General features: G+C 74.8%; 50 protein-coding genes and 4 pseudogenes (1 of these 54 running past the window's edge). 30 read left to right on the forward strand and 24 right to left on the reverse strand.

What is annotated here, in order from left to right; genetic code table 11:
• Positions 1-630 (reverse strand): alpha/beta fold hydrolase (locus VR45_RS02570; protein ID WP_045938022.1); only part of this gene is annotated, 630 nt, incomplete at its 3' end.
• Positions 627-2,378, reverse strand: a complete 1,752-nt coding sequence (locus VR45_RS02575) for an NAD(P)/FAD-dependent oxidoreductase (protein WP_078896174.1) — start codon at positions 2,376-2,378, stop codon at positions 627-629. The genes VR45_RS02575 and VR45_RS02570, both read right to left, overlap by 4 nt.
• 180 nt (positions 2,379-2,558) lie before the next feature.
• Here VR45_RS02575 and VR45_RS02580 point away from each other — a divergent pair, with 180 nt between their 5' ends.
• The 9 genes from VR45_RS02580 to VR45_RS46625 all read left to right on the forward strand — a co-directional run bounded on the left by VR45_RS02580 (position 2,559) and on the right by VR45_RS46625 (position 9,810).
• Positions 2,559-3,335 (forward strand): MerR family transcriptional regulator, encoded by a 777-nt coding sequence (locus tag VR45_RS02580; RefSeq protein WP_234325806.1) that lies wholly within the window; start codon positions 2,559-2,561, stop codon positions 3,333-3,335.
• Between the two features lie 80 nt (positions 3,336-3,415).
• Positions 3,416-4,468 carry an iron-siderophore ABC transporter substrate-binding protein gene (locus tag VR45_RS02585; protein WP_078896175.1) on the forward strand — a complete coding sequence of 351 codons (1,053 nt, stop codon included), beginning with the start codon at positions 3,416-3,418 and terminating at the stop codon, positions 4,466-4,468.
• Between the two features lie 260 nt (positions 4,469-4,728).
• Positions 4,729-5,109 (forward strand): type VII secretion target, encoded by a 381-nt coding sequence (locus VR45_RS02590; protein ID WP_078896176.1) that lies wholly within the window; start codon positions 4,729-4,731, stop codon positions 5,107-5,109.
• The gene (locus VR45_RS02595; RefSeq protein ID WP_045938025.1) at positions 5,106-6,665 is read left to right on the forward strand and encodes a hypothetical protein; all 1,560 of its coding nucleotides are present in this window, start codon (positions 5,106-5,108) and stop codon (positions 6,663-6,665) included. Before VR45_RS02590 ends, VR45_RS02595 begins: the two co-directional genes overlap by 4 nt.
• Positions 6,662-7,051, forward strand: coding sequence for a hypothetical protein (locus VR45_RS02600; RefSeq protein WP_045938026.1), 390 nt, complete (start codon positions 6,662-6,664; stop codon positions 7,049-7,051). Before VR45_RS02595 ends, VR45_RS02600 begins: the two co-directional genes overlap by 4 nt.
• A gap of 50 nt (positions 7,052-7,101) precedes the next feature.
• Positions 7,102-7,554, forward strand: coding sequence for a hypothetical protein (locus VR45_RS02605; protein ID WP_045938027.1), 453 nt, complete (start codon positions 7,102-7,104; stop codon positions 7,552-7,554).
• A gap of 117 nt (positions 7,555-7,671) precedes the next feature.
• Positions 7,672-8,271: a GNAT family protein gene (locus tag VR45_RS02610; protein ID WP_045938055.1), complete on the forward strand. Its 600-nt coding sequence runs from the start codon at positions 7,672-7,674 to the stop codon at positions 8,269-8,271.
• A 159-nt stretch (positions 8,272-8,430) separates the two neighbouring features.
• The gene (locus tag VR45_RS02615; protein ID WP_045938028.1) at positions 8,431-8,976 is read left to right on the forward strand and encodes a GNAT family N-acetyltransferase; all 546 of its coding nucleotides are present in this window, start codon (positions 8,431-8,433) and stop codon (positions 8,974-8,976) included.
• Between the two features lie 120 nt (positions 8,977-9,096).
• A complete protein-coding gene (locus VR45_RS46625; RefSeq protein WP_045938029.1) occupies positions 9,097-9,810 on the forward strand; it encodes a VOC family protein in 714 nt (237 codons plus the stop codon).
• 127 nt (positions 9,811-9,937) lie between these two features.
• Here VR45_RS46625 and VR45_RS02625 read toward each other — a convergent pair whose 3' ends face one another.
• Positions 9,938-10,339 (reverse strand): VOC family protein, encoded by a 402-nt coding sequence (locus VR45_RS02625; protein ID WP_045938030.1) that lies wholly within the window; start codon positions 10,337-10,339, stop codon positions 9,938-9,940.
• Between the two features lie 57 nt (positions 10,340-10,396).
• On the reverse strand, positions 10,397-11,257 hold the full coding sequence (locus tag VR45_RS02630) for a (2Fe-2S)-binding protein (protein WP_052708805.1): 861 nt from the start codon (positions 11,255-11,257) through the stop codon (positions 10,397-10,399).
• 234 nt (positions 11,258-11,491) lie between these two features.
• Here VR45_RS02630 and VR45_RS02635 point away from each other — a divergent pair, with 234 nt between their 5' ends.
• From VR45_RS02635 to VR45_RS02680, 10 genes and pseudogenes are all read left to right on the forward strand, one after another.
• Positions 11,492-12,457, forward strand: a complete 966-nt coding sequence (locus tag VR45_RS02635; protein ID WP_234325810.1) for an iron ABC transporter permease — start codon at positions 11,492-11,494, stop codon at positions 12,455-12,457.
• The gene (locus VR45_RS02640) at positions 12,454-13,512 is read left to right on the forward strand and encodes an iron ABC transporter permease (protein ID WP_045938031.1); all 1,059 of its coding nucleotides are present in this window, start codon (positions 12,454-12,456) and stop codon (positions 13,510-13,512) included. The genes VR45_RS02635 and VR45_RS02640 overlap by 4 nt, the downstream gene beginning before the upstream one ends.
• Positions 13,512-14,441 (forward strand): ABC transporter ATP-binding protein, encoded by a 930-nt coding sequence (locus VR45_RS02645; RefSeq protein WP_078896178.1) that lies wholly within the window; start codon positions 13,512-13,514, stop codon positions 14,439-14,441. The genes VR45_RS02640 and VR45_RS02645 overlap by 1 nt, the downstream gene beginning before the upstream one ends.
• Before the next feature lie 105 nt (positions 14,442-14,546).
• Positions 14,547-15,566: an iron-siderophore ABC transporter substrate-binding protein gene (locus tag VR45_RS02650; RefSeq protein WP_045938032.1), complete on the forward strand. Its 1,020-nt coding sequence runs from the start codon at positions 14,547-14,549 to the stop codon at positions 15,564-15,566.
• Between the two features lie 192 nt (positions 15,567-15,758).
• On the forward strand, positions 15,759-16,991 hold the full coding sequence (locus VR45_RS02655) for an ATP-grasp domain-containing protein (protein WP_045938033.1): 1,233 nt from the start codon (positions 15,759-15,761) through the stop codon (positions 16,989-16,991).
• Positions 16,992-17,047: 56 nt separating this feature from the next.
• A pseudogene (locus VR45_RS02660) lies at positions 17,048-18,866 on the forward strand (IucA/IucC family protein).
• Positions 18,863-20,182, forward strand: a complete 1,320-nt coding sequence (locus VR45_RS02665) for an MFS transporter (RefSeq protein ID WP_234325807.1) — start codon at positions 18,863-18,865, stop codon at positions 20,180-20,182. Before VR45_RS02660 ends, VR45_RS02665 begins: the two are co-directional and overlap by 4 nt.
• Positions 20,179-21,975, forward strand: coding sequence for an IucA/IucC family protein (locus VR45_RS02670; protein ID WP_078896179.1), 1,797 nt, complete (start codon positions 20,179-20,181; stop codon positions 21,973-21,975). The genes VR45_RS02665 and VR45_RS02670 overlap by 4 nt, the downstream gene beginning before the upstream one ends.
• Positions 21,972-23,209 (forward strand): annotated as a pseudogene (locus VR45_RS02675) (type III PLP-dependent enzyme). The gene VR45_RS02670 and the pseudogene VR45_RS02675 overlap by 4 nt, the downstream one beginning before the upstream one ends.
• A gap of 155 nt (positions 23,210-23,364) precedes the next feature.
• Positions 23,365-24,162, forward strand: a complete 798-nt coding sequence (locus VR45_RS02680) for an inositol monophosphatase family protein (protein WP_045938061.1) — start codon at positions 23,365-23,367, stop codon at positions 24,160-24,162.
• A gap of 129 nt (positions 24,163-24,291) precedes the next feature.
• Here VR45_RS02680 and VR45_RS02685 read toward each other — a convergent pair whose 3' ends face one another.
• Together VR45_RS02685 and VR45_RS02690 are read right to left on the reverse strand one after the other, a co-directional pair.
• On the reverse strand, positions 24,292-25,905 hold the full coding sequence (locus VR45_RS02685) for an aminotransferase class I/II-fold pyridoxal phosphate-dependent enzyme (protein ID WP_199925890.1): 1,614 nt from the start codon (positions 25,903-25,905) through the stop codon (positions 24,292-24,294).
• Positions 25,902-27,240: pseudogene (locus tag VR45_RS02690) on the reverse strand (diaminobutyrate--2-oxoglutarate transaminase family protein). Before VR45_RS02690 ends, VR45_RS02685 begins: the two are co-directional and overlap by 4 nt.
• Positions 27,241-27,597: 357 nt before the next feature.
• Here VR45_RS02690 and VR45_RS02695 point away from each other — a divergent pair.
• A complete protein-coding gene (locus tag VR45_RS02695; protein WP_045938034.1) occupies positions 27,598-27,963 on the forward strand; it encodes a PH domain-containing protein in 366 nt (121 codons plus the stop codon).
• Positions 27,964-28,063: 100 nt separating this feature from the next.
• Here VR45_RS02695 and VR45_RS02700 read toward each other — a convergent pair whose 3' ends face one another.
• Complete coding sequence (locus VR45_RS02700; protein WP_107084082.1) at positions 28,064-28,465, reverse strand: hypothetical protein; 402 nt, start codon at positions 28,463-28,465, stop codon at positions 28,064-28,066.
• A gap of 79 nt (positions 28,466-28,544) precedes the next feature.
• Here VR45_RS02700 and VR45_RS02705 point away from each other — a divergent pair, with 79 nt between their 5' ends.
• The gene (locus tag VR45_RS02705; RefSeq protein WP_045938035.1) at positions 28,545-29,045 is read left to right on the forward strand and encodes a MarR family transcriptional regulator; all 501 of its coding nucleotides are present in this window, start codon (positions 28,545-28,547) and stop codon (positions 29,043-29,045) included.
• 57 nt (positions 29,046-29,102) lie between these two features.
• Here VR45_RS02705 and VR45_RS02710 read toward each other — a convergent pair whose 3' ends face one another.
• Together VR45_RS02710 and VR45_RS02715 are read right to left on the reverse strand one after the other, a co-directional pair.
• Positions 29,103-29,879 (reverse strand): response regulator, encoded by a 777-nt coding sequence (locus tag VR45_RS02710; protein WP_045938036.1) that lies wholly within the window; start codon positions 29,877-29,879, stop codon positions 29,103-29,105.
• Positions 29,876-31,621 (reverse strand): sensor histidine kinase, encoded by a 1,746-nt coding sequence (locus VR45_RS02715; RefSeq protein WP_045938037.1) that lies wholly within the window; start codon positions 31,619-31,621, stop codon positions 29,876-29,878. The genes VR45_RS02710 and VR45_RS02715 overlap by 4 nt, the downstream gene beginning before the upstream one ends.
• A gap of 219 nt (positions 31,622-31,840) precedes the next feature.
• Here VR45_RS02715 and VR45_RS02720 point away from each other — a divergent pair, with 219 nt between their 5' ends.
• Complete coding sequence (locus VR45_RS02720; RefSeq protein WP_045938038.1) at positions 31,841-33,253, forward strand: cation:dicarboxylase symporter family transporter; 1,413 nt, start codon at positions 31,841-31,843, stop codon at positions 33,251-33,253.
• Positions 33,254-33,401: 148 nt separating this feature from the next.
• Here VR45_RS02720 and VR45_RS02725 read toward each other — a convergent pair whose 3' ends face one another.
• The 3 genes from VR45_RS02725 to VR45_RS02735 all read right to left on the reverse strand — a co-directional run bounded on the left by VR45_RS02725 (position 33,402) and on the right by VR45_RS02735 (position 37,277).
• Positions 33,402-34,457, reverse strand: coding sequence for a hypothetical protein (locus tag VR45_RS02725; RefSeq protein ID WP_045938039.1), 1,056 nt, complete (start codon positions 34,455-34,457; stop codon positions 33,402-33,404).
• Between the two features lie 45 nt (positions 34,458-34,502).
• Complete coding sequence (locus tag VR45_RS02730) at positions 34,503-35,240, reverse strand: RNA polymerase sigma factor (RefSeq protein ID WP_353612657.1); 738 nt, start codon at positions 35,238-35,240, stop codon at positions 34,503-34,505.
• A 612-nt stretch (positions 35,241-35,852) separates the two neighbouring features.
• Entirely contained in the window at positions 35,853-37,277 is a 1,425-nt protein-coding gene (locus VR45_RS02735) for a cytochrome P450 (protein WP_045938040.1), read from the reverse strand.
• A 378-nt stretch (positions 37,278-37,655) separates the two neighbouring features.
• Here VR45_RS02735 and modA point away from each other — a divergent pair, with 378 nt between their 5' ends.
• The 3 genes from modA (at position 37,656) to VR45_RS02750 (ending at position 40,601) form a co-directional block, all read left to right on the forward strand.
• Positions 37,656-38,522 (forward strand): molybdate ABC transporter substrate-binding protein, encoded by an 867-nt coding sequence (gene modA / locus VR45_RS02740; protein WP_045938041.1) that lies wholly within the window; start codon positions 37,656-37,658, stop codon positions 38,520-38,522.
• Positions 38,519-39,433, forward strand: coding sequence for an ABC transporter permease (locus tag VR45_RS02745; RefSeq protein WP_234325808.1), 915 nt, complete (start codon positions 38,519-38,521; stop codon positions 39,431-39,433). The genes modA and VR45_RS02745 overlap by 4 nt, the downstream gene beginning before the upstream one ends.
• A gap of 94 nt (positions 39,434-39,527) precedes the next feature.
• Positions 39,528-40,601: an ABC transporter ATP-binding protein gene (locus VR45_RS02750; RefSeq protein WP_045938042.1), complete on the forward strand. Its 1,074-nt coding sequence runs from the start codon at positions 39,528-39,530 to the stop codon at positions 40,599-40,601.
• 63 nt (positions 40,602-40,664) lie between these two features.
• Here the strand turns inward: VR45_RS02750 and VR45_RS02755 are convergent, their stop codons facing one another.
• Both VR45_RS02755 and VR45_RS02760 read right to left on the reverse strand, forming a co-directional pair.
• Complete coding sequence (locus VR45_RS02755; protein ID WP_045938043.1) at positions 40,665-41,330, reverse strand: response regulator transcription factor; 666 nt, start codon at positions 41,328-41,330, stop codon at positions 40,665-40,667.
• Positions 41,327-42,604: a histidine kinase gene (locus VR45_RS02760; protein WP_045938044.1), complete on the reverse strand. Its 1,278-nt coding sequence runs from the start codon at positions 42,602-42,604 to the stop codon at positions 41,327-41,329. The genes VR45_RS02755 and VR45_RS02760 overlap by 4 nt, the downstream gene beginning before the upstream one ends.
• A gap of 138 nt (positions 42,605-42,742) precedes the next feature.
• Between VR45_RS02760 and VR45_RS02765 the strand changes: the two genes are divergently transcribed.
• Positions 42,743-43,651 (forward strand): ABC transporter ATP-binding protein, encoded by a 909-nt coding sequence (locus tag VR45_RS02765; protein WP_045938045.1) that lies wholly within the window; start codon positions 42,743-42,745, stop codon positions 43,649-43,651.
• Positions 43,648-44,427, forward strand: coding sequence for an ABC transporter permease (locus VR45_RS02770; protein ID WP_045938046.1), 780 nt, complete (start codon positions 43,648-43,650; stop codon positions 44,425-44,427). The genes VR45_RS02765 and VR45_RS02770 overlap by 4 nt, the downstream gene beginning before the upstream one ends.
• 102 nt (positions 44,428-44,529) lie before the next feature.
• On the opposite strand, the gene VR45_RS02775 is transcribed toward VR45_RS02770, so the two are convergent.
• Together VR45_RS02775 and VR45_RS41985 are read right to left on the reverse strand one after the other, a co-directional pair.
• Complete coding sequence (locus tag VR45_RS02775) at positions 44,530-45,207, reverse strand: aminoacyl-tRNA hydrolase (RefSeq protein WP_045938047.1); 678 nt, start codon at positions 45,205-45,207, stop codon at positions 44,530-44,532.
• A gap of 129 nt (positions 45,208-45,336) precedes the next feature.
• Positions 45,337-46,269, reverse strand: coding sequence for a hypothetical protein (locus VR45_RS41985; RefSeq protein WP_159394101.1), 933 nt, complete (start codon positions 46,267-46,269; stop codon positions 45,337-45,339).
• Between the two features lie 147 nt (positions 46,270-46,416).
• Between VR45_RS41985 and VR45_RS02785 the strand changes: the two genes are divergently transcribed.
• Complete coding sequence (locus tag VR45_RS02785; protein ID WP_045938048.1) at positions 46,417-46,791, forward strand: YbjQ family protein; 375 nt, start codon at positions 46,417-46,419, stop codon at positions 46,789-46,791.
• Positions 46,792-46,982: 191 nt separating this feature from the next.
• Positions 46,983-48,185, forward strand: a complete 1,203-nt coding sequence (locus VR45_RS02790) for an NAD(P)-binding domain-containing protein (RefSeq protein ID WP_045938049.1) — start codon at positions 46,983-46,985, stop codon at positions 48,183-48,185.
• 34 nt (positions 48,186-48,219) lie between these two features.
• On the opposite strand, the gene paaE is transcribed toward VR45_RS02790, so the two are convergent.
• The 6 genes and pseudogenes from paaE to def all read right to left on the reverse strand — a co-directional run bounded on the left by paaE (position 48,220) and on the right by def (position 53,251).
• Positions 48,220-49,446 carry a 1,2-phenylacetyl-CoA epoxidase subunit PaaE gene (gene paaE, locus VR45_RS02795; RefSeq protein WP_078896183.1) on the reverse strand — a complete coding sequence of 409 codons (1,227 nt, stop codon included), beginning with the start codon at positions 49,444-49,446 and terminating at the stop codon, positions 48,220-48,222.
• Entirely contained in the window at positions 49,447-49,989 is a 543-nt protein-coding gene (gene paaD, locus VR45_RS02800) for a 1,2-phenylacetyl-CoA epoxidase subunit PaaD (protein WP_234325809.1), read from the reverse strand. It lies immediately after the preceding gene.
• 5 nt (positions 49,990-49,994) lie between these two features.
• The gene (gene paaC, locus VR45_RS02805; RefSeq protein ID WP_045938050.1) at positions 49,995-50,876 is read right to left on the reverse strand and encodes a 1,2-phenylacetyl-CoA epoxidase subunit PaaC; all 882 of its coding nucleotides are present in this window, start codon (positions 50,874-50,876) and stop codon (positions 49,995-49,997) included.
• Between the two features lie 17 nt (positions 50,877-50,893).
• Positions 50,894-51,187 carry a 1,2-phenylacetyl-CoA epoxidase subunit PaaB gene (gene paaB / locus VR45_RS02810; RefSeq protein WP_030391930.1) on the reverse strand — a complete coding sequence of 98 codons (294 nt, stop codon included), beginning with the start codon at positions 51,185-51,187 and terminating at the stop codon, positions 50,894-50,896.
• Positions 51,184-52,300 (reverse strand): annotated as a pseudogene (gene paaA, locus VR45_RS02815) (1,2-phenylacetyl-CoA epoxidase subunit PaaA). The gene paaB and the pseudogene paaA overlap by 4 nt, the downstream one beginning before the upstream one ends.
• A 258-nt stretch (positions 52,301-52,558) precedes the next feature.
• Positions 52,559-53,251, reverse strand: a complete 693-nt coding sequence (def, locus tag VR45_RS02820; RefSeq protein ID WP_107084085.1) for a peptide deformylase — start codon at positions 53,249-53,251, stop codon at positions 52,559-52,561.
• Positions 53,252-53,638: 387 nt separating this feature from the next.
• Between def and VR45_RS02825 the strand changes: the two genes are divergently transcribed.
• The gene (locus tag VR45_RS02825) at positions 53,639-54,235 is read left to right on the forward strand and encodes a helix-turn-helix domain-containing protein (protein ID WP_045938051.1); all 597 of its coding nucleotides are present in this window, start codon (positions 53,639-53,641) and stop codon (positions 54,233-54,235) included.
• Positions 54,236-54,347: 112 nt separating this feature from the next.
• Here VR45_RS02825 and VR45_RS02830 read toward each other — a convergent pair whose 3' ends face one another.
• Entirely contained in the window at positions 54,348-55,928 is a 1,581-nt protein-coding gene (locus VR45_RS02830) for a M20/M25/M40 family metallo-hydrolase (protein WP_199925891.1), read from the reverse strand.
• Positions 55,929-56,650: 722 nt separating this feature from the next.
• On the reverse strand, positions 56,651-56,840 hold the final stretch of the coding sequence (locus tag VR45_RS02840; RefSeq protein ID WP_045938071.1) for a response regulator transcription factor. 470 nt of this gene lie beyond the right edge of the window; the window shows 190 of its 660 coding nt (coding positions 471-660); its start codon lies off the right edge, out of view; its stop codon occupies positions 56,651-56,653.

Consider the following 56,840-nt stretch of genomic DNA (forward strand, 5'->3'; position numbering starts at 1 on the left):
CCGGACGGCCACCTCGGTGCGCTCGGCGGGCGCCTCCGCGCCCATGATCGCGTACTTGAGCCCGGCCCGGCTGACCGGACCGACCGGCCCGAGCGGCAGCCGGGACCGCAGCACCTGCCGGTGCAGGAAGCGGCGCAGCCCGGGCGGGCGCACCGCGTCCGGGACGATCCGCACCTCGGCGAGCAGGTCGGACGGCCCGGTGGAGATCAGGACGGCGGCCGCCGTCCGTTCGGCGACCTCGGGGCGGGCGGAACCCGCCATGATGGTCATGCCGCCCATGCTGTGCCCGGCCAGGACCGCCCGCTCACCCTCCGGGACCACCCGGGTGAGCACGGCGGCGAGGTCCTCGGCCAGCGCGCGGGTGGAGTAGCGGGCCCGGCTCGACGGGATCTCGCTCCGGCCGTGGCCCCGCTGGTCGTAGACCACCACCCGGTACCGGTCGGCGAGCCGGTGGATCACCGGCGCCCAGAAGTGGGTCGTGCAGGTCCAGCCGTGCGCGAGGACGACGGTGGGCGCCCCCGGCTGTCCGTGGACCTCGACGTGCAGCCGGGTGCCGTCGGCCGAGCGGACGGCCAACTCCTTGGCGGGTACCGGCTGGAGACAGTCGGCGGGGATCGGACGGCGGCTCATGCCATGACCTCCTCGGTCCCGGTGGCGGCCGCGGACGGCCCGGACGGTGCGGACGGCTCGGACGGCGGCGCTGACAGTGCGGACGATGCGAACGGCTCCGACAGCGCGGCCCGGTCGTCCTGGCGGAGGATCAGCTCGTACTCGGTGAGGTCCACCTTGCGGGTGGCGCGGCGGAACGAGGTGGTCGAACCGGGCCAGAGCACCGTGTTCTTGCCGCTCTTGTCCAGGTACCAGCTGCGGCAGCCGCCGGTGCTCCAGACCGTGCGGTCCATCCGGTGCTGGAGTTCGAGGTTCCAGCGCCGCTGCGCCCGGGCGGTGGGCTGCATCGCGGTCGCGCCGATCTCGTCGAGCCTGGTCAGCGCGTCGATCAGGTAGTTGAGCTGGGACTCGATCATCAGGATCATCGAGCTGTTGCCGAGCCCGGTGTTGGGGCCGATGACGAAGAAGAAGTTCGGGAAGCCGTGCACGGTGGACCCGCGCAGGGCCTCCATGCCCTCCTTCCACTTCTCGGCGAAGCTCGTGCCGTCGGCCCCGAACACCCGGGAGCCCATCGGCATGTCGGTGACGTGGAAGCCGGTGCCGAAGACGATCGCGTCCACCTCGTGCTCGCTGCCGTCGGCGGCGACCAGGGTCGAGCCGCGCACCTCGCGCAGCCCGGCGGGGACCACCTCGGTGTTGGCGGCAGCGAGCGCCGGGTAGTAGGTGTTGCTGAGCAGGATCCGCTTGCAGCCGATCCGGTAGTCCGGGGTGAGTTTCGCCCGCAGGGCCGGGTCGGCGACGCCGTCGGCGAGATGGCGTTCGGCGAGGCGCTGGACCAGCTTGAGCAGGCCGGGCCGCCGGACGAACGCGTCCACCTGGAGCTCGCGCAGGGCGAACAGGGTGCCCCGGCGGGCCTTCGCGGTGATCGGGAAGCGGCCGTGCAGCCGCTTCTCCAGCTCGGTGATCGCCCGGTCGCGGCGCGGCAGGACCCAGGCCGGGGTCCGCTGGAAGACCGTCAGCTTCCCCACCTGCGGCTGGATCGCCGGGACGATCTGGGCGGCGGAGGCCCCGGTGCCGACCATCGCCACGCGCTTGCCCGCGAGCGGGAAGTCGTGGTCCCAGCGGGAGGAGTGGAACACCTTGCCGGGGAAGGAGTCCAGGCCCGGCAGGTCGGGGATCTGCGGGTCCGCGAGCGGTCCGGCGGCGGCCACGACGGCGTCGGCGGTCCAGCGGCCGGCCGTCGTGGTGATCTGCCAGCGGGTCCGCTCGACGTCCCAACGGGCCTCGGTGACCTCGGTGTTGAAGCGCAGGTGGGGGCGGAGGCCGAAGACGTCGGCGACCTTCTCCAGGTAGGCGCGGATGTCCGGCTGGCCGGAGAAGCTGCGCGGCCAGTCCGGGTTGGGGGCGAAGGAGAAGGAGTAGAGGTGCGAGGGGACGTCGCAGGCGCAGCCGGGGTAGCTGTTGTCGCGCCAGGTGCCGCCGACCGAGTCGGCGCGCTCCAGGACGACGAAGTCGGTGATGCCGGCGCGGCGCAGCCGGACGCCGGCGCCGAGGCCGCCGAAGCCGGAGCCGATGACGGCGACCCGGACGTGCGGGACCGCTTCCGGCTCCACCGCTTCCGGCTCGACGGCTTCCGACTCCACAGCCTCGGGCTCAACGGCTTCCGACTCGACAGCTTCCGGCTCCACGGCCTCGGGCGCGGTGCGCGACCGGTCCTGGGTGGTCGCCCCGGAGGCTCGGGGGCGGGGGCGCTTGGTGCTGGATGCCATGCGGCGTCCTCCTGGGGGTGGGGGACCGTGGGGCGCACGTCGCCGCTGCTCGGCGCGGCGCGGATCACGCCAACCGTGCCAGCAATCACTGGCACGGTTGGCAGGGTAGCCCTTGTTGACACTTGATGGAAGAAGCCCGACCGCTCCGATCGGACAAGCGCCGGTCCTATGCTGAGCGCCGTGGACAAGGTCGAAGCTGCCCCCGAGGACAGACACCGCGAGTTCCGGGTGGAGGAGCTGGCCGAAGCGGCCGGGATCACCACCCGCACCCTGCGCTTCTACCGCGAGCGGAAGCTGCTCCAGCCGCCCCGCAAGGAGGGACGGATCGCCTGGTACGGGGAGGCCCACCTGTCCCGGCTGCGGATGATCGCCGAGCTGCTGGAGCGCGGCCACACCCTCGGCGGCATCGCCGAACTGATCGGCGCCGGCGAGAGCGGGCGGGACGTCGCCGATCTCATCGGCCTGGAGGCTGCGCTCGTCGCGCCCTGGTCCGACGAGACGGCGGTCCATCTCGACTGGGACGAGCTGAAGGCGGCCTTCGGCGACCAGCTCACCGAGGAGAACACCGCCGAGTCCATCGACCAGGGCTTCATCACCGTCGAGGAGGACGGCATCACCCACGTCAGCCGCCGCCTGATGGACGCCACCACGGCGCTGGTGGCGGAGGGCGTACCGCTGTCGGTGGTCCTGGCGGCCAGCCGGCGGACCCAGGAGCACGTGACGGCGATAGCCGAGATCTTCACCGCCCTGGTGCGCGAGCACGTGCTCGGCGCGCTGTCCGCCGAGACCCCGCTGCCGCCCGGCGAGGCCGCCCGGCTGACGGAGCAGATCCTGCGGATCCGCCCGCTCGCCCGTACGGTCACCGACGCCCAGTTCGCCCTGGCGATGGACCGCCGGGTGCACGCCGAGTACGACGAGCTGCTGCGGCAGCGCCTGGAGCACCGGGAGGGCGACTGACGGTCGGGCAGGCGTAACGATCCGTGTCACCGGGCAGGGATCAGCCGCCTCGCCGCCTGCCGCCCGAACGGAGTCGCCCGATGCCCGACACCCCCGCCCACCGCCGTTCGCTCCCCGCCCCCGTCCGCCTCGGCCCCGCCCGCCTCGCCCCGAGCCGGCGCGGGCTGTTCGCGCTGGCCGCCGGGCTGGCCGCGGCCGCGGGAGCAGCGCTCACCGCCTGCGGGTCCGACGGGTCGAGCACGAGTGGTACGGGCGACGGCACTACAGGCACTACGGGCACTACGGGAACGCCCCGCGTGGTGCGGCACGCGCGCGGCGAGAGCACCGTTCCACCGCGGGCCGGCCGGGTCGTCGTCCTGGACACCGACGCCCTCGACTCCGCCGTCACCCTGGGCCTCACCCCGGTCGGCGCCACCACCGTCGCCGCCGGCGCGCCGCTCTCCGCCTACCTGCCCGCCGAACGCCTCACCGGCGTCAAGGCCGTGGGCGTCATCGGCTCGCCCCAGCTGGAGGTGATCGCCGGGCTGCACCCCGACCTCATCCTCGGCAACCAGGTCCGCGACGACAAGCGCTACGACGAGCTGTCCAAGATCGCGCCGACGGTGCTGAGCAGAACCACCGGACCGGCCTGGAAGGAGAACGTCCGGCTGCACGCCGAGGCGCTCGGGCGCCAGGCGGAGGCGGCGGCCGCCGAGCAGGCGTACCGGGCGAAGGCCGCCGAGCTGGTCACGGCACTCGGCGGTCCGGAGAAGGCGGCGGCGCTCAAGGTCGAGATGGCCCGCTTCCTCGCCGGGGCGCCCACCCGCCTGTACCTCAACGACACCTTCGTCGGCTCGATCCTCACCGACCTCGGCCTCGGCCGCCCGGCCAACCAGAACAAGTCCGGCTTCGCGCTGGAGATCAGCCCCGAGCAGGTCGACCAGGCCGCGGCCGACGTCATCTTCTACTCGGTCTACGGCGACCCGGCGAAGTCCGACCACGCCAGGATCGTCGGCGGCACACTGTGGAACGGCCTCGACGCCGTGCGCAACGGCAGGGTCCACCAGGTCGACGACAACCTCTGGATGCTCGGCATCGGTTACACCGGCGCGGGCCTGATCCTCGACCGGATGCGGCGCGACCTCGTCGGCTGACCGCCCCTGCCCGGCCCGGCGAACACCCCGGCTGCGCCCGCCGAAACCCAAGAACGTGCCAAGGACGGGCGGCCCGAAGCGGAGCCCGCGCGCGCCCCGCGTGAAGAAATCGCGGGGCCGGGGCGGGAGGCCGGACACCCGCCGCCCCCGGCCGACGGCAGGCGTTAGGCTCTCCGCTCGGCTGCCGCGCGGACCACCACGGCGCGGCGCCGACCGACCCGGGCCGGCGGACGGCCCGCAGCACGGGGGGAACGACGAACATGAGCGACGGAACAGTGCCCGGCGCCGCCGGCGGCACCGTCAACGGCTCCGGGCCGGGCGGATCGGCCGGCCCGGACGGCTACCACGTCAATGTGGGCGGCCTGAACGGCGTCGCCGAGCAGCTGGGCCGGACGGCGACCGACATCGCCGAGGCCAAGACCGCGTACGCGGGCTCGGTCTGCTACGCGTCCACCGCCTTCGGCGAGTTCGGCGTGGACCGGGCCTGGTCCTCCTTCGACACCGCCTGGTCGAAGGAGATCGGCGTGACCCAGCGCGCGCTGGAGGAGCTGTCCCAGAAGATGGCCACCACCACGGCGAACTACCGCAACACCGAGCACGCCGTCACCTCCGGCCTGGTGCCCGCCGGCGGCGGCCGGTGAGCAAGGTCAAGGATCTGGAGCACGCGCGGCACAGCATCGAGCAGTTCACGTTCATGCTGCCCAACCTGCACCTGCTGCAGGGCATCGAGGAGGCGCTCGCCGTCCCGGAGCCGGTCGGCGACCCGGCGGCGGTCCGCGCCCGGGCGCAGGACTACGCGAAGGCGGCGGCCTCCTTCGCCAAGGCCACCACCGACCTGTCCGGGGTGGCGGCCAACCAGCTGCCCTCGGTGTGGACGGGCTCGGTCGCCGAGCACGCGACCCAGGCGGTGCACGCGATGTCGGCGGAGACCACGACCTCCAAGGACACCCTCGCCGAGGCCGCCAAGGTGCTCGACGCCTGGGCCAACGACCTGCAGTGGGCGAAGTCCACCGACGCCCAGGGCCGCCAGCAGCTGCACGACGCCGGCGAACGCGCCCGGCACGACCCGGGCGGCTTCGACCAGGGCGCCCGGGAGACGGCACTGGCCGGCGTCGGCACCCGGCTCGCGGCCGCGCGGCGGGCCGAGAGCTGCGGCACCGGCACCGCCGGCAAGCTCAACCAGCTCGCCGCCAAGGCGCGCGCGGCGCGGGCCGGTGACGGTTCGATCGACCCGCTGGCGGCGGTGGTGCTGGCCACCGAGAAGAACCCCGGCGCGGGCGAGGACGGCGACTACATCCTCACTCCCAACCAGCTCGACCGGGCGAACCAGGTGCTCGGGGTGATGACCGGCACCGACCAGGCCGCGTTCCGCGCGCTGCTCTCCGGCGCCAAGTCCCCCGAGGAGTCCGCCTACCTGTGGAAGGCGCTGGCGGCCGGGCACCCGGTGGCGGACATCCAGCGGTTCGACGCGCAGATCCACCCGCACGGCGACGACCCCGCCTGGCTGGCCCAGCACCTCGTACCGGCCACGTCCACCGACGACACCCGGCGCGAGTCCTCCGACAACCTCGACGTCACCTACCAGGGCCAACCGGTCAGCATCGACGGCTACGGCGTCTACTCGCAGCGCAACGTGAGCGACTGCGTCGCCGCCTCCACCGTCATCGCGCAGGCCAAGCTGGACCCGCTGCTGATGTTCCAGCTGACCACCGGCGGCACACCCGACACCCCCGGCGCCGACTCGCCGGAGAACTTCGGGCAGCGCCTCCAGGACGCCTACCTCGGCGAGTACAGGGACGGCCAGCGGGCCGACGGCAACAAGAAGGTCTACCCGCAGGTGGACGCCGGGCTCGGCGCCACGGCCCAGACCTACCTCGCCGACAAGGACCTCGGCCGGGCGACCGGCGCCGACTACGAACACGTCGAGCTGAAGAGCGACGAGGACCGGCGCAACGCGGTGACCCGGATCGAGAAGTCCGTCGACGAGGGCCTGCCGGTGCCGATCACCGTGCGCAACGAGGACTCCGGCCACCAGATGATGATCATCGGCCGGGACGGCGACAAGCTCCAGATCTACAACCCGTGGGGCTTCACCTCCTGGGTGACGGAGGAGCAGTTCATCAACAGCCAGCTCGGCGGACTCACCCCCGGCGACCACCCGCTCAACCAGTCGACCGCCCTGGAGCTGCCGAAATGACCACCGTCCGGTCCGATGCCGAACTGGCGGACCTCGACGTGCCCGCCGCCGTCACCCGCGGCCTGCTGCTGGCCGGCGGGCCGCGCCAGGCCCTGTTCACCGAGGCGGCCATCGCCGCCGCGCACCGCGCCGAGGCGGCGGGCATCGGCCCGTACCCCCTGGGCTTCCTGGCCCGGCACGTGCGGACCGGCGGCTTCGCGGCCGCGCTCGCGCTGCCCGAGCCGGTGATCGGCGAGTCCGGCACGGCGCTCGTCCGCACCTGGCTGCAGGCCGCGGCGGCGACCGGGGCGGACGTGGGGCGCGAGCACCTGTTCGCGCGCTGGCTGGCCGAGGTCGCCGCGCTGCTCGAGCTGCGCCGGGACGCGCGGGCGGGGGGTGCGGCATGAAGGGTCGGACGGTCCCTACTGGCGTAGCCGCAGTCCTCGCCGTTGGGCTGGTGGCCCTGACCGGGTGCTCGTCCAGCGGCCCGGGCGGCTCCGGCGGCTCCGGCGGTGAACAGCCCGCCGCCCTGCTGGCCCTGCCCGCCGATCTCGACGCGGAGGCGGTGGCCGGCGGCAAGCAGCCCGCCTTCGAACCGAGCGACGTCCACCTCGCCGTCGGCCGGACGGTCGGCATGGATGTACGGGTCGCGCCGCTGCCGCACGGCTGGCGGCTCCTCGACGGGGGCGACACCGCCCTGCTGCGCCGGGACGCCGACAGCAAGCAGAGCACCTGCCCGCCGAAGACCGCCGGCTGCGGCCACACCGTCCGCCAGAGCTGGACCGCCACCGCCGTCGGGAGCACCACGCTCACTTGGCGGTATGTCGACTTGGCGAGCTGCAAGGAGGCGCAGAACCCGGCCTCCTGCCGGGCGCTGGCCAGCAAGGAGGTCCGGGTCACCGTCGGCTGACGGCCCGCGCGGGCCGGGTCGGTGGGCGGTGGCCGGTGGGCGCCGGGCGGAGACGGTGGGCCCTTGCGGCCCGGAATGCGGGTGCCGGGAGCGCCGTACCGGGCCTACCATCCGATCATGATCGAAGGAACGGCAGTACGACTGCGCGCCCTGCGCGCCGAGGACGCGGAACACCAGCTCCGCTGGCGCAACGACCCGGAGGTGGTGCGGCTGGCGGCGGCCGGCGACCCGCGCTTCGGCCCGACCACCGCCGAAGCCCTGGCGGACCGCTTCGCCCGGATCCTGCGCCTCGACCCGCGCGAGAGCGGCATCCTCACCGTCGAGGAGAAGGCCGGCGGCCGCCCGATCGGCATGGTCGACTACCGGGGCGTCGACCCGTACGAAGGCGTCGCCGAGGTCGGGATCTTCATCGGCGAACGGGAGTTCTGGGACCACGGCTACGGCACGGAGGCCCTCGGCCTGCTGGTGGACCACCTGTTCGGCATGTTCCCGCTGCACCGGCTGGAGCTGGACACCTGGAGCGGCAACACCCGGGCGGCCCGGGCCTTCACCCGGCTCGGCTTCCAGGAGGAGGGGCGCCGCAGGGACGCCGTCCTGCTCGCCGGCGCCCGCTACGACCGCCTGCTGTTCGGCCTGCTCCGCCGGGAGTGGGAGGCCCGCCGCCGGTCCGCACCCGAGGCACCCGAGCCCGCCGGCGCGACCGCCGCCGTCGGGTAGCCGTCCGCGCGCGGCAGACACAAGGTCAATTCCTCTCCGGACCACCACAGTTGGCCGCCCCGATGCTGGCAGGCTCGACGCACCGTCAGCTCCATGGGGCCCGCCACCGCCGCACGGGCCCGCTGGACGAGCCCCGGAGCGCGGGCCCAGACTGCTGCCGTGATCGATCTGCGAATCCTCACCCCCGCCGACCCGGACGACTGGCCGCTGTGGCGGGACGCCCGGTTGGCCGCACTCCGTGATGCGCCGCACGCCTTCAAGGTACGGCTGTCGGACTGGCCGACGGGCGGCGAGGAGGAGTGGCGCGCCCGGTTCGCGCGCCGGGACGCCGTGCACGTCGTCGCCGTGTCGACGGACGGGCGGCCGGTCGGGCTGGCGGGCGGAATTCCCTCGCCCGGGCGGGACGGGGTGGGCGAGTTGCGTTCGCTCTGGGTCGGCCCGGAGGCCCGGGGGCAGCGGACCGGGGACCGGCTGCTGGCCGCCGTGGAGGCGTGGGCCCGGCGGACGGGCCGCACCTCGCTTCGGCTCGCCGTGCTCACGGGCAACACGCCGGCCGAGGCGCTGTACCGGCGCAACGGGTTCACCGACGCGGACCGGCCGGAGGTGTCGGGGCGGTCGGTCGGGGGCGGCGCACCGGGGGCCGAACAGGCCTTCGCAGAACGGGTGATGGTCAAGCGACTGGCGCCCGTCGTACCGGAGCGGTAGCGGGCCGTCGTCCGAGGTGGCCACCGGCGGTGGCCACCGGTGCGCGGGCCCGGCAGCCCGTGGCCGACATCTGAGCGGAAGCGTCCGTTTCACGGTCAACCAGGGGTAAAGTCAGCGAGCATGGTCGAATCGACGGTTCCGATCCTGCCCTGTCAAACTCTCCCGCCGGTGCTCGATTTCTACACCGCACTCGGCTTCGAAGTGACTGTCCATCAGCGAAACCCCGAGCCCTATGCCGTCGTCCAACGCGGCGGCATCCAGCTCCACTTCCTCGGCATGCAGCAGTACGACCCGGGCGCCGGCCACGGCACCTGTCTGGTCCGCACCGACGACGTGGACGCGCTGCACGCCGCGTTCCAGGAGGGCCTGCGGTCCGCCTACGGGCGGGTGCCGACCCAGGGCCTGCCCCGGCTGGGCGCGGTCGGCGACACCCCGCACGGTGTGCGGGAGTTCGTGCTGACCGATCCCGGCGGCAACTGCCTGCGGATCGGTCAGCCGATCCGTGCCGACCGGCACCACCGGCCGTCCTCCGAGGAGCCGTTCGCGAAGGCGCTGCACCACGCCGCGCTGTTCGCCGACTCCAAGGAGGACCCGGCGGCGGCCGCCCGGGTGCTGGACCGGGCGCTGGAGTCGCCGGACGGGCCGCCCGCCCCGGTCCTGCTGGTCCGCATCCTGGCGTTGCGGGCCGACCTGGCGCACCGCCTGGCGGACGGTGCCAGCGCCGAGGTCTTCACCCGACGGGCGGAGTCGATCGCCGAGGGGCTCACCGCCGAGGAGCGGGAGTCCGTCCGGGACGAGCTCGGGCGCCTCGCCGGCCTCCTGGTCCGGGGCTGACGCACCACGGACGACGTGCGACGGATGACGGATGGCGGCCAACAGGTGGCAGCTTCCCCATCTGCGGTCCGTTGGCCGTCATCCCGCCGCGTCGTCCCACCGCGTCGTCGCGTCGCGGCGTCGCCGCTCAGGACGCCCAGACGCGGGTGCACAGCACCAGGCGGTAGCCGTCCGGATCGGCCACCGTGACGCCGTGTTCGTCCCAGTAGGGGTTGTGCGAGGGCACCCGGGTACCGCCGACGGCCTCCAGGCGCCGGACCAGCGCCTCGTCCACCGGCGTCCCGAGGTAGACCACGAAGAGGTCGTCGACGGTGGGGGCCGGTTCGATCGGCCGCTCGGGGTCGTGGGTCAGCTCGAAGTGCCAACCGCCGCCGGGCGGGCCGACCATGAGGAGGTCGTGCTCGCCGGGGACGTGCTCGGTGGTGCGCCACAGGACGGCCAGGCCGAGGCCGTCGACGTAGAAGCGCTCGGCCGCCGCGAGGCCCCGGGAGGGCCTCGCGACGCGGACGTGGGTGGTGGAGTCGATCACGACCGGCGAGCCTACCGAGGCGCCCCGCCGGCCCGTCGGCGGGCCGTCGGCGCGCCGTCAGAGCCGCTGCAGGCGCTCCTCGTCCCCCGTCCGGGGACAGGTGACGCAGGCCCCGCCGGGCTCGATCGCGTAGTAGAGGCAGCAGCCGAGGCGGGTCCGGGTGTGGTGGGTGCGGCCGTCCTCCCCGCACAGGACGCGGAAGTCCGCGGCGCCGAGGAGCGGGTCGGTGTGCCCGGGGAGCACGGCCGTCGCGGCGGTGACGGCGGCGTCCTCCTCGGCCGGGACCGCCGAGCCGGCCGACTCGTCGAGCCGCTTGCCCAGGTACCAGATCGCCGAGGCGAGGTCGTCGGTGACCATGCCCCACAGTGCCCGGGTGCCGCGCCGGGTGGGGGCGGCGAACGCGGCCAGCAGCGGCTCCACATGGGCGACGACGGCGGCGCGCAGCTCGGCCCTGAGCTCGTCCTCGCCGGGGAGGGTGACATGGGCGTGCGGGCGCAGCGCGAAATCACCCGTGGGAGCGTGGAACCACAGGTTCGCGCCGTCGATCGACGGGACGCGACCCCCCAGCCGCCACGGTCCGGCGATCAGCACGCAGACCGACCAGAGGTAGTGGTGCAGCAGCCGGGAGGCGGCGACGTGCGGGCGCGGCGCGGTGCCGTGCCCGGCGGCGACCGGGGCGATCCGCGCGGCCTCGCCGGCGAGTGCCGCGGCCAGCGCGGCCGGATCGGTCGCCAGATCGGCTGCGGAGTACCAGCCGAGCGCACGGGCCGGGGCGGGCTCGTCGGCCGCGAGCAGTCGCACCCGGAGCACCGGGCAGAGGTCGAGCAGCAGCCGGTAGTCTGTGTCCAGCGGATTCGCGGGACGTGGTGCGACGGGTACGGCGGCAGGCAGGGGCTGACCCGAGAAGATCACCGGCACTCCCGAGATCGTGTTAGGTGAGCCTCACCTTATAGGCACTCATCGGCCGGTTCGCGCCACCCCGCCGATCGCCACCCCTTCGATCGCCGCTCCGACCCGCCCGGTACGTACCAATCCGGCCAGGACTTGACTCACTTAGGCATACCTAACCTAATATCTCCCCCCGTGCTCACTATCGATCCGCCGTCTCCTCCGGCCCCGGCCCCGAGAGTCCGCTCAGCGGCCCGGCTCCCCCTGGTGCTGGTTGCCGGGCTCGGCCTGCTGGCGCTGTGCGCCGCGCTGAGCCTCGCGCTCGGCTCCCGCACGATCCCGCTGGGCACCGTCGTCGGCGCCCTGACCGGTGGTGAGCACGGCGGCGACGCCGATGTGGTGACGGGCCTCCGGGTGCCGCGGACGCTCATCGGCCTCGCGGTCGGGGCCGCGCTCGGTGTCGCCGGGGCGGTCGCCCAGGGCGTCACCCGCAACCCGCTCGCCTCGCCGATCACCCTCGGCATCAACGCCGGCGCGAGCTTCGCCGTGGTCGCCGCGATCTACACCTTCGAGCTGACCCGCCCGATCGAGTACGTGTGGTTCGCCTTCGCCGGAGCGGCGGTGGCGGCCGTGGCCGCCTACGCGATGTCACGCCACGGCGGGGACCACGACCCGGTCCGGCTCGCCCTCGGCGGCACCGTGCTCACGGTGGTGCTCACCTCGTGGACCTCCGCGCTGATGCTGGCCAGTCACCGCACCCTGGACGAGGCGCGGTTCTGGCTGGCCGGTTCGGTCGCCGGGCGGCACCTGGACACCCTGGTGCCGGTGCTGCCGTTCCTGGCGCTCGGCCTGATCGCCTCCTTCGCCGTCGCGCCCTCGCTGAACGCGCTGGCGCTCGGCGACGAGAGCGCCCAGTCGCTCGGCGTGCCGGTGGCCCGGATCCGAGTGGTGGGCGGCCTGGCCGTCGTCCTGCTCGCCGGGTCCGCCGTGGCCGTCGCCGGCCCGGTCGCGTTCATCGGACTGGCCGCCCCGCACCTGGTCCGGCCGCTCCTCGGCAACGACCACCGGCTGCTGCTGCCCGGCTGCCTGATCGCCGGTCCGGTGCTGCTGCTCACCGCCGATGTGCTCGGCCGGATGGTGGCCCGCCCCTCCGAACTGGAGGTCGGCATCGTGACGGCGTTCCTCGGCGCGCCGCTGCTCGCCGTACTGGCCCGCAAGGTGGCCCGATGAGCGCCCCGGTCCTCACCAGGACCCCCGCCGCCCCCGGCGCCGGCACCTCCGCCGCCCGTCGCCGCGCCCGGACCGCCGCCTGGTCGCTGGTCGCCGCCGTCCTGCTCGTCCTGCTCACCGGGATCGCGCTCGGCACCGGACAGGTCAGGATGACGATCTGGGAGGCGCTGAGCGCGCTGGCCGGGTCCGGCGACTCCGGGAACGTCCTGGTGGTCCAGGAGTTCCGCGCCCCGCGCGTGGTCTCCGCGCTGATCGCGGGCGCCGGGCTGGCGGTGGCCGGCTCGATGCTCCAGCGCCTGTTCCGCAACCCGCTCGCCTCGCCCGACACCATCGGTGTCACCGGCGGCGCGTCCTTCGGCGCGGTCCTGATGCTCGCCACCGGCGCCTCGCAGGAGCTCATCCCGCTGGCCGCGCTGGGCGGCGGGCTGCTGGCCGCGCTGCTGCTCGGCGGCTTCGCCTGGCGCTCCCGGATGGCGGTCACCCGGCTGGTCCTGGTCGGGCTCGCGGTCCAGCAGGGCCTCGCCGCCGCCGTCAATCTGATGATCGTGCGGTTCCCGGCCGAGCTGGCCGCCTCCGCGATGCAGTGGACCACCGGCTCCCTCTACGGCCGGAACTGGGACGAGGTCTGGATCGGCGGTTCCGCCATCGCGCTGACCACCGTCGCCGTGGTGCTCTGCCAGCGCCGGGTGGCCGTGCTCGACCTCGGCGACGACTCGGCCGGCGGGCTCGGGCTCAACCCGCAGCGCGACCGCGTCCTGCTGCTCCTGCTCACCATCGCCCTGGCCTCCCTCGCCGCGGCCCTCACCGGGCCGGTCGCGTTCGTCGCGCTCGCCGTGCCGCACCTGGTCCGGCTGCTCGCCGGACCGCCCACCCTCGGCACGCTCGGCCTCACCGCCCTCACCGGCTCCCTGCTGCTGCTCGCCTCCGACCTCCTCGTGCTCCATGTGATCCCCGTCCACGGCCTGCCGGTCGGTGCCGTCACCGCCACGCTCGGCGCGCCCTGGCTCCTGGTGCTGATGATCCGCCAGGGCCGGCTTCCCCAGAGGACCAGCTGATGACCCTCGACGTGACCACCGCGGCCGAGGCCGCCACCGGCTCGCCCGCCGCGGGTGCCGACCGGTCGACGAACCGCCTCGCCGCCCACGGCCTCGGCCTGCGCTACGGCAACCGGGCCGTCGTGGACGGGCTCGACCTCGAACTGCCCGGAAACGCCGTCACCGCCATCGTCGGCCCCAACGCCTGCGGCAAGTCCACGCTGCTGCGCGGCCTCGTCCGGCTGCTGGACCCGGCCGCCGGCACCGTCACCCTGGACGGCTCCGACATCCACCGGATGCCGGCCAGGTCGCTCGCCAAGCGGATGGGCCTGCTGCCCCAGCAGCCCGTCACCCCCGAGGCCGTCACCGTCGAGGCGCTGGTCCGGCTGGGCCGGTTCCCGCACCAGCGGATGCTCACCCCGTGGTCCAAGGCCGACCAGGCCGCGGTCGAGGACGCGCTCACCCGCACCGGCATGGCCGAGCTGCGCGACCAGCACGTGGACCGGCTCTCCGGCGGCCAGCGGCAACGGGCCTGGATCGCGCTCGCGCTGGCCCAGGACACCGACCTGCTGCTGCTCGACGAGCCGACCACCTTCCTCGACCTGCGGCACCAGCTCGACGTCCTCGACCTGGTCTCCGACCTGCACGCGCAGGCCGGACGGACGGTCGTCATGGTGCTGCACGACCTCGGCCAGGCCGCCCGGTACGCCGACCACCTGGTCGTCCTCAAGGACGGCCGGCTCGCGGCCGCCGGGGCGCCGGGGGACGTCCTCACCGCCGAACTGGTGGAGAGCGTCTTCCAGGTGGCCTGCCAGGTCGTGCCCGACCCGGAGACCGGCACGCCGCTGGTCGTGCCCAGGGCCCGGTCGAGACGGGCCGCCGCACCGGTTGCCCCGGCCGCCCCTGCTGCCCCGGCTGCCCCGGCTGTCCCGGCCGCCCCGGAGGGCTGAGACCCCCTTCCCCGAGCGCCACTCCCCCTGCTTCCGGCCGCGCCCGCCCTTCGCGGGTCGTTCCGGCACCCCGCCCTGCCCCGAAACCGAGACAAGGAACCCTTCATGAACCGCTCCGTCCGCGCCCGCAGACTGCCCGTCGCCGTCCTCGCCGTCGCCCTCTCCACCACCCTGCTCGCCGCCTGCGGCAGCAACGGCGACAGCAAGGCCGCCGACACCGCCAAGCCGGCCGGCGACGCCTCGGCCGCCGCCGGTGCGGCCGCCGTCTTCCCGCGCACCGTCACCCACGCGGCCGGCGCGGCCGAGATCAAGGCCCAGCCCAAGCGCGTGGTGGTCCTGGACAGCGGCGAGCTGGACGACGTCACCCTGCTCGGCATCACTCCGGTCGGCGCGGTCTCCCCGCACATGAAGACCGAGGGCGGCTTCCCGAACTACCTCAAGGACAAGATCAAGGACGCCAAGGACGTCGGCCCGATGAACGAGCCGAACCTGGAGCTGATCGCCTCCCTGAAGCCCGACCTGATCCTCTCCTCGAAGGTCCGGCACGCCAAGGTCTACGACAAGCTCAACGCGATCGCCCCGACCGTGCTCGCCGAGACCACCGGCTTCCCGTGGAAGGCCAACCTCGCCCTCTACGCGCAGGCCCTCGGCAAGGAGGCGGAGGCCGCGAAGGCCCTCGCCGACTACGAGGCCCGCGCCGCCAAGCTCGGCGAGGCGATCAAGGCGAAGAACGGCGGCACCGCGCCGACCGCCTCGGTGGTCCGCTTCGTGGCCGGCCCGACCCGCCTCTACGCCAAGGCCTCCTACAGCGGCGTCGTGCTGAAGGACGTCGGCCTGGCCCGCCCGGCCGCCCAGGACGTGGACCAGAACATCCTCGAGGTCAGCGCCGAGCAGGTGAACCAGGCCGACGCCGACCTGGTCTTCGTCACCGTCGCCGACGACCCGTCCAAGACCAAGCAGAGCGAGGTCCAGGACACGCCGGTCTGGAAGGGCCTGAACGCCGTCAAGAACAACAAGGTCTTCAACGTGCCGGACGAGACCTGGATGTCGGGCATCGGCGTCCAGGCCGCCGACGCCATGCTGGTGGACATCGCCAAGGCCGCGGGCGTCGACGCCCCCAAGTAGGCCCCGCGCCCGGACGGGCGGGCGGCGAGGGGCGGCAGGGGGGACGGCCGGAGGCCGCCCCTCGGCGCCCCGTCCCCGCCCGCCCTCACGCACGCCCTTACGCACGCCCTCACCCTCACCCGAGCCGGCCCGCGCTCCTCACGCCTGCCCTCGCCCGCTCGCCCGCCCCACACGGAGAGGACCCGCCCTGCCATGCGCCTCTACCTGCTCGCCCACAACCCGACCGACTCGGTGACCGACGGATTCCTCCCGGCCGCCGCCCGCCTCGGGCTCGCCGTCACCGTCCTCACCGACCACGCCGACGCCCACCGACGTGCCTACGCCGGAACGGAGTTCGCGCCGGAGGTGACCGAGTGCGAGGTCCGGGACTTCCGCGAGGTGATCGGGCTGATCTCCCGCCTGCGGGCCTCCGGCACCGCCGACGCGCCGTTCGCCGTCTTCAGCAACAGCGACCACCTGCAGACCCAGACCGCGCTCACCGCCGAGTACTTCGGCCTGCCGGCCAAGGACTGGAAGGCCACCCTGCGGGCCAAGAACAAGGGCCAGCTCCGCCGCCACCTGGCCGCCGCCGGCCTCGACGCCGTCCGCTCGGTCGAACTCGCCCCGGAGCAGGACCCGTCCGTGCTGCGCGCGGCGGACCTCCCCTTCCCCGTCGTGGTCAAGCCGCGCGAGGGCGTCGCCAGCGAGGACGTCTCACTGGTCGCCGACATCGAGGAACTGGTCCGGCGCGCCAAGGAGATCCAGGACCGGCGCCCCGGCGCCGCCCTCGTCGTCGAGGAGTTCCTGGAGGGGCAGTTGTGCACCCTGGAGACGCTGGGCGACGGCCACCGCCGGCACGTCCTCGGCGGGTTCCGGACCAGACTCTCCCCGCCGCCGGACTTCATCGAGGAGGTGCTGGAGTTCGTCCCCGCGCACCCGTCGGCCGTGGTCGCGCAGGTGCTGGCCCAGCTGGACGCGCTCGGGGTCGGACTCGGCGCCTGCCACACCGAGTTCGTCGTCCAGCCGGACGGCCGGGCCCGGATCATCGAGGTCAACTACCGCGCCATCGGCGACCAGTGCGACCTCATGCTCGCCGAGATCCTCGGCGTCCCGCTGTTCGAGCACATCCTCGCCGCCCACCTCGGCCTCGAACTCCCCGCCGACCTCGGCGAACGCTGCGCCGCCACCCGGCTGCGCGCCCGCAACGAGGTGGTCTGCGCCGACCGGGCCGGGACCCTCACCGCCGCCCCCGGGCCGTACGACGAGGACGTCGACGGAGTCCGGCTCGCCTACCGGCCGCTGCGCCCGGTCGGCGAACGGCACGAGCACTACCGCACCAACCGGGACTACCTGGGCGTGATCTGGGCGATCGGCCCCGAGCAGGCCGCCGTCGACGCCGCCGTGGCCCGGTTCGTGGCCGCCAACCGCTGGGAGATCACCCCGTGAGCGCCGCGACCACGCCTTCCGCCACCGCCAGCAGCACCGCCACCACCCCCGCCGGTGTGCTCACCGTCCGGGTCCTCTCCACCCTGGTCCGCGAGGACGTGCTCGGACTGCGCACCCGCGGCACGGTCGAGCACCGGCCCGACGGCGCCTGGCTGGTGGCCGCCGAGCGCGGCATCGCCGTCCCCGTCGCCGCCGAGGGCTTCCAGAGCGAGTACGGCGCGCGCCTGCCGCTGGTCGAGGTCGACGGCCGCCGGATCGAGGAGCTGGACGACGCGCTGGCGGCGCTGGCCGCCCACGCCGACGCCGAGGACCGGCCCGGCTGGGCCGCGTTCGCCGAGGAGTGCCGCCAGACCCTCGCCACCATGGAGCTGCACGAGCGGGTGCGTGCCGAGGTGCACACCGCGCTCACCGACCTCTACGGCGCCGACCCCGCCCACTGGACCGGCCCCGCCGCCGCGCTCGGCCACGACACCCTGGCCGCCTTCCTGGACCACCCGGTCTACCCGACGGCGCGCGGCCGCTCCGGCCTCGACGAGCGCGAACTGCGCTCCCACGCACCGGAGTTCCATCCCGCCTTCGAACTGCGCTGGCTCGAACTGCGCTGGCTCGCCCTGCCGACCGGCACGCTCACCCGGCACGGCGACCGACCGCTGCCGCGCTGGTGGCCCACCCCGAGCTGGCTCGGCCTCGACCTGCCCGGTGGCGACACCGCCTGGGAGACCCTGCCGGTGCACCCGCTGACCGTCGGCCCGGCCCTGGACGAGGCGCTGCGCGCCACCGGGCTGGACGACCGCGCCGTGCTCGCCGAGCGCCCCTACCTGACCGTCGTCCCGACCCTCTCGATGCGGACGGTCGCGGTCGCCGAGGACCCGGTCCACCACCTGAAGCTGCCGCTCGCCACCGCCACCCTCGGCCGGCTCAACCGCCGCACCATCAAGCCCGGCACGCTGGTCGACGGCGCCGCCGGACAGCGGCTGGTCGAGGCCGTGCTGGCGCGCGAACCCCGGTTCGCCGGGCGGATCCTGCACGCCGACGAGCAGACCTGGGCACACGCCGGGCACGAGCTGCTGGCGGTGCTGCTGCGCCGCTACCCGGAGGGGTTGGAGCGGTCCGTGACCGTCCCGCTCGCCGCGCTGCTCGCCCCGGCCCCGGAACCGGCGTCGGCCCCGGCGTCGGCTGCGGCCGGATTCGGTTGCGGATTCGCCTGCGGATGCGGCCCAGGCGCCCACCGGCGGGCGCCTGGTCGTCGACCGGCTCGCCGACCGGTTCCACGGCGGCGACCCGGTCGCCCTCTACGACGCCCTGCTGGAGCTGCTGCTCGACTGGCAGACCACGCTGTTCGGCCACGGCGTCGCCCTGGAGTCCCACCAGCAGAACACCTCCCTCGTGCTCGACCAGGACGGCGGCCTGCGCCTGCTCTACAAGGACGACGACGGTCCGCGCGTCCACACCGGACGCATGACCGCCTCCCTCGGCGAACTCTCCCCCGCACCCGATGAGTTCGACGATGCCCGGATCTTCGGCGACGACGACCGGCGGCTCACCGACCTCTTCACCACCATCACCGGCCACCTGTGCACCGGCTCGCTCGCCTTCGGCCTCGCCGCCCACGGCCGGGCCGGACTCGACGACCTGCTCGCCCTGCTGCGCAAGCGGCTGACCGAGGCGGTCGAGCGGACCGGACCGGCCGCCGAACCGCTGCGCGCCGCCCTGCTCGACGCCGAACGGCTCCCGGTCAAGGCGATGGTCACCGCCGGCACCCTGCTCAGCAAGCAGCGCTCGGGCGCCGCCGACATCAACAAGCACTACACCGACGGCCCGAACTACCTGCTGCCGCAGCAGCGTTCCACCATCGAGCCGGGACCGGCGCAGTGACCGTCGACGCGCTGCCCCGGCAGTCCGAACGCGACACCGCCGCACCGGGCGGACTCGGCCGGCGCCAGGTGCACGCCGTCGCCGCCTGCTACTTCGTCGCCTCCTTCGCCGCCCTCGGCCTGCCGCCCTACCTGACCGCGATCCTGCCCGGACTCGGCGACCAGCAGGGACGCTGGGCGGGCGTGCTGTACATCGTGCCCACCGTGTTCAGCGCCCTCGGCGCCCCGCTGTGGGGGCGGCTCGCCGACCGGTACGGCCGCAAGCGACTGCTGCTGCGCGCCCAACTCGGCCTCGCCGTCTCCTTCCTGCTGGCCGGGGCCGCCGACTCGCTGCCCGCGTTCACCCTCGCGCTGGTGCTCCAGGGCTTCCTCGGCGGCACCTTCGCCGCGACCAACGGCTATCTGGCCGCTGCCCTGGACGGCGCCCGGCTGTCCCGGGCCCTCACCCTGATGCAGGGCAGCGCGCGGGCCGCACTGGTGGCGGCGCCGATCCTGGTCGGCCTGCTGTCACCGTGGATCGACCCGCACCGGCAGTACCTGCTGATGGCCGTACTGCCGCTGACCGCGGCGGTGTTCCTCTCCATGCTGCCGGAGCCGGGCCGGCCCGGGGCGACGGCAACGGCAACGGCAACGGCAACGGCCGGGACCGAGGCCGCCTCCGACCCCGCCACCGACTCCGCCGCCGACCCCGACCCCGGCAGCGCGACCGCGGCCACCCCGACGAGCGCCCCCGCCGACGAGCCGCCGGGCCGCACGCCCCTGCGCGTCCTCTACGGCCTGGAGTTCGCCTTCGTCTTCGCCACGATCATCTCCTTCCCCTATCTGATAGCCCTGGCCGAGGAACGCCTCCCCGGGGTCTCCGGCACCACCACCGGTGTGCTGTTCGCCCTGCCCCACCTGTGCTACCTGGCGTTCGCGGCCCGCACCCACACCGTCTTCCTGCACCGCCCGCACACCGGCATCGCGCTCGGCTTCGGCTTCGTCGCGCTCGGCCTCGCCGGACACGCCGCGGCCGACTCCCTGCCGGCCTTCGTCGCCGTCCGGCTGCTGCTCGGCGCCGGACTCACCCTCGGGCTGGTCTGCCTCTCGGTGCTCGCCGCCGAGGCCTGCCGCGGCCGGGCCCCCGGGCGGCTCTTCGGCTCGCTCGAATTCGTCTCCAAGGGCGGCGCCGTGGCCGCCGGCGCCGTCGCCGCGCTGGTCAACGGCCGGTTCGGCGCCACCTCCCCCGTGCTGGTCGGCACCGCCGCCGCACTCCTGGCCGCCGTCGCGGCCACCGCACTCTCCTCCCGATCCCGCCAGCGTTGGAGTCGCTCATGACGCACCAACTGCCCACCGCCGACCATGCCGTGGTCCATACCCTGCTCAACTGCCTGCTGCGCGAGGTGTCCGCACCCGAACACCAGACCGCCGTCACCGACGGCCGCCTGCTGATCCGCCTCCCCCGGCGCGGAACCCTGCTCCGGGTGGCCCTGCGCCGCACCTCGCTGATCGGGGCGCACCGCTTCACCGGGCCGGTGGAGGAGGAACACCAAGGCAGCTGGCGCGAGTTGGACTGGCGCGAGCTCGCCCGCCAGGTCCAGGGCGAACTGGAGCTGCGCACCGGCACGGTCAACGAGGAGTTCCTCGGCCAGCTCGCCTCCAGCCACACGGCGGTCTCGACCGCCCTGGCAGGCCGCCCCGAGCCCGGCCCCAACCGCTACCTGGAGTCCGAGCAGGCCCTGCTGTTCGGGCACCGGTTCCACCCCGCGCCCAAGTCCCGCTCCGCCGAACGCGGCGACTGGCGCGACTACGCCCCCGAGGCCCGCGCCGAATTCCCGCTGCGCCACCTCGCCGTCCGGCAGGAGCTGATCGCCGAGTCCTCCGCCGACCCGGCCGCGACCGCCCTGCTCGACGGGCTCGCCGCCGTCCCGGACGGCTACCGGCTGCTGCCCGCCCACCCCTGGCAGTACGAACTCATCGGCGACCACCCGCTGTTGCGCGGGGCGCTGGAGAGCGGCGACATCATCGACCTCGGCCCCGGCGGCACCCCGTTCGCGGCCACCGCCTCGGTGCGGACCCTGTACGGCGCGGGCGCGTTCCTCAAGTTCAGCCTCAATGTGCGGATCACCAACTGCCTGCGCAAGAACGCCGCCTACGAGCTGACCGGCGCGGTCACCCTCACCCGGCTGCTCGCCCCGGTGCTGGCCGACCTGGCCGAGCGGTTCCCGGACGCCGCCGTGCTGCGCGAGCCGGCGTTCCGCACGCTCGCCGTCCCCGGCGCCGACGGCCGGCCCGACCGGGCCCTGTACGAGGGCTTCGGCCTGATCGTCCGCGAGGGCCTCGGGGGTTCGCTGCGCCCCGGCGTCACCCCGCTGCTGGCCGCCGCCGTCGCCGACGAGTACCCGACCAGTTCGGCACACATCTCCCGGCTGCTGTCCGACCCGGCCGACCCGGCCCGCGCGCTCGACTGGTGGACGGCCTATCTGCGCCTGCTGCTCCCGCCGGTGCTGGCCGCCTTCTTCGACCACGGCGTGGTGCTCGAACCGCATCTGCAGAACGTCCTGATCGGCGTGGACGCGTCCGGCCGTCCGGCCCAGGTGCTCTTCCGCGACCTGGAGGGGACGAAGCTCGTCCCCGAGCGGCACGCCGAACTGCTCGCCGCGCTCCCGCCCGAGGTCGCCGGGCCGATGGCCTACGACGCCGAGCGGGGCTGGGACCGGGTGGTCTACTGCCTGCTGGTCAACCACGTGGCCGAACTGCTCGCCGCCGTCGCCGACCTCCACCCGGCGGCGGAGGGCGCGCTCTGGGAGGCGGTCCGCCGCGTCCTGGAGGAGTACGCGGCGGAGCACGGCTGCCCGCCCCGGCTGCGCGCGCTGCTCGCCGGCGTGCCGCTGCCCGGCAAGGCCAACCTGCTCACCCGCTGGGAGCGCAAGGCGGACCGCGCGGCCGGGTACGTCCGGATGGCCTCGCCGCTGGCCCGCTCCGTGCTGGCCGAGGCCGCCCACACCGGCGCCGCCCGCACCAGCGCCGCGTCCGCCGTACCCGGCCCGCCCGCACCGCCGGCCCCGCCCACCGCCCGGATTCCGCAGCCCGTCCAGGCCCCGCCCGTCACCGCCGGAAGGACCCGATGACCGCCACCGACGCCGTCCGCCACCAGGTCGCGGAGCTGGAACCGGAACAACTCCCGGCCTATGTCTACGATTTGGCGGCCCTGCGGACGCACGCCGCCGCCGTCCGGGCCGCCCTGCCGGAGCGGGTCGAGCTGTACTACGCGGCCAAGGCCAATCCCGAGGCCCCGGTGCTGGCCGCGCTGCGCGAGGCCGTGGACGGCTACGAGGTCTCCAGCGGCGGCGAGTTGGCGCATGTGCGGGCGGCCGTCCCGGACGCCCCGCTGGCCTTCGGCGGGCCGGGCAAGACGCCCGCCGAGATCGCCGCCGCCGTGGACGCCGGTGTGCACCGCTGGCACGTCGAGAGCGAGCAGGAGCTGTACCGGCGCTCGCCGCCGTGCTGGCCGACCGGCCGGACGCGACCGTGGACGTGCTGCTGCGGGTGAACCTGCCGGTCGGGGCGGGAACCCTGGATTCCGTCGCGCTGGCGATGGGCGGGCGCCCGACCCCGTTCGGGCTGGACCCGGACCGCGCCGAGGCGGCGGTCCGCCTGCTCACCGAGCCGGTCGGCCCGCTGGGCCCGGTCCGGCGGCAGCTGCGGCTGCGCGGTGTGCACGCCCATCTGGCGAGCGGGCTGGCGGCCTCCGAGCATCTGGCGCTGGCGGAGCAGATCGTCGGCTGGTCCACCCGTTTGGCCGAGCGGCACGCCTTCGCACTGGACGAGGTCAACGTGGGCGGCGGCATGGCCGTCGACTACGCCGACCCGGGCGCCCGGTTCGACTGGACCGCGTTCGGCGAGGGCCTCGGGAAGCTGCTGGACCGCCACCCCGGCCTGGTCCTGCGGATCGAGCCCGGCCGGGCGCTCACCGCGTACTGCGGCTGGTACGCGACCGAGGTGCTGGACGTGAAGCGCAGCCACGGCGAGGACTTCGCGGTCGTCCGCGGCGGCACCCACCACCTGCGGACCCCGGCCACCCGGGGCCACAGCCAGCCGTTCGGCACCCTGCCGGTCGAGGACTGGCCCCATCCGTGGGAGCGGCCCGCCGTGACCACCGGCCGGGCCACCCTGACCGGCCAGCTCTGCACCCCGAAGGACGTGCTCGCCCAGGCCGCGCCTGCCGCCGCCCGCCTCCGCACGGGCGACCGGGTGCTCTTCGACCTGGCCGGGGCGTACGCCTGGAACATCTCGCACCACGAGTTCCTGATGCACCCCCGCCCGGGCTTCCACTACCTGGACGGCCCGACGGAGGACCGCTGAGGGACCACCGCCGAGGGACCACCGCGCACGGCCGACGGATTCCAGAGCCCGGACAACAGATTCCGGAATCCGTCGGCCGTCAGCCCTGCCCGCCGCCCACCGGAACCGCACTGACGTGCGAAGGTGGTAAGAGCGAAGGGAGCGGGCACGTGCTGATGGAGAAGGTGGCGGAGATCATCGCCGAGGCCTCGGCCGAGGCCGTGGAGCCCCGGTTCCGGGCGCTGGCCTCCGGCGAGGTGATGGAGAAGGCCCCCGGCGAGGTGGTCACCGTCGCCGACCACGAGGCCGAGCTGATCATCGCGCGGCGGCTGCGCGAGCTGCTGCCCGTCCCGGTGGTCGGCGAGGAGGCGGTGGCCGCCGACCCCGCGCTCGCCCGGGCCCTGCACGCCGAACCCGCCGTCTGGCTCGTCGACCCGGTCGACGGCACCGCCAACTTCGTCGCCGGCCGCCCCGACTACGCGGTGATGGTCTCCCTGGTGCGCGACGGCCGGACCGTCGCCGCCTGGATCCGGCAGCCGGCCACCGCCACCACCTACACCGCCGAACTCGGCTCCGGCGCCTGGCGCGACGGCCGTCGGCTGACCCGCACGCCCGCCGGCACCGATCCGGCCGCCTGGCGCGGCTCGGTGAAGAGCCGGTTCCTGGAGCCGTCCCGCCGCCGTCTGATCGAGGCCAACGCCGACGCCTTCGGCGGACTCACCGCCGGCCGCCACGCCGCCGGCATCGAGTACCCCGACATCGCCGAGGGCGCCACCGACTTCATCCTCTACTGGCGCACCCTCCCCTGGGACCACGCCCCCGGCTCCCTCCTGGTGGCCGAGTCCGGCGGCCGCGCCGCCCGCCTCGACGGCACCCCCTACCGCCCCGAGGCCCCGGGCGGCGAGGACGGCCTGCTCGTCGCCGCCGACCCGGCCACCTGGGAGCGGTGCCGCGAGATCCTGTTCGCGCCGTAGGCCGCGCCGAGGAGCGCGGCGTGGTTCCTGTCGTGGTTCCTGTCGTGGTTCGCGCCGTGGAGAACCCGGAGCGGGTCCGGTGATCCGGAGGTCAGGGTGGGGGTGGACCGGCCTGGCCCACCACCCGCCCTACCGGCCGACCCAGCGCCAGCTCTCGCGGCCGGCGCGGACGATCTCGCCGATCAGGGCGGCCACCTCGGCCGTTGTGGTGTGCGGGTTGAGCAGCGTCAGTTTGAGCCGGACCCGGCCGGGGCCCTCGCCGGGCAGTTCGGTCCGGCCGACCACGGCCCGTCCGCCGCGCAGCAGTTCGCGCCGCAGCTCGGCGTTGACCCGGTCGAGCGCGGCCGGATCGGCGGCCGGATCGGCGGCCGTCTGCGGGGATTCCGGGCCGACCGGGCGGTAGCGGAACAGCAGGGCGGTCAGCACGGGTTCGGTGTGCAGTTCCAGCTCCGGTTCGGCCCGGACGGCGTCGGCGGCGGAGCGCGCGAGATCGTGGCAGGCGTCGACGAGCCGGCCGAGCCCGGCGCGGCCGAGGGTGCGCAGGGTGACGGCGAGCTTGAAGGCGTCGGGCCGCCGGGTGGTGCGCAGCGAGAGGCCCAACAGGCTCGGGTAGCCCGCCTGTTCGTCGTCGGCCGGGTTGAGGTAGACGGCCCGGCGGGCGAGCGAGACATAGGTCTCGGCGTGGCGCACCAGGAAGACGCCGGCGGCGGCCGGTTGCCAGCCGAGCTTGTGCCAGTCCAGCGAGACGGAGTCGGCGCGTTCGATGCCGGCGAGCAGGGGGGCGAGCCGGTCGGAGAGCAGGGCGCCGCCGCCGTACGCGGCGTCGACGTGCAGCCAGGCGTCGTAGCGGGCGGCGAGGTCGGCGACGGCGGGCAGCGGGTCGACGGCGCCGGTGTCGGTGGTGCCGGCGGTGGCGACCACCGCGACGGGGGTGTGTCCGGCCCAACTCGCCTCGGCCAGGGCGCGTTCGAGCGCCACCGGGTCCATCCTCAGCTCGCGGTCGACGTCGACCGGGACGACGGCGCGTTCGCCGAGGCCGAGCAGGGCGGCGGCCCGCTGGACCGAGAAGTGCGCGGCCCGGGAGGCGAAGATCCGGGGCCGGACGCCGGCGGGCAGACCGAGGAGCCCGTCGAGTTCGACGATGCCGTCGAGCTTCTGGTCGCGGGCGAGCATCAGGCCCATGAGGTTGGACTCGGTGCCGCCGGAGGTGACCACGCCGGCGGCCCGGGCGGGGTCGTAGCCGACCAGGGCGGCGAGTTCGGCGAGCAGCGCGGTCTCCAGCGCCGTCGCCGCGGGGGCCTGGTCCCAGGAGTCCTGGGAGGGGTTGAGGGCGCTGACGGCGAGGTCGGCGGCGGTGGCCACGGCGAGCGGCGGGCAGTGCAGATGGGCGGCGCAGAACGGGTCGGCGGGGTCGGCGGCGCCGTGGGCGAGCAGTTCGGTGAGGCGGGCGAGGGCGTCGGGGCCCTCGGCGGCGGCGAGCGCCCGGTCGACCAGGGCGGCGAGGTCGCCGGGGCGGCCGGGCGGCAGCGGGCCGCCGCGCCGGGTGGCGCCGGTCTCCAGCGCGTCGAGGACGGTGGCGAGCAGCGGGCCGAGCGCGGCGGGTCCGCCGACGCCGCCGGAGAGGGCGTCGAGGGGTGCGTCGGCGCCCTCGGCCGGGTCCGGCCAGGACGCCCCGCGGCCGTCCCCGGCCCCGGCGCCCGCCCCGGCCCCGAACCCGCCCCCTCCGTCCGGGCCGCCGCTCACGCCGAGGCCGCCGCGATGGCGTCCGCGAGCCGGTCCAGCACCGCGGCCGCCTGCTCGTCCGTCATGGTGAGCGGGGGCAGCAGCCGCAGGACGGCGTCGTGCCGCCCGCCGAGTTCGACGATCAGACCGCGTGCCAGGCAGGCCTCGCGGACCCGGACCGCGAGCTCGGGCGCGGCCGGCCGGGCCCCGCAGGCGTCCGGCTCCGCGGTCGGGTCGACGAGTTCGACGCCGATCATCAGCCCGCGTCCGCGCACGTCGCCGATCGCGGGGAGTTCCCCGGCCAGCGCGCGCAATCGTTCGACCATCCGGTCGCCGACCACCGCCGCCCGTTCGGCCAGCCCGTTGGCGGCGACGTAGCGGAGCGTGGCGGCTCCGGCCGCCATCGCCAGCGTGTTGCCGCGGAAGGTGCCGGTGTGGGCGCCGGGCCGCCAGCCGTCGTACTCCTCCCGGTAGACGACGACGGCGAGCGGGAGGCTGCCGCCGATCGCCTTGGAGAGCACCATCGCGTCGGGCACGATCCCGCTGTACTCGACCGCCCACATCGCGCCGGTGCGGCCCACGCCGGTCTGCACCTCGTCGACGATCAGCGGGATGCGGCGCTCGGCGGTGATCCGGCGCATGGCGCGCAACCAGTCGTCCGGTGCGGGGACGACGCCGCCCTCGCCCTGGACGGCCTCCAGGACCATCGCGGCGGGCGGGACGACGCCGCCGGCCGGGTCGTCGAGCAGCCGTTCGACGTAGGTGGCCGACAGTTCGGCGCCCGCCGCCCCGCCGACCCCGAACGGGCAGCGGTAGCCGTAGGGGTAGGGGCAGCGGTTCCTTGACGGCGACGTTGCCGGTGAGCGCGAGGGAGCCGGCGGTCATCCCGTGGTAGGCGCCGGTGAAGGCGAGGGCGCCGGAACGGCCGGTCGCGGTCTGCATCAGCTTGAGCGCGGCCTCGACGGCGTCGGTCCCGGCGGGCCCGCAGAAGTGCACCCGCGCCCCGTCGGCGAAGGCGGGCGGCAGGCTCTCGAACAGGGCGGTGGTGAAGTCGTCCTTCTCGGCGGTCGCGAGGTCGAGCAGGTGGAGGGGGGCGCCGCTGTCGAGGGTGCGGCGGATCGCCGCCAGGACCACGGGGTGGTTGTGGCCGAGGGCGAGGGTGCCGGCACCGGAGAGGCAGTCGAGGTAGCGGCGGCCGTCGGCGCCTTCGACGGTCATGCCGCTGGCGCGCACGGGGACGATCGGGAACGAGCGCGCGTAGGTGCGGGCGGCGGACTCGCGCAGGCGCTGGCGGCGCAGGACGGCGCTCGCCGGGGATGCCGTCCCGGCGGCGGGCGCGGGCGCCGGGCCCGCCACCGGGACGGTGGCTGCGCGGGGGACGGTCGGACCGGTGGCGGGCTCAGCGGCGAGCGTCAAGGCGGACTCCCAAAAAATTAGGTGAGCCTAACCTTACTTGTCTGACCTGTCCCGATCCGTCCGGGGGGCACCGGAACCACCCTTGCGAGTGACAACCCGTCCGTTCCGTCAACGAGCGGGCCGTCGGGAAGTCACGGTCGGGAGGTCACGACCGAGACCCCTCGGTCGACCGGGGGCCGCCAGGGGACCACCGGGGTTCGACCCGGAGGCGCCCGGGGCCGCCCGGACACCATGATCGTCGGCGTGTCAGACTCGGGGCCCCAGGCGCCGCACCGGGCGCCCGCGAGAGGAGTCGGTATGGCACTGTTCGGCAACGCCCACCGGGTGGACAACGGCGAGGCCCAGAAGGAGTTCGCCCGGCTGTTCGGCGAGGGCGAGCAGGTCCACGCCGCCTACCAGCTGGTCCGCGACACCTTCCTGTTCACCGACCGCCGGCTGATCCTCATCGACAAGCAGGGCATCACCGGCAAGAAGACCGAGTACCACTCGATCCCCTACCGTTCGATCACCCACTTCGCCGTGGAGACCGCCGGCACCTTCGACCTGGACGCCGAGCTGAAGATCTGGGTCTCGGGCGCCGCGCTGCCGATATCCAAGAACTTCACCAAGGGCGTCGACATCTACGAGGTCCAGGCCCTGCTCACCCAGTTCGTCACCCGCTGACCCGCGCCACGACCGCGGGCGGCCGACCGTCGCGGGTCCGGCCCACATCGGTCCGGCCCCCGTGGGTCCGACCCGCACGGGCCCGGCCCGCGCGGGCCGGTCAGGCCACCGCGCCGCCGACTCCGGTGCGGCCGTCGGGGACGCCGACGATCGTCACGACGACCTGCTCGCGGACGGCCTCGCCGAGCACCCCGGCCAGGGCGTCGGTGGTCGCGGCCACCAGGCGGGCGGGAGCGTCCGGCACCTCGGGCACGTGGTAGGCCGCCTCGCGCATGCTGAGCGTGACGAGGGGCGCGTCGTGGTCGACGGGTTCGCCGCCGACGCCGCGCCGGTGCTGCGGGACGCCGATCAGGTCGACCCCGACGAGGCGGCGGAACTCCTGCCCGTAGACGGCGCCGACCGCGTCGGCCAGCGCACTGATCAGCTTCGGTTCCACGGTCCCGTCGAGGGCTTCCTCGCGGATGTGCACGGTGTAGTGCGGCACGGTGGCGACTCCGTTCACAGCGGTCCATAGGATGGCAGCAGCTGGCTTTGCCAGCAAAATACCTTTGGCCTCAAAGATAAATAGAAAGGGGTGTGCCATGTCAAGGCCCACGGCGCACGGCCCTGCCCGGAGCAGTGACGGCGACGGCGACGGCGGGGTCGACGACACCGTCAGGGCGCTGCTCCTGCTCATGCCCCGGATGGTGGGCCGGGTCAAGAAGATCCCCGTGCCCGAGGCGCTGCAGTCCCTCGCGCTGGCGCCGCGCCACCTCTCGCTGCTCGCCTACCTGCTCCTCGACGGGCCGATGACCGTGAACGAGCTGGCGGCCCGCCTGGAGGTCGCACCGACGACGGTGAGCCTGCTCGTCGGCGACCTGAGCCGGAAGGGAATCCTGGAGCGGCGCGAGGACGAGGCGGACCGGCGCCGGCGGATCATCGGCATCGCCGCAGATCAGCAGCCCGCGATCACGTCCTGGCTCGCCCCGGGCGCGGCCGCGTGGCGCAAGGCCCTGGCGCCCCTCACGCCGGACCAGCGCAAGCTGTTCGTCGACACCCTGCTCGCGTACGAGGCCGCGGTCGAGAGCGAGGGGCAGGACTGAGTCGGGCGCCGCCCGGAGGACACCGGCGGGCCCGGCGGACGGCCGGGTCGCCTGCCCCTACCCCCGTACCCCGGTGCCGCCGGAGCCGCCGGAGCCGCCCGTCCAGCGGTAGCAGAGCTCCGGCCGACCGACCGTGCCGTACCGGGGCTCCCGGACGGCGAGGCCGGTGTCCACGAGGTGCTCCAGGTAGCGGCGGGCGGTGATCCGCGAGACACCGGCCGCCGCACCGGCGGCGGCGGCCGACAGGCCGGCGCGGTCCGCGCGCAGCACCCCGGCCACGGTGTCCAGCGTCGGAGCGCTCAACCCCTTCGGCAGGGCGGTGCGTTCGGGCATCCGCAGCAGCGCGAGCGCCTGGTCGACCTCGTCCTGCCCGGTGGCCGACCCGGTCCGCGCGAGGGTGTCCCGGTAGCGGGCGTAGCGCTCCAGGCGGTCGTGCAGCGCGGCGGCCGCGAACGGCTTCAGCAGGTACTGGACCACGCCGGCGGACACGGCCCGGCGGACCATCGCGAGGTCGCGGGCGGAGGTGACCGCGATGACGTCGGTGGCGTGCCCGGCCGCGCGCAGGGTGCCGCAGAGCTGGAGGCCGTGCCCGTCGGGCAGGTAGAGGTCGAGCAGCAGCAGGTCGACGGGTCGCCCGGCGGCCCGGGCCCGCTCCAGGAAGCGCAGCGCCTCCGCGCAGCCGTGCACGGTGCCGACGGCCCGGAATCCCGGCTCGCGCTCCACGTAGAGGGTGTGGGCGGCGGCGGCCACCGGGTCGTCCTCGACCACCAGGACGGAGATCTCGGCCCGTTCGGCGCTTCCGGCGCTCTCGGCCCGGCCGGTGTCGCGGTTCACGGGGCCACCGCCACGCGCTCGCGCTCCCCCGCGCCGTCGCGCGCCGGGCGGGAGAGCGGCAGCCGGACGGTGAGCACCGCGCCGCGCTCCCGGCCCACCTCGACGGTGCCGCCGTTGCGCCGGGCGGCCTGGGCGACCAGGGCGAGCCCGAGTCCGCGCCCGTGGCCGCTCCGGTCTCCCGCCCCGCTTCCGTGGCCGCTGCCATCGCGGTTGCCGTCGCCGTTGCCGTCGCCGCTTCCTTGGCCGCTCCGGCCGTCCTGCTTGGTGCTCCACCCGCGCCGGAACACGTCGTCCACCGCGCCCGGGTCGATCCCGGCCCCGGTGTCGGCGACCCGCAGCAGCAGGTGCTCCCCGTCGATCCGGGCGGTGACGGTGACCTCCGGGGGCCCGGGGTTCGCGGCCGCGCCGGTGATCGCGGCGTCCACGGCGTTGTCGATCAGGTTGCCGAGGACGGTGATGAGGTCGCGGGCGGTCAGTCGCGCCGGCAGCACGCCGTCGTCGATCGAACTGTCCGGCGTGAGCGTCAACTCCACGCCCCGCTCGGCGGCCTGGGCGGCCTTGCCCAGCAGCAGGGCGGCCAGCACCGGTTCACCGACGGCGGCCACCACCCGGTCGGTGAGCCGCTGGGCGAGGGCGAGTTCGGCGGTGGCGAACTCCACCGCCTCGCGATGACGGCCGAGTTCGATCAGCGAGACAACGGCGTGCAGCCGGTTGGCGGCCTCGTGCGCCTGCGCGCCGAGCGCCTCGGTGAAGCCGCGCACGGAGTCCAGCTCGCCGCTCAGCGCCTGGAGTTCGGTGTGGTCGCGGAGGGTGAGGACGCGGCCGAGCCCGGTGCCGATGGTGGAGGTGTTGAGCACCACCACCCGCTCGGCGGTCAGATGGACCTCGTCCCGGACCGGCGCGTCCCCGGAGACGGCCGCCAGCAGCGCGTCCGGCAGTCCCAGCCCGTCGACCGGGCGGCCCTCCACCGCCCCCTCCAGGCCGAGGAGTTCGCGCGCCGCGTCGTTGCAGAGCACCACCCGGTGCTCGCGGTCGAGCAGGACCAGCCCCTCCCGGACGGCGTGCAGGGTGGCCTGGTGGTACTCGTAGAGATGGCTGAGTTCGGCCGGCCCCATGCCGTGGGTGTGCCGCCGCAGCCGGGAGTTGGCGAGGTAGGTGCCGATCCCGCCGACGGCCAGCGCGGCCCCCGCGACCCCCACCAGCGCGAGCAGCGGGCCGCGCAGCTGGGCCGAGATGGACTGCACCGTGATACCGGCGCTGACCAGGGCCACCACCCGGTGCCGCTCGTCCAGCACCGGGGTGACCACCCGCACCGACGGGCCGAGCGTGCCGGTGTAGGTCTCGCTGCGGGTCTCCCCGGCGAGCGCCCAGTCGATGTGCCCGAGGAAGGGCCGCCCGATCTGCTCGGGCAGCGGGTGGGTCCAGCGGACGCCGGCGGTGTCCATCACGGTGACGAAGGAGACCCCGGTGTCGACCCGCACCCGCTCGGCGTAGGGCTGGAGCACGGCCGTCGGATCGGGCGCGCCGGCGGCGTCGCGGACGGTCGGCGAGTCGGCGACGGCGCGGGCGACGGCGGTGACCTGGCGGCGGGCCGCGTCGTCGGCCCGCCCGGCGGTGAACAGGTACGCGAGCACCGCCCCGCCCGCGACCACGGCCGCGACGATGACCACCTGGACGACGAAGAGCTGTCCGGCCAGGCTGCGCACCAGCCGGCGCGGCGGGAGAGGGGTACGCACGGACATGCCTGTCAGTGTGCACCACGGCCCCGGCGGCGCGGACCCCGCTGCGAGGACGGGGTGATGTGAACTCTATGAACGCAAACGTGACCCGCGTCACGCCCGGACCGCATAGTCGGAGCGGCCCACCACCCGGGGCCCCCGGACCGCACGTCGGCGCACCCCCATGAGCGCATCCCCACAGGCGCACGCGCTACCGGGCACAGCAGGGCGAAGGAGCCACAGATGTCGATCACCGGAGCAGCGGCGGGCGCGGGCGCCAGACCGAAGGACCGCACCCACGTCCTCTACCTCGCCGTGATCGCGGCGGTCGTCGCGGGCGTCGTGGTGGGCCTGGCCGCACCGGACTTCGCGGTGGAGCTGAAGCCCATCGGCACGGGGTTCGTCAACCTCATCAAGATGATGATCAGCCCGGTCATCTTCTGCACCATCGTGCTCGGCATCGGCTCGGTCACCAAGGCCGCCAAGGTCGGCAAGGTCGGCGGCCTGGCACTCGGCTACTTCCTCGCCATGTCGACCGTCGCCCTCGGCATCGGCCTGCTGGTCGGCAACCTGCTGGAGCCCGGCGGCGGCCTCCACCTGACCTCCGCGCTCGCCAAGTCCGGCCACGCCCAGGCCGCCGCCGGCGGCGCGCAGTCCACCGCCGACTTCCTACTCGGGATGATCCCGACCACCATGCTCTCCGCCCTCACCGAGGGCAAGGTGCTGCAGACCCTGCTGATCGCCCTGCTGGCCGGCTTCGCCCTGCAGGCGATGGGCCCGGCCGGCGCACCCGTGCTGCGCGGCATCGAGCACGTGCAGCGGCTGGTCTTCCGGGTCATGGCGATGATCATGTGGGTGGCACCGATCGGCGCCTTCGGGGCGATGGCCGCGGTGGTCGGCGCCACCGGTACGGCCGCGCTGAAGAGCCTCGCCGTCATCATGATCGGCTTCTACCTGACCTGCGCCCTGTTCGTGGTCGTGGTGCTCGGCACCCTGCTGCGCCTGGTCGCCGGCGTCAACATCTTCACCCTGCTGCGCTACCTGGGCCGCGAGTTCCTGCTGATCCTCTCCACCTCCTCCTCGGAGAGCGCCCTCCCCCGGCTGATCGCCAAGATGGAGCATCTGGGCGTCAGCCGCCCGGTGGTCGGCATCACCGTCCCGACCGGCTACAGCTTCAACCTGGACGGCACCGCGATCTACCTGACCATGGCCTCGATCTTCATCTCGGAGGCGATGGACAAGCCGATGTCGGTGGGCGAGCAGCTGTCGCTGCTGGTCTTCATGGTGATCGCCAGCAAGGGCGCGGCCGGCGTCACGGGCGCCGGACTGGCCACCCTCGCGGGCGGGCTCCAGTCGCACAAGCCGGCCCTGGTGGACGGCGTCGGGCTGATCGTCGGCATCGACCGGTTCATGTCCGAGGCCCGGGCGCTGACCAACTTCGCCGGGAACGCCGTCGCCACCGTGCTGATCGGGCAGTGGACCGGGGAGCTCGACCGCGAGCGGGCCCGGCAGGTGCTGGCGGGCGCGGTGCCTTTCGACGAGCGGACGCTGCTGGACACGGATCCGCACGGCGCCCCGGCGGCCGCGCCGGTCCCGGCCCCGGCCACCACCGCCACTGCGGCCGCGACGGCGGCAGCCACGACGACGGCCGCCTGAGCTGCGGCCCGCCCCCTCACACTCCCCTGGTCCGGCGCCCCGCCCAACCCCCCGGAAAAGGCGCCGGACCAGGGGTCCCGCATGTCCCGGGGCCGAGCATCCTCGGGCCGGGCACGAGACCCGCCCCCCCAGAGGGCGAACGGCCCGCTCAGACCTCCTCCGAGCCGCTGACCGCCCAGCTCAGCCCGGTCGCCGGGTCCTCCAGCGCGAGGTGCAGGTGCCGCAGCCGGTCGGCCGGATCGTCCCAGGTGAAGCAGCGCATCCTCGCGACCAGGGCGCGGACCTCCGCCCGGTCCGCCGACTCCGGCCGCTTCGCGCCGGTCATCGCCGTCAGCACCCGCCACAGCGCCAGCCGCCCGTGGGCCGCTCCGTGCGCGCGGTCCGCGATGCCCGCCTGCACCAGCGCCGGCCAGGCGAGGGCGAACGGCAGGTAGCCGCCGGTGACCAGCGGCCCCGGCGCGAGCTGGGCGGCGGCCCCCGCCGCCGGTCCGCGCACGCAGACCGTCCGCGCCCAGCCGGCCAGCTCCGCCAGCGCCCGGGTGGCCGGCTGCCCGGGCAGCCGGGCGCCGGGTTCGGGCAGTTCCACCCGGGCCAGCCCCTCCCGACTGGCGGGCAGCGTCAGCAGGGCGCTGCGCGAACCGCCGTGGCGCAGGTACTCCCGGACCGGCATGCCCTCGGCCCGTCCCACCGACTCCCAGGGCTCCAGCAGCAGCGGCACCCCCTCGGGGTCCGGTTCGGCGCCCCGGGAGAGGTCCTCGCCGAGCAGCACCCGGGTCTGCGCGACCAGCCGCCGCACCGGGGCCGGACCGAGCAGCGGGGCGAGCCGCCGCCAGGTGTGCCGGGTCGCCAGCACCTCCCAGAGCGGCCCGGCGTCGTGGTCGGCCACCCCCGCCGCCGTGCCGGGACCGCCGTCCGCGTCGAACAGTCGTGCGGCGACCTCGGGCGGCGCGGCGTACGCGATCAGGTGGCCGAGCGCGGCGGTGGCGATGCCGGCCCGGCCCTGGGCGGCCGCGACCGCCCAGGCACCGGCCGCCCCACCGCCGCCCGCCCGGCCTCCGTTTGCCCGGCCGCCGTCCGCCAGGTCGCCGTCCGCCAGGTCGAGCGCGACGGCGGCGGCACGGGCCTGCCGATAGGCGCCCAGCAGTTCGATCCAACGGCCCTCGTCCACCAGGGAGCGGAGCCGATGCTCCTCGTACGTGATCACGATTTGCAGCGTACGGGGCGAGGCCGGAGCTGAGCTGACTTGCCGTCAGACCGGTGCGTCGGACCCCGCGCGCGCCCCTGGCACATGCCCGGGCGGGGGGCCGGGCCCGGCCCCGGCCCCGGCGGGCGACTCGCGTTCTTGTTCGAGGACGTTCCGCAGCCGGTCCAGGGCCCGGCGCCGGGTGACCGCCAGGGTGGAGCGGTGCACTCCGAGGAGCTCGGCCGCCTCCTCCAGGCTGTAACCGTCGAGGTCGACCAACAGCACCGCCCGGGCCTGCTTCACCGTCAGACGGCGCAGCAGTCGCAGCACCTCCCAGTGCGCCTGCAGCTCGGCCACCCCGCCGACCGACGGATCGTCGTACCCATCGCCCCACCCGCCAACCGGCCCGATGTCCTCGATCGCCTCGTACGGGAGCAGTCGGCGGCGGTCGCGGCGCCACTCGTCGCGCACGACGTTCGCCATTGCGGTGAACGCGTAGGCATAGGGCCGGGGATGGCCGAGGAAGCGGGCGGGATTCCGGGCGATCCGCAGATACACCTCGTGAACGACGTCGCCCGCGCCGAACGGATCCCCGAGCATGCGCACGGCGGCGCGCTGGAGTCTGGGCAGCATTGCCGTGAACACCCGGTCGAATTCCGCCGATTCGGCCGACGGGCGCGGGCCCGGATCCGCCCCGCCTCGGCAACCGGCCGTGACTCCCATCCCGCCCCCTCGGAAATCGGCACCCCGAAGGCCCGGTCGGTGGATATCGGCCCGTCGGCCGCACGGTCTTGTGACGCACATCACATCATAGTTCGTCGTCCCACCGTTCCGCAGCTATTCGCATGCGGGGGCAAGAGGGGCGAGAGGGGGCTCCGGGGCGGCACCGAGCCGACTTTGCAAAGTCCCGGAGCACTTTGCAAAGTCGCACCAGGACTTTGCAAGTGCTCCGGGCAACCTCCGCCCCCCCGCAGGCGATGCGCCAACGGCGGCCGGGCGCACGGGCGTTCGGATTCCCATCGGCCGGGACGACCGCCCCCGGGGGAACGTCGCTCCCCAGGGCGGTCGATCCCCGAGACGGCCGCGCTCCGGAACGGCCCGGGCCGGGTAGTGCCCCGGGCCGGGCGGACTCCGCGCGGAGGCCGGGGTGGTGGAGCGACGGTGCTTCTTGTGCCGTCCGTGCGTGCGCTTCCGACCCGGGGTGGATGGGACGCTATCGGCGCGGCCGCCCGGCGGCGGCGAGGATCCGCGAATCCGCCCGCGGCACCGGGGTGCTGTGTTGGAATGTCCCGGTCGTGTGCCCGACCGTTCCGGCCGCCATAACGGCGGAGTGCCCGGGGCCGGGCACTCTCCGCATCCAACTCCCCCGCGCCGTCGGCCGCTTGCCGTTAGCCACGTGGCGCCAGCCGCTTGCCGTCAGCCGCGCGGCGTCAGCCGGACCCGCATCGGGCTCCGCACCTGGAGCGTGATGCCCTGGCCCAGCCGGACGCCGCGGTCCACGGCCTCGAACTCGAAGTCCCGCAGCAGCGCGCCCAGCGCCAGCACCGACTCCAGCATGGAGAAGTGCTGCCCTATGCAGGCCCTCGGCCCACCCCCGAACGGGTACCAGGCGTACCGGTGGCGCTCCTTCTCCCGCTCGGGCAGGAAGCGGTCCGGGTCGAAGCGGTCCGGCTGCTCCCAGTGGTCCGGGTGCCGGTGGGTGACCCACGGCGCGAGGATGACCTGGGCACCGGCGGGCACCACGTACCCGTCGATCACCGACTCGGCCACCGAGCGGCGCCCCATCTGCGAGGCGGCCGGGTAGAGCCGCATCGCCTCCTTCAGCACCTGGGTGAGGTAGGGCAGCGCGTCCAGGTCCGCCGCCACCGGCGCCCGTCCGGCCAGTACGGCGTCCGCCTCCTCGCGGGCCCGGCGCCGCTGCTCCGGGTGCTTGGCCAGCAGGAAGAGCGCAAAGGCGAGCGAGGTCGCCGTGGTCTCGTGCCCGGCGAGCAGGAAGATCAGGACCTGGTCGCGCAGTTCGGCCGGGTCGAGCCGCTCCCCGTCCTCGCCCCTGGCCCTGGTCAGCAGCTCCAGCAGGTCCTCCGGACCAGCGGTGTCGGCCACACCCGCCGCCCGCCGGACCGCTCGCTCGGCGATGATCCGGTCGCACACCGCGTAGAGGTCGCGCTGCGCGCCGGCGGCCCGCCGGTTGGCGGGGGTCGGCCAGCCGCGGGGCACCTTCACCGGCGCGAAGCCGCGTTCGAGGACGAACTCGCCGAGCACCGGGAAGCTGTGGTGCACCACCCGCACCGCCGCCGCCACGTCCGCCCCGAACAGGATCCGGGACACCGTGCGCAGCGCGAACCGCGACATCTCCTCCGCGACGTCGACCACGCCGCCGGGGACCACCCGCCAGCGGTCGGCGAGCACCGCGCACTCCTGCCCGACCGCCTCCGCGTAGCCGTCCACCCGGCGCCGGGTGAACAGTGGCTGGATCAGCCGGCGCTGGCGGTGGTAGTCGCCGTCCTGGCTGGTCAGCAGGCCGTTGCCGAGGCTGGTCCGCAGCTCGTCGTAGAAGCTGTTGTCCTTGCGGAAGTTGGCGGCCTCGCTGCCGAGCACCTGGTGCGCGCCCTCCGGCGAGAACACCGCGTAGAACTCGGCGCGCAGCCCTGGCGGCCCGGCGGCGAAGCGGACGACGTCGCCGTAGTCGCGGCGGGCGTCGAGGTACGTCCGCAGCGGGCGCCTGGTCAGGTCGAGCAGCGAGCCCACCAGCGGGAGTCCGGGCGGCCCGGGTATCCGGGTGATGGTGGTGGCGGTGCCGGTAGTACTGGTGGTGCCGGTGGTCGCGGCGGTCAGCGACATGTCCCCTCCTCGGTCGTGCGCCTCACCGGTCCCGCGTCCGGTCGGGCACCCCCGCCCCCGACCGCGCGACCGGTCGGTCGTGCCCCCCGATCCGTCCCCAAAGCAACTGCCGGGTAATCGGCACAGAAGGGGCGCACAGAGTGCTGCCGACGCGCGCCACCCCGCGCTCACCGGCCGCCCCGCGCCCCTCCGTCACCGGGCACCCCGGGGCCGCTTGCGTCTTCCGACAGGCCCGCCACCCGCTTCGGTACCCCTGGCCTGTGCAATGAGACAGACGAAATTCAGCCCGCATATGCGGCACTATGATCGGCGTAATGGCCGCACCTGCGGCAATAACCCCGCGCCCCTCCCGGCGCGCCCAGGAGGGGAAGCCAAGGAATGACCATCCGCAGACTCACCGCCACCAGACTCACCGCCACCGCGGCAGCGGCGCTCGTCCTGGCCCTCGGCGCCACCGCCTGCAGCAGCGGCAGCGACACCGACGCCAAGAGCAGCAGCAGTTCCCCCGCCGCCCCCGGCACGGGCGCGGCGACCGGTGCCGGCACGAGCGCGGCCGGCGTCCCGAAGGCCTCCGGAGCGATCACCGTGTTCGCCGCCGCCTCGCTCAAGGAGACCTTCACCGACCTCGGCAAGAAGTTCGAGGCCGCCAACCCCGGCGCCAAGGTCACCTTCAACTTCGGCGGCAGCTCCGCCCTCGCCACGAGCATCAACTCCGGCGCCCCGGCCGACGTGTTCGCCGCCGCCAGCCCGGCCACCATGAAGACCGTCACCGACGCGGGCGGCGCCACCGGCGAGCCGAAGACCTTCGTGCGCAACACCCTCGCCATCGCCGTCCCCAAGGGCAACCCCAAGCACGTCGCCGGCCTCGCCGACCTGGCCGCGCCGGGCGTGAAGGTCGCGCTCTGCGCGAAGGAGGTGCCCTGCGGCGCCGCCGCGCTGACCGCACTCAAGGCCGCCAACGTCAACCTCACCCCGGTCACCCTGGAGCAGGACGTCAAGGGCGCGCTGACCAAGGTCGAGCTGGGCGAGGTCGACGCCTCGCTCGTGTACCGCACCGATGTGCGGGCCGATGCTGCGAAGATCGACGGCGTGGAATTCCCCGAGGCCGCCAAGGCCGTGAACGACTACCCGATCGCCGCCCTGGCCAAGGCGCCGAACAAGGACGGCGCCGCCGCCTTCGTCGCCTACATCCAGTCGTCCGAGGCGCAGCAGGTGCTGACCGCGGCGGGCTTCCAGGCGCCGTGATCCGTCGCACCGGCCGCGCGGGCGGCACGGCGGACGGCGCGGCGAGCGGCACCGGGTCCGGAGACTCCTGGGGAGCGGGCCCGGACTCCGCCCCGGGGACCGGCGGGCCGCGCCGCCGCGGCCGACGGCGGGCGGGCCGGGTGCCGGTCGCCCTGCTGCTCCCCGCGCTGCTCGGCCTGGCGTTCCTCGTCCTCCCCCTGGTCGGTCTGCTGGTCCGGGCGCCCTGGAGCGCGCTCCCGGAGCAGCTCACCAGCCCGCAGGTGTGGGAGGCGCTGCGCCTCTCGCTCGTCTGCGCGACGGCCGCCACCGCGGTGTCCCTGGTCCTGGGCGTGCCGCTGGCCTGGCTGCTGGCCCGGACCGAGCTGCCGGGCCGGCGGCTGGTCCGGGCCCTGGTCACCCTGCCGCTGGTGCTGCCGCCGGTGGTCGGCGGCGTCGCGCTGCTGCTGGTGCTCGGCCGGCGCGGCATCGTCGGCTCCTGGCTGGACTCCGCCTTCGGCATCACCCTGCCGTTCACCACCACCGGCGTGGTGATCGCGGAGGCGTTCGTCGCGATGCCGTTCCTGGTGATCAGCGTCGAGGGCGCGCTGCGCGCCGCCGACCCGCGCTACGAGGAGGCCGCCGCGACGCTGGGCGCCTCCCGGCTGACGGCGTTCCGGCGGGTCACCCTGCCGTTGATCGCCCCGGGCATCGGGGCCGGCGCCGTGCTGGCCTGGGCGCGGGCGCTGGGCGAGTTCGGCGCGACGATCACCTTCGCGGGCAACTTCCCGGGCCGCACGCAGACCATGCCGCTGGCCGTCTACCTCGCGATGGAGTCGGACCCGGAGGCGGCGATCGCGCTGTCCCTGGTGCTGCTGGTGGTGTCGATCGCGGTCCTGGCCGGCCTGCGCGAGCGCTGGATGTCCGCGCCGTGAGGCCGACTGCCACCCCTGTCCCCGTCCTCGCCTCCCTCCCTGTCGTCCCCGTCCCCGTACCCGTGCCCGTTCCCGTCCCCGGAGTGCCGCGCCGATGACCTCCCACCCCGGCGCCGCCGGTCTGGACGCCCGGCTGCGGGTCGACCGCGCCGCCTTCACCCTGGACCTCGCCCTCACCGCCGCCCCCGGCGAGGTGGTCGCGCTGCTCGGCCCGAACGGCGCCGGGAAGTCCACCGCCCTGCGCGCGCTGGCCGGTCTGCTGCCGCTCGGCGCCGGCCACCTGCGGCTGGACGGCGACGTCCTGGAGGACCCGGCCCAGCGGCTGCACACCCCCGCCGAGGAACGCCCGGTCGGCGTGGTCTTCCAGGACTACCTGCTCTTCCCCCATCTGAGCGCCCTCGACAACGTCGCCTTCGGCCCGCGCTGCCGAGGCCGTTCCAAGCGCGAGGCACGCGCCGAGGCCGCCGGCTGGCTGGAGCGGATGGGCCTGGCCGATCACGCCGCCGCCCGCCCGGCCCGGCTCTCCGGCGGGCAGGCCCAACGGGTGGCGCTCGCCCGGGCGCTCGCGGTCCGGCCGCGGCTGCTGCTGCTGGACGAGCCGCTGGCCGCCCTGGACGCCCGCACCCGGCTCGATGTGCGGGCGCAGCTGCGGCGCCACCTGGCCGAGTTCGAGGCGGTCGCGGTGCTGGTGACGCACGATCCGCTGGATGCGATGGTGCTGGCCGACCGGCTGGTGGTGATCGAGGGCGGGCGCGAGGTGCAGTCCGGCCTGCCGGCGGAGATCGCGCGGCGGCCGCGCACCGACTACATCGCCCGGCTGGTCGGGCTGAACCTCTACCGGGGCACCTCGGCCGGGCACCGGGTGACGCTGTCGGACGGCGCCGTGCTGACCACCGACGAGGACCTGTCCGGGCCGGTCTTCGTCGCCTTCCCGCCGTCCGCCGTCGTCCTCCACCGCTCGCGGCCGGAGGGGAGCGCGCGCAATGTCTGGGAACTGACGGTCAACGGGCTCGACCTCCACGGCGACCAGGTGCGGGCCGACCTGGCGGGCGCCGTCCCGATGGCCGCCGACCTCACCCCGGCGGCGGCCGCCGAACTGGGCCTGGCGCGGGGCTCGACGGTCTGGGCCGCGGTCAAGGCCGCCCAGACGCACGCCTATCCGGCCTGAACGCCGCCGGCCCCCCTGGGCCCCGCTCCCGCCCGGCCGCCCGGCCACCCAGGTCTGCGGTGGTCACTCGGTGGGCGTCACGAAGCCCGACTCGTAGGCGAGGATGACCGCCTGGGTCCGGTCCCGCGCGCCGAGCTTCGCCAGCATGCTGCTGACGTGGGTCTTCACGGTCTGCACCCCGAGAAAGAGCTGTTCGGCGATCTCGCCGTTGGTCAGTCCGCGCGCCACCAGGCGCAGCACCTCCGCCTCGCGTTCGGTCAGGGCGGCGCGGGACATCGTTCCGCGCGCCGCCGCGTTGCCCTGGGCGGCTGCGAGCCGACGGATCTGGGCGGGGAAGAGCAGCGACTCGCCGGCCGCCACCAGCCGTACGGCCTGGGCGATCTCGCTCGGCCGGGTGCGCTTGAGCAGGAAGCCGTCCGCGCCCGCCCGCAGCGCCTGGTAGACGTAGTCGTCGATCTCGAACGTGGTGACGACCAGGATCTTCGGCGCGTACCCGCCGGGCGCGGCGGCGTCGCGGACCAGTTCGCGGGTGGCGGCGAGGCCGTCCAGACCGGGCATCCGAACGTCCATCAGCACCACCTGCGGGCGCAGTCGGCGGGCGAGTGCGATCGCCTCCGCGCCGTCCGTCGCCTCCCCCACCACCCGCAGGTCTCCCTGCGCCTCCAGCACCACCCGCAGGCCGGCCCGGACGAGTTCCTCGTCGTCGGCCAGCAGAATGTCGATCGTCACCCGCCCAAGCGTAGGGGTACCCGAACGGTCAGCACCCACTCGCCGGACTCGGCGCCGGCCGTGGCCTCGCCGCCCAGCAGTACGGCCCGTTCGCGGATGCCCCGAAGTCCCTTGCCGCCCCGGCGCGGTGAGCCGCCGTGGGAGCGGGCGGACTGCGGACGGAGGGCGTTGGCGCAGCGCAGTTCCAGGCTCCCGTCCCGGACGGCGATCCGGACGCTGATCGGCTCCCCCGGCGCGTACTTGAGGGCGTTGGTGACGCCCTCCTGGACGATCCGGTAGCCCTCGCGGGAGAGCACCCCGGGGAGGGCGCCGGAGGGGACGTCGACCCGGGCCTCGACGGGGCTGCCGGCCGCCCTGGCGGTCTCGAACAGGGCGGGGAGCCGGTCGATCCCGGGCCGTTCCCGGGCGTCCTCGCCGCTGCCGGGGCCGGTCCCGAGGCCGGCCCCGGGGGCTGGAGCGGGGCCGCCCGGTTCACCTGGTCCGCCCGGGTCGCGCAGCAGGGCGAGCGTGCGCTCCAGGTCGTCCATCGCCCGCCGGCCGGTCTCCTCGATGACCTCCAGCGCCTTGGCGGCGAACGCCGGGTCGCCGACCTCGCGCGCCGCCCCGGCCTGGAGGACCGTCACCGTCAACGCGTGGCCGATCGAGTCGTGCAACTCGCGCGCCAGCAGATTGCGTTCCAGCAGGCGTTCGGCGCGGAGCTCGGCGGCGGCCAGGCGCTCCGCCGGGGACGGCCCCAACAGCCTTACCGCCATGGCGAGCTGGAGCCGCCCGGCCCAGACGACCAGCCAGCCGAGCGCGAACAGCAGCACCGGCGCCAGCAGCGGCGCCCAGCCCGGCCCGCCCGCCCCGGCCGACCGCAGCCCGAACACCGCCTGCTCCGGCCGCGCCACCAGGTCGAAGGCGGCGGCGGGCACGAGGACCGAGGCCCCGCCGACGAGCCCGCCGAGGACCACCCGGCCGACCAGCCAGGCCGCCGTCCGCCGCCGGTCGGCCCAGCCGCGGGCGGGCTCGACGGCGATGTCCTGCTCCCGGTCGGGCACCAGCAGCAGCCGCGCCTGCACGCCCTCCGCCCGCCGCATCGCGGGCACCAGAGCGGCCAGCCCCAGCAGCGCGGCGTCCAGGGGCACCGCCCGCGCCAGCAGCTCGCCCGAACTCCACCCCTCGACGCCCGGATAGACCATCAGCACGACGCCGACGAAGACCAGGCCGATCACCAGGTGCAGCCAGCGCGCGTAGGTGGTGGCGCTCAGCAGGGGCGCGAGTATTCGGGGCATCGCGCCATCCTGCCAGGTCAGGGCCCCGCGGAAACTCCCTCTCGGGAGGGAGGCGGATCCCCTCCCGGGCGGGATCCGCCGGACCCCCTGGCCGCGGTCCCATGGAGTCACCGAAGCACGGAGGAACGGAGGACGGTCGTGATCAAGGTGGAGGGCCTCACCAAGGAGTACGGCGGGGCACGGGTGGTGGACGGGCTCGACTTCGAGGTCGCCCCGGGGGTGGTGACCGGCTTCCTCGGGCCCAACGGCGCCGGGAAGAGCACCACCATGCGGCTGATCCTCGGCCTCGACCGCCCGACCGCGGGCCGGGCCCTGGTCGACGGCCGCCCGTACGCCGAACTCGACCGGCCTCTGCGGCGGGTGGGGGCACTGCTCGACGCGCAGGCCCTGCACGGCGGCCGCACGGCTCGCGGCCACCTGCGCTGGCTGGCCGCGAGCAACGGCCTGCCGGACCGCCGGGTCGACGAGGTACTCGACCGGGTCGGCCTGACCGGGGCGGCCGAGCGGCGGATCCGCGGCTTCTCGCTCGGCATGCGCCAGCGCCTCGGGGTGGCCGGGGCACTGCTCGGCGATCCACCGGTGCTGATGCTCGACGAGCCGGTCAACGGCCTCGACCCGGAGGGCATCCGCTGGATCCGCACGCTGCTGCGCGGACTGGCCGCCGAGGGCCGGGCGGTGCTGGTCTCCTCGCACCTGATGACGGAGATGGCCCTGACCGCCGACCACCTGGTGGTGATCGGCCGGGGCCGGCTGCTGGCGGATGCGGCGACCTCGGACTTCATCGACCGCCACGGCCGGACCAGGGTCCGGGTGCGGGCCGTCGACCCGGTCCGGCTGGCCGCGCTGATGCTGCGTTCGGGCCTGGACGCGCAACCTGCGGCGGACGGTGCCTGGGAGGTCACCGGCACGGCGGCCGAGTCCATCGCCGCCCTGGCCGCCGCCGACGGCGTGGTGCTGTACGAGATCGCCGTCCAACAGGACTCCTTGGAGGAAGCATTCATGCGGATGACCGCCGACAGCGTCGAGTACCGGGCGGTGGCCGCATGACCACCGCGACGACCACCAGGACGACGACCGTGACCGGCTCGCTGATCCCTGCCGCCCTGCGCGCCGAACGGATCAAGTTCACCACCCTGCGCTCGCTCTGGATCACCCCGCTGATCGGCCTGCTGCTCACGGTCGGGTTCACCACCGCCGTCGCCGCCACCCTCGGCGACAAGGACGAGAGCATCACCTCCGACCCGGGCGTCGGCATCCACTACGGCCTCAACTTCGGCCAGGCGGCGCTGGTCTGCTTCGCCGTCCTGCTGTTCGGCCAGGAGTTCAACACCCGCATGATCGGCCTCTCACTGACCGCAGTCCCGCACCGCGGGCGCCTCTACGGAGCCAAGCTCGCCCTCGCCGCGGCCGTCGCCCTCGCCGTCGGACTGCTCGGAACGGCCGGGGCGTTCGCCGGCTACGCCGCCTTCGTACCGGAGGCCTGGGACGGCCCCTCCCTGGTGCGCAGTGCCACGGCGGGTGTGCTCTACCCGGTCCTGCTGGTGGTGTTCTGCCTCGGGCTGACCGCCGTCCTGCGCAATCTCACCGCGGCGATGGGCCTGCTGCTGCCGGTCGTCTTCCTGCTCTCCCCGCTGCTGTCCGGGGTCCCGGTCGTGCGTCACGCCGTGCAGTTCCTGCCCGACCGGGCCGGCCAGTACGCGCTGCGCTACACCGACGACCCGCAGGTGGCGTACGGGCACTGGACCGGGCTGCTGATCATGGCCCTGTGGGCCGCGGCCGCCACCTACGGCGGAATACGCAGCCTGCGCCGCCAGGGGTTCTGACACCGCGCCACCGAGGTGGAGCCCACGGCCCGGGTCGAGCCGCTCGACCCGGGCGCCGTCCTCGCCTTCCATCGCACCCCTCGGGGGCGGCAGGTGCCCTTCTCAGCCGCGCAGCGCCGGGTGGTCCGCCACCACGGTGCAGCTCCCCGGGGCGATCTCGGTGAAGCCCGCGTCCTGCACCAGCGGGAGCCCGCTCGCCACGAGTTCCGCCCACGCCTCCGGCGTCGCCGTGCGGACGGCGAGCGCGAAACCGCTCTCCGCCCACTCCTTGCGCCGGGCGTCGTCCAGCCGCCACCAGGCGAGCTGCGCGGCATGGCCGGTCTGCGCCATCGTCTTGCCGGCGCTCATCTCCAGCTCCGGGTTCAGCCACAGCACCGGCACACCCGGCGCCGCGGCGCCGACCGGACCGGCCTCCTCCAGGTCGGTGCCCGACACCTGGAGCTTGGCCAGTTCCTTGGGCCAGCCGTCCAGCAGAACCGGCGGGAACACCCGCACCTCCGCCTCCAGCCCCGTCACCGTGATCCCGGGCAGTTCCCCGGCCCGGCGCCACTCGCCGCCCCGGGCCCGCCGGACCACCTTGCGGATCCGCGCGTCCTCCCAGGCCAGCACCCGCTCCGCCCACTCACCCTCCGCCTCGACCACCCGCGGGTCGTTCAGCAGGGTCAGCACCGCCCGCGCCGAGGTCTCCAGCGCGTCGGTCCGCCCGGGCGGCGTCGCGCGCTCCATCCGGACCACCAGCGGCAGCACGTACTGCTGCCGGGCGTCGCGGTCCTCGGGCATCGGGTCTGGAACGGGGGCGTCGAACGGTGAGGTCACCCGACCAGCATGCCAGCCCCCGCCCCGCGGCGATCACCGCGGGGCGCCCGGCACCCGCCGTCCAGCACCCCACGTCCGACGTCCGGCTCCCGGTCAGCGGCGGTAGCCGCGCTGCGCGTCCCGCTCCTCCGCGTCGTCGTAGTTCAGGAACCAGCCCTCCGGATGCGTGGCGGTGAGCAGCAGTTCGGCCCGCTGCTCCGCGGTCAGCTCCGGGTCGCCGTCGTCCGGCCCGTAGACGCCGAACAGCTCGTCGTGGCAGCCGTCCCAGTCGTAGTCGTACAGGTCCGCGGGCAGGTCGCCCATCATGTCGGCGACCGACTCGGGCTGCGCGCCGAGCAGTGTCCGGGCGTCGACCAGGGCCATCCGCAGCGCGATCTCCTCCGCCAGGCAGCGCGGCAGCGGCCATTCGCCGAGCGCGAGGTCGTCGGCGAGGTCGTCGAAGGTGCGGGCCATCGCCCGGCGCCAGCTCCGGTGCAGCCGCCAAGTGCGTTGCGGCAGCCTCCCGAACACCGTCCAGTCCGCCTCCTCGCCGTCGGTGACCGGCTCGTCCTCGTGCTCGTCGAGGTCGTCGTAGGCGGCGTCGGCCAGCCCGAGCAGCTGGGCGTGGAGCAGGCACGCGGTGCGCGGGGTGAGCGTCCAGTCGCCCGCCGCGCTGCCGCCTTCCTCCTCGTCGCCGTCCAGCGGGAACAGCTCGGCGAAGTCCGGCGCGAAGTCCTCGGTGACGCTGATCTCCAGCGTGCCGCCGACCGCCTCGACCCCGGGGATCGCCGCCACCAGCCGGTCCGGGTGCAGCAGTGCGCCGAGTGCCGCGTTGGCGTCCTCGGCCACCTCGCGCAGCAGTTCACGGCGCTGCCCGGCCGGATCGATGCCCTCGAAGTCCAGTTCCTCCACGGCCGCGATGGCCGCGGCGCGCAGCGCCGGCCAGTTCGTGATCCGCAGTCCCAGGACCACCGTCGCCTCGATCTCCTGCGCGCCCGAGTCCTCCGCCGCGCCCGGCCCCTGTGGATGATCGCTTCGCTCGCCCATGGGGCTACGGTACGGCCTTTCGGCCGTCCGATCACCGGTCTGTTCCGGCTACCCTACGCGTTCTCGCCGTCACTGCTCCGCCTTCTCCCGGCCGCACCCCCGCGCGCCTCTGTTCGACGGCGTCGAACCGCCCGCAGGATGGGCGCCATGGCAAACATCGACGAGTACGGCGGCGGGCAGCGCCCGGACGCCCAGGTACTGGTAGTGACCACCAACGACATCCCCGGCTACCGGGTGGACCATGTGATCGGCGAGGTCTTCGGCCTGACCGTGCGCAGCCGGCACATCGGCAGCCAGATCGGCGCCTCGTTGAAGTCGCTGGTCGGCGGCGAACTGCGCGGCCTGACCAAGACCCTGGTGGAGAGCCGGAACGAGGCGATGGAGCGGCTGGTCGAGCAGACCAAGGCGCGCGGCGGGAACGCGGTGCTGATGTTCCGGTTCGACGTCACGGAGGCGGCGGACGTCGGCACGGAGGTCTGCGCGTACGGGACCGCGGTCGTGATCTCCCCGGCCACGGCCTGAGCCGGAGCGGTCCGATCCGGGTCAGGCCCGACCCTGGAACCGGACGGGCCCGCGGTGCCGATGGTCCGGTTCGACGTCACGGAGGCGGCGGACGTCGGCACGGAGGTCTGCCCGTACGGGACCGCACACGGCCGTGTTCCCGGCCCTGCGGCGGCCGGGAACACCCGCCGGGCACCGGATGTTTCACCGGCGTGACTGTTTACGGTGCAACCAACTCCGGCCCGGTCCGCCGGGTCGACGTCGTGGTGATCGGCGCGGGCCAGGCGGGCCTGTCCGCCGCCTACCACCTGCGCCGCCGCGGCTTCGCCCCCTACCGCGAAGCCGTCGGAGGCGGCGGGGCGAGCGAGGCCGGCGACACCGGCGGAGGGTTCGTCGTCCTCGACGCCGATGACGCCCCCGGCGGCGCCTGGGCCCACCGGTCGCCCTCGCTGCGGATGGCCACCGTGCACGGTTTCCACGACCTGCCCGACGTCGAGCTGCCCGAGGTCGACCCGAACGCACCGGCGCGCGAAGTCGTCCCGGGGTACTTCGCGGCGTACGAGGCACAGCACGCGCTCCCGGTGGTGCGCCCGGTCCAGGTCCTGGCGGTGCGCTCGGAATCGGCGCGGCCCGACGCCCGGCTGCTGGTCGAGACCGACTCCGGCACCTGGTCGGCCCGGGCCCTGATCAACGCCACCGGCACCTGGACCCGGCCCTTCCTGCCCCACTACCCGGGCCGGTTCGCCGGACGGCAGCTGCACTACGCCGCGTACCGGGGGCCGGAGGAGTTCGCCGGCAAGCGGGTCCTGGTGGTGGGCGGGGGCGCCTCGGCGATCCAGGTGCTGTCGGAGGTCGCGGCGGTCGGCGAGACCGTCTGGGTCACCCGCACCCCGCCGGTGTACCACGCCGGGCCGTTCACCCCCGAGTACGGGCGCGCCGTGGTCGCCAAGGTCGAGGAGCGGGTCCGCCAGGGGCTGCCGGTGCGCAGCGTGGTGAGCGTGACCGGGCTCGGACCGTCGGTGGCCTACCGCCGCGCCGAGGAGCTGGGCGCGCTGCGGCGCCGGCCGATGTTCGACCGCCTCACCGAGCACGGGGTCGCCTGGGGGGACGAGGAGCTCGCCGTCGACGCGATCGTCTGGGCGACCGGCTTCCGCCCCGAGGTCGGCCACCTCGCCCCGCTCGGCCTGCGCTCCCCCGGCGGCGGCATCGCGCTGACCGGCACCCGGGCCACCGCCGACCCCCGGGTCCACCTGGTCGGCTACGGGCCGTCCGCCAGCACCGTCGGCGCCAACCGCGCGGGCCGGGCGGCGGTCAACGAGATCGTCGGGCTGCTCGGCGCCCCGGCCGGCGCCGCGGTGGCCACCGTCGAATCGGTGGCCGTCGAACCGGCGGCCGTCGCGGTGGCGGCCGGGTAGCGCCTGACCGGGGAGGGGAGCGACCGGCCGCCCGTCAGCGGTCGAAGTCGACCGTCACCCGGTCCGTCACCGGACGGGCCTGGCAGGTGAGGACGTAGCCGGCCGCCAACTCCTTCTCCTCCAGGGCGAAGTTGCGCCGCATCGACACCTCTCCCTCGGTGACCAGGGCGCGGCAGGTCCCGCACACCCCGCCCTTGCAGGCGAACGGCAGGTCCGGCCGGGAACGCTGCGCGCCGTCCAGCACCGACCGGTCGCGCGGCAGGCTGAGCGTGCTGCCCCGGCCGTCCAGGACGACGGTGACCTCGCTGCGTTCGACGCCCTCGGCGCCGTCCGCCGTGCCCGGCGTGTCGTCGGCGCGTTCGCCGATCGGCTCGTCCTCGGCGTGGAACAGCTCCTGGTGCACCCGCTCCGTCGGCACGCCCAGCCCGCCGAGCAGCTCCTTCGCCCCGGTGACCATCCCGAACGGCCCGCAGAGCCACCAGTGACCGACCGCCGGCACGTCCACCAACGCCCGCAGCAGGGCCTCGACCCGCTCCGGGTCGAGCCGGCCGCTGAGCAGTTCGGCGTCCCGGGTCTCCCGGGAGAGCACGTGGACCAGCTGGAAGCGGCCCAGGTAGCGGTCCTTCAGATCGGCCAGCTCGTCCGCGAACATCACGGTGTCGCTGCGGCGGTTGCCGTAGAGCAGGGTCACGGTGGAGGCGCGGTCGGCGGCCAGCACGGAGGCGGCGATGGACAGCATCGGCGTGATGCCGGAACCGGCGGCCAGCAGCACATGGTCGGCGGGCTCGCCGAGGTCGGGGGTGAACAGGCCGGACGGCGTCAGCACCTCCACCTCCTCCCCCGGCCCGGCGTCCCGCACCAGCCAGCGGGAGAACAGGCCGCCCGGCACCTCGCGCACGGCGATGCGCAGCGGGCCGCCGACGGGGGCGCAGATCGAGTACGAGCGGCGCTCGTCGACCCCGTCCACCACCCGGCGCAGCGTCAGCGTCTGCCCCGGCCGGAACGCGAACGCCTCCGCGAGCCCGTCCGGCACCGCGAAGGTCACGGCGACGGCGTCGTCGCAGAGCCGTTCCACTGCCGCGATCCGCAGGGCGTGGAACGCCGGCCGGCGGGCCGGGCGGACGGGCGACGGCTCGGCGGACGGCGGCGTGGTCGGCTCCGCCGACGGCGGGACGGCCGACGGGACGGCCGACGGGACGGCCGGTGAGTCGGCCGGGACTGCCGGGACTGCCGACGGGACGGCTGGTGGGACGGCGGCCATTCAGATCTCCTTGACGCGTTCGAAAGGCTCGCGGCACTCGCGGCAGCGCCACAGCGCCTTGCACGCGGTGGAGCCGAAGCGGGACAGCTCCTCGGTGTCGGTGCCGCCGCAGAGCGGGCAGGCGACGGGCCCGGCGGCCGCGACCCGGGTCGGGCCGAGGCTCAGCAGGGTGGCGCCGCCGCTGGCCGCCGCGCCGCCCCCGGGCCGCGGCGGGGCGATGCCGGCCTCGGCGAGCTTGCGCCGGCCTTCGGCGGTGATCAGGTCGGTCGACCACGGCGGGTCGAGCCGCAGCCGGACCCGGACGTCCGCGAACCCGGCCGCGCGCAGCCGCCGGTCCACATCGGCGGCCATCTCGGCGACGGCGGGACAGCCCGAGTACGTCGGGGTGAGCCAGGCGGTCACCACCGGGTCCTCCGGGCCCCCGGCCACCTCGACCTCGGCCAGCACACCCAGGTCGGCCAGGGTCAGCATCGGCAGTTCCGGGTCCGGCACGGCGGCCGCCACCGCCCAGGCCGCCCCGCTCGACGCGCGCTGCCCGGCCACGGCCGTCACCACGTCGCACCCGGATGCGCGCGGGCCAGCACCTGCAGCTCGGCGAGCAGCAGGCCCAGGGCCTCGCTGTGCACCCCGTCCCGGCCCGCCCGGCCGCCGACGGTCGCCAGCCCCGGCACGTCCGGCACGGCCAGCCCGGCCTCCGCCAGCACCGCCGCCAGTGAGCGCAGCACCGGTTCGCGCAGCGTCGCCGGGTCCACCCCGACCCGCAGCTCGACCGGGTGCGCGGTGAAGAGCTCCTCCAGCAGCGGCCAGACCGCGTCCAGACCGGCCTGCATCCGCGCGGCCGAGTACGGCGTGCCGTCGCCGAGCCGCAGCGTCCATGCGGTGGCGTACTCGCGGTGGTACGCCAGCTCCTTCACCCCGCGCGCCGCGACCGCCGCAAGCACCGGGTCGGCGTGCCCGGCCAGCGCCTCGTACAGCGCGCCGCGGACGGTGGAGAACAGCAGCAGGCGGGCGATCGAGTAGGCGAAGTCCCCGTTCGGCGCCTCGACCAGGCGGACGTTGCGGAACTCCTGCTCCTCGCGCCAGTACGCCAGGTCGTCCTCGGTCCGCCCGGAACCGTCCGCCTGCCCGGCCCGGGTGAGCAGCTGGCGGGCCTGGCCGAGGAGGTCGAGGCCGAGGTTGGCGAGCGCGACCTCCTCCTCCAGCTCGGGCGCGCGGGTGCACCACTCGATGAGGCGCTGGGCGAGGACGAGCGCGTCGTCGCCCAGCATGAGGCAGTAGGCCGCGAGGTCGGTCCCGTCCAGCCCGGGCGGGACGGCGGTGTCCACCCCGAGCAGCGGGTCGGCGAAGCCCGTCCCGTACGCCCAGCGGCCCTCGCCCTCGGGCTCGGGGGACGCCTCGCTGAGGCTCAGGTACACGTGGTCGTCGGTCATGGTTCGGCTGCTCCCGGTCAGATGTGCGGGACATCCTCGGGGATGTCGTAGAAGGTCGGGTGGCGGTAGACCTTGTCGCCACTGGGCGCGAAGAACGGGTCGCGCTCGTCCGGGGTGGACGCGGTGATCGCGTCGGAGCGGACCACCCAGAGGCTGACGCCCTCGTTGCGGCGGGTGTAGAGGTCGCGGGCGGCGAGCAGCGCCATCCGGTCGTCGGCCGCGTGCAGGGAGCCGACGTGCACATGGTTCAGGCCCCGCCGGGGGCGCACGAACACCTCGTAGAGCGGCCAGCCGGCCTTGGACTCGGTCACTTTCCGTTCTCCTGTTCCGTCTGCGTACCGGCGTCCGGCTGCGTAGGGGCCTCCGTCTGCGTACCGGGGTCCGCCTGCGTACTGGCGTCCGGCTGCGTACCGGCGTCCGCCTGCCTGCCGGCGTTCGTCCCGGTGCTCGCGCCGGCCTCGGCGCGGCGCTTCTCCGCGTACGCGGTGGCCGCCTCGCGCACCCACGCGCCGTCCTCGTGGGCGGCCCGCCGCCGTTCGACGCGCTGGGCGTTGCACGGGCCCTGGCCCTGGATGACCCGGTTCAGCTCCGACCAGTCCGGCTCGCCGAAGTCCCAGCTGCCGCGCTCCTCGTTCCAGCTCATCCCGGGGTCGGGGAGGGTGACACCGAGGTGCTCGGCCTGCGGCACGGTCATGTCGACGAAGCGCTGCCGCAGCTCGTCGTTGGTGTGCCGCTTGATCCGCCAGGCCATCGAGCGGGCGGTGTTCGGCGAGGCGGCGTCCGAGGGGCCGAACATCATCAGCGACGGCCACCACCAGCGGTCCACCGCGTCCTGGACCATCCGGCGCTGGGCCTCGGTGCCGCGCATCAGCGTCATCAGCAGCTCGTAGCCCTGGCGCTGGTGGAAGGACTCCTCCTTGCAGATCCGGACCATGGCGCGCGCGTACGGGCCGTAGCTGCAGCGGCAGAGCGGGACCTGGTTGCAGATCGCGGCGCCGTCGACCAGCCAGCCGATCACACCGACGTCGGCGAAGGTGAGGGTCGGGTAGTTGAAGATCGAGGAGTACTTCTGGCGGCCGGAGATCAGCTTCTCGGTGAGTTCGGCACGGTCCACGCCGAGGGTCTCGGCGGCGGCGTAGAGGTACAGGCCGTGACCGGCCTCGTCCTGGGCCTTCGCGAGCAGGATCGCCTTGCGCCGCAGGGAGGGGGCGCGGGTGAGCCAGTTGCCCTCGGGCTGCATGCCGATGATCTCGGATGCCGATGATCTCGGAGTGGGCATGCTGCGCGATCTGGCGGACGAGGGTCGCCCGGTAGGCGTCGGGCATCCAGTCGCGGGGCTCGATGCGCTGCTCCGCGGCGATGACGGCCTCGAACGCCTCCTCGGGCGATGCCCCGGGCCGCTCGGCCACCTCTGCTGTCACCACGGTCCCCTTTCGCTGCCTGTGTCCCCACCCGTCGGCGGGCCGCCAACCGACTGACCGTTCGGTCGGTACCATTGTGCGCGGTGGGACGGGCGACTGACAAGGGAGCACCGCCGATGTCGGGGCGGCGGCTCGGGGACGGGGCGGCGGCAGGGCGGGCCGGGGACGGGCAAAGGCCGGGCCCGGGCCCCTGGGGCTCGGACCCGGCCGAAGTGGAACGCGTCACCGCCGGTCACCAGCCGACGGCGCGAGGGGGCTGCGTCAGGCCGACGTCCGGCGCAGGGCAGCCAGTTCCTCGGCGCGAACGGCCCGCCCGGCGAACACCTCCGCCTTGCGCTCCTCCATGCGGCGCAGCGCCGCGCGCCGCTCCCGGGCGGCGAGGCGGTCGATGTAGAGGCCGCCGCCCAAATGGTCGGCCTCGTGCTGCAGGCAGCGCGCAAAGTAGCCGCACCCCTCGACGACCAGCGGCCGGCCGTCCAGGTCCCGGCCCCGGACCACCGCCCGGTCCGGGCGGGCCAGAGCCACGTACGGACCGGGGACGGACAGACAGCCCTCCTCCGCCTCGACCAGCCGACGCGCGCCGGCGGGCAGTTCGTCGAGCACCGGGTTGAGGATGTGGCCCACGTGCCGGACGCCGTCCTCGTCGAAGCAGTCCCAGACGAAGAGCTGGAGGTCGACGCCGATCTGGTTCGCGGCCAGTCCGGCCCCCTCGGCGACCCGCATGGTGGCGAACATGTCGTCGATCAGCCGCGCCAGCGCGGGCGTGCCGAACTCCTCCTCCGCCACGTCCCGGCACCGGCGGTGCAGCACGTCCTCCCCGACGACGGTGACCCGCCGCACCTCACCCCGCAACGCCTCCGGCGGCACCTCCGGGTAGGCCGCCTGCACCTCGCCCTGCAAGCTCACCTGGCCCCGGACCGGCTCCACCCGCTCCACCGACTCGCGTCGCGCCATGATCTTCTCCCCCTCCGTGATGCCTGCGGCTTCCGCGCTGCTGCGTTCCCGCAGTCCCGCATGCCGCATTCCTGCGTTGCTGTGCGCCGCCCGAAGCCCTGCGTCGCTGGGCTGCTGGGTTACTGGGTTGCTGCGCTCTCCGCGCCACGGTGCCGGATGCGGCACCGTGGCGCGCGGGAGCCGGCACCGGCGATCCGGCATCGGCTCCACTGCTCGTCACTCTCCCACACTTTGCAAAGTGTGCACTTTGCAAAGTGTGGGCAGGCGGCCATCGGAGCCCCCTCGCACGCCGCCAAGAGCCCCATACAGTGGGCAAACACTGGCCCGGCCGCGGATCGACGCGATCCGCACTTGCCAAAGAACTTTGCAAAGTGGAGTCTTTGCAAAGTGACCACCCACAACACTCCCACCGAACCGGCCGCCCTCCAGAGCGGGGCGCCCTCCCGACCGCTGCCGCAGCACGCGGTCCGCGCCGCACTGCTCGACCTGATCGCCGAGTGGGGCAGCATCACCGCGAACCAGGCCGCGCAGATGATCCGCCAGAGTTCCGGAACGTGTTCCTTCCACCTCCGGCAGCTGGCCCGGTACGGGCTGATCGAGGAGGCGCCGACCGGGGACGGGCGTTCCCGCCCGTGGCGACTCCGCTGGGAGGGGTCGCTGATGCCTCCCGAGTCGGGCACGCCGACCGCCGGCCGGACCAGCGGCGATCTGACCCCCGAGCTGGCGACCGAACTGGAGAACGGCAGCTACCGCCACTGGCTCGCCAACCGGTCCGCCGCGCCCACCGAATGGCAGCGGGACCAGACCTCCAGCGACATCCTGCACCTCACCAGCGACGAACTCGCCGACCTCGGCGCCGCCGTCCGCGCCCTGCTCGCGCCCTACCGGCAGCGCGAACCGCGCACCGGGACCCACCCCGTCGCGGCGGTCACCCGGCTCTTCCCGCTGCTCGCGGACACCGGAGAGGAAGCCGAGACGCGCTGAACAGCCGACGGCTGACAGATTTCACAATCTGCCAGCCGTCGGCTGCCGTCAGCCGGCCGCCGACGGTCGACGGTCACTCGTCAGCCGTCACCGGCTGGGACACCCCGCCCCGTCACCCCTCCGAGCGGTCGCGCAACCGTGGGAGCGGAACGGCGAGGAGCGCCGCCAGCAGGGCGATCCTCGGTGCCAGCTGGTCGATCCGGATGTGCTCGTGCCGGGCGTGCGCGCCCCCGCCGACGGCGCCGAAGCCGTCGAGCGTGGGGAGTCCGCGCGAACCCGGCAGGTTGGTGTCGCCCGCCCCGCCCGCCGGACCGCCGTCCAACTGCTGCCCGAGCACCGCCGCGAGCGAACGGACGTGGCGCAGCAGCGGGTTCGCGGAACGCTCGGGCCAGGCCGGGCGGCTGGACAGCACCTCGGTCCGCACCCGCGCGCCCGGCCGCAGCGCGGTCAGGCGGGCGAGGTTGTCGAGGGTCCGGCGCTGCGCCTCGGTGGTGGAGAAGCGCAGGCCGAGTTCCGCCTCGGCCCGGCCCGCCACGACGTTGGCCCGGCTGCCGCCGCTGATCCGGCCCGCGTTCAGCTCGGTGCCGGGGAGGCTGACCAGGCCGCGGACGGCGACGAGCTGGTCGACCAGTTCGTCCACGGCCGAGACGCCGTCGGCGGCGTCGTTGCCGGCGTGCGCCTCGCGCCCGGTGACGGTGAGCCGCACCCGGGTGGAGCCGCGGCGGGCGGTCTTGAGCCGGCCGTCCGGGTGCGGCGGTTCGAGGCCGAGTACGGCTGCGGCGTCCCGCAGTTGGCGTTCGACGAGGCGCCTGCCGTCCGGGCTGCCGACCTCCTCGTCGGAGACCACGACCAGGCGGACCGTGCGGTGGGGGCGTTGGCCGAGGTCGGCGAGCAGGGCGAAGGCGCCTTCCAGGATGGCGAGTCCGCCCTTCATGTCGACCACGCCGGGCCCGCTCAGGGTGCCGTCCTGTTCGGTGACCGGCCAGTCGGTGAGGATGCCGGCCGGCCAGACGGTGTCGTGGTGACCGACCACGAGGAGGTGCGGCAGGCTTTCGTCCCGGCCCTCCCATTGGAGAACGAGGTGGTCTCCGGCCGGGCCCGGTTCGCGGTGGACGGTGGCGCCGGTGGCCCGGAATCCGGCGGCCAACTCCTCGGCGAGGGCGTCGAGTCGGGGTGCGTCACCACTGGGGGACTCGATCCGGGCCAGGTCGGCGCAGCGTCGCCGGACGGCTCCGGCGAGGGTGCGGGCGCGGGTGGTGAGGGCCTGGGGCAGACCGGGGAGAGCGGCGGTGGGGCCGGGTTGGCCCTCGCTGTCGGGGACGGCCGGAGTGTGGGGGGCCGCTGCGGTGGGTGGCGCGGCGGCGGGTGTGGGGGCGGCCGGGGCGAGGGCGGTTCGGACGGTGCCGATTCTCGCGGTCGTACCGGAGGTGGCCGGGGCGGTTGCGGCGCCGGCGGTCCTGGTCGGCTCGACTGGGGCGAAGGCAGTGGTGGCTGCTGTCGTGGTGACGGCGGCAGTGGTGGCGCCGGCCGTCATCGTGGTGACCGTCGTGGTGGTGGCGGCGTTCGCGGTGGCAGCGTTCGCGGTGGCAGCGTTCGCGGTGGGGATGGCGGCGGCGTTCGCAGTGGCGGATCCGGTGGTGGCCGTCGGGGTTGGGGCGGCCGGGGCGGTGATCGTGCCGGCGGCGACCGGCACCGGAGCAGCGGCAGGGACAGGGGTCGCGGCGGCCATGGGGCTCGCCGCGGGAGTGGCGGGGCGGACGGCTTGAGGACTCAACGCTTGCCTCCGCGGCCGCCGCCGGTATACAGCGGCCGCGCGGATCGGCCGGGGCGGCCGGTCCGCCCCGGCCAGGTCACCGGGCCGACAGGCCCGGCTGTGACGGCGGGACACCAAGAGGGTCCGTCCGTTCCAAGTGCGCTGGAACGGCTGGGCGGCGTGTGTGGCATGTGCGTCCTCCTCGCTCGATCCGGTGGCCCCGATCGTCCCGGAGCCTCCGTGGACGGCGGCTTCCCTTGCGGCGGGCGCAGAACGACGCACCACCACAGGGAAGCCGAGATGTGAGCCTAGAAGAACCGTTCGGTTTCCTGCGAGGTGGCCCTGCTCCCAGCGTGCCGGGGTCGGGCTCCGCCCCGTCGCCCGGCCGCTGAAACGGCGGTCGGCGCACGACATGCGAACCCGGCTCGGCGCGCGGGCGCGGTCGCCGGATCGCGCCCACCTCCACCATGGACCCGGGGCCGGGGTTCGGCAGCACAGGACGCCAAGGCGCGCCTTTTCCAAGCCAGATGGGTGACGGCGGACCGGCGTCGAGTACCGCGCGGCGCTGATCCGGGGGCGGTCGGTTCGGGGCAAATCACCGTGTTCCCAGGCGATGGCGGAGGAGTGCGGACGGATCGTCGCACAAGGGGAGGGCGGTCGGCTCAGCCGGCGTCGCCCACCATGCCGGCGTCCCGGGCGAGCAGTGCCGCCTGGACGCGGTTGCCGACCCCCAGCCCGGTGAGGATCCGGCTGACATGGGCCTTGACCGTGCTCTCGCGCATCCCGAGGACGACCGCGATCTCGGCGTTGGAGCGGCCGACGGCGAGTTCGCGCAGCACCTCGCCCTCGCGC

It is taken from the genome of Streptomyces sp. NRRL S-495 (assembly GCF_000966955.1).
Classification (GTDB): Bacteria; Actinomycetota; Actinomycetes; order Streptomycetales; family Streptomycetaceae; genus Kitasatospora; species Kitasatospora purpeofusca.

What these genes read in the sequence shown, in the direction of transcription:
- VR45_RS41985 (WP_159394101.1), bottom strand. Translation starts at nt 46,269, where the DNA reads ATGGGCGAGCGAAGCGATCATCCACAGGGGCCGGGCGCGGCGGAGGAC.
- VR45_RS02785 (WP_045938048.1), top strand. Translation starts at nt 46,417, where the DNA reads ATGGCAAACATCGACGAGTACGGCGGCGGGCAGCGCCCGGACGCCCAG.
- paaE (WP_078896183.1), bottom strand. Translation starts at nt 49,446, where the DNA reads ATGGCCGCCGTCCCACCAGCCGTCCCGTCGGCAGTCCCGGCAGTCCCG.
- VR45_RS02750 (WP_045938042.1), top strand. Translation starts at nt 39,528, where the DNA reads ATGACCTCCCACCCCGGCGCCGCCGGTCTGGACGCCCGGCTGCGGGTC.
- VR45_RS02575 (WP_078896174.1), bottom strand. Translation starts at nt 2,378, where the DNA reads ATGGCATCCAGCACCAAGCGCCCCCGCCCCCGAGCCTCCGGGGCGACC.
- VR45_RS46625 (WP_045938029.1), top strand. Translation starts at nt 9,097, where the DNA reads ATGGTCGAATCGACGGTTCCGATCCTGCCCTGTCAAACTCTCCCGCCG.
- VR45_RS02735 (WP_045938040.1), bottom strand. Translation starts at nt 37,277, where the DNA reads ATGTCGCTGACCGCCGCGACCACCGGCACCACCAGTACTACCGGCACC.
- VR45_RS02590 (WP_078896176.1), top strand. Translation starts at nt 4,729, where the DNA reads ATGAGCGACGGAACAGTGCCCGGCGCCGCCGGCGGCACCGTCAACGGC.
- VR45_RS02695 (WP_045938034.1), top strand. Translation starts at nt 27,598, where the DNA reads ATGGCACTGTTCGGCAACGCCCACCGGGTGGACAACGGCGAGGCCCAG.
- VR45_RS02640 (WP_045938031.1), top strand. Translation starts at nt 12,454, where the DNA reads ATGAGCGCCCCGGTCCTCACCAGGACCCCCGCCGCCCCCGGCGCCGGC.
- modA (WP_045938041.1), top strand. Translation starts at nt 37,656, where the DNA reads ATGACCATCCGCAGACTCACCGCCACCAGACTCACCGCCACCGCGGCA.
- VR45_RS02645 (WP_078896178.1), top strand. Translation starts at nt 13,512, where the DNA reads ATGACCCTCGACGTGACCACCGCGGCCGAGGCCGCCACCGGCTCGCCC.
- VR45_RS02585 (WP_078896175.1), top strand. Translation starts at nt 3,416, where the DNA reads ATGCCCGACACCCCCGCCCACCGCCGTTCGCTCCCCGCCCCCGTCCGC.
- VR45_RS02730 (WP_353612657.1), bottom strand. Translation starts at nt 35,240, where the DNA reads ATGTGCGTCACAAGACCGTGCGGCCGACGGGCCGATATCCACCGACCG.
- VR45_RS02770 (WP_045938046.1), top strand. Translation starts at nt 43,648, where the DNA reads ATGACCACCGCGACGACCACCAGGACGACGACCGTGACCGGCTCGCTG.
- paaC (WP_045938050.1), bottom strand. Translation starts at nt 50,876, where the DNA reads ATGACCGACGACCACGTGTACCTGAGCCTCAGCGAGGCGTCCCCCGAG.
- def (WP_107084085.1), bottom strand. Translation starts at nt 53,251, where the DNA reads ATGGCGCGACGCGAGTCGGTGGAGCGGGTGGAGCCGGTCCGGGGCCAG.
- VR45_RS02650 (WP_045938032.1), top strand. Translation starts at nt 14,547, where the DNA reads ATGAACCGCTCCGTCCGCGCCCGCAGACTGCCCGTCGCCGTCCTCGCC.
- VR45_RS02715 (WP_045938037.1), bottom strand. Translation starts at nt 31,621, where the DNA reads ATGTCCGTGCGTACCCCTCTCCCGCCGCGCCGGCTGGTGCGCAGCCTG.
- VR45_RS02680 (WP_045938061.1), top strand. Translation starts at nt 23,365, where the DNA reads ATGGAGAAGGTGGCGGAGATCATCGCCGAGGCCTCGGCCGAGGCCGTG.
- VR45_RS02720 (WP_045938038.1), top strand. Translation starts at nt 31,841, where the DNA reads ATGTCGATCACCGGAGCAGCGGCGGGCGCGGGCGCCAGACCGAAGGAC.
- VR45_RS02775 (WP_045938047.1), bottom strand. Translation starts at nt 45,207, where the DNA reads ATGCCCGAGGACCGCGACGCCCGGCAGCAGTACGTGCTGCCGCTGGTG.
- VR45_RS02610 (WP_045938055.1), top strand. Translation starts at nt 7,672, where the DNA reads ATGATCGAAGGAACGGCAGTACGACTGCGCGCCCTGCGCGCCGAGGAC.
- VR45_RS02600 (WP_045938026.1), top strand. Translation starts at nt 6,662, where the DNA reads ATGACCACCGTCCGGTCCGATGCCGAACTGGCGGACCTCGACGTGCCC.
- VR45_RS02705 (WP_045938035.1), top strand. Translation starts at nt 28,545, where the DNA reads ATGTCAAGGCCCACGGCGCACGGCCCTGCCCGGAGCAGTGACGGCGAC.
- VR45_RS02670 (WP_078896179.1), top strand. Translation starts at nt 20,179, where the DNA reads ATGACGCACCAACTGCCCACCGCCGACCATGCCGTGGTCCATACCCTG.
- VR45_RS02655 (WP_045938033.1), top strand. Translation starts at nt 15,759, where the DNA reads ATGCGCCTCTACCTGCTCGCCCACAACCCGACCGACTCGGTGACCGAC.
- VR45_RS02760 (WP_045938044.1), bottom strand. Translation starts at nt 42,604, where the DNA reads ATGCCCCGAATACTCGCGCCCCTGCTGAGCGCCACCACCTACGCGCGC.